This window comes from Variovorax sp. 10N412 (assembly GCF_056394985.1).
On the sequence record NZ_JBFTIO010000021.1, the window covers coordinates 52,563 to 107,266 of the forward strand.

General features: G+C 62.9%; 61 protein-coding genes and 1 pseudogene (2 of these 62 cut by a window edge). 30 read left to right on the top strand and 32 right to left on the bottom strand.

Annotation, left to right across the window (positions count from 1 at the left end):
• The 6 genes from AC1DJH_RS30000 to AC1DJH_RS30025 form a co-directional block, all read left to right on the top strand.
• Positions 1-203 carry the 3' portion of a glycosyltransferase family 2 protein gene (locus tag AC1DJH_RS30000; protein ID WP_478188193.1) on the top strand. 823 nt of this gene lie to the left of the window's left edge, so only the last 203 of its 1,026 coding nucleotides appear in the window; its start codon lies off the left edge, out of view; its stop codon occupies positions 201-203.
• Positions 200-1,045: a ChbG/HpnK family deacetylase gene (locus AC1DJH_RS30005; protein WP_478188194.1), complete on the top strand. Its 846-nt coding sequence runs from the start codon at positions 200-202 to the stop codon at positions 1,043-1,045. The genes AC1DJH_RS30000 and AC1DJH_RS30005 overlap by 4 nt, the downstream gene beginning before the upstream one ends.
• Positions 1,042-2,667: a glycosyltransferase family 39 protein gene (locus AC1DJH_RS30010; RefSeq protein ID WP_478188195.1), complete on the top strand. Its 1,626-nt coding sequence runs from the start codon at positions 1,042-1,044 to the stop codon at positions 2,665-2,667. The genes AC1DJH_RS30005 and AC1DJH_RS30010 overlap by 4 nt, the downstream gene beginning before the upstream one ends.
• A gap of 162 nt (positions 2,668-2,829) precedes the next feature.
• A complete protein-coding gene (locus AC1DJH_RS30015) occupies positions 2,830-3,273 on the top strand; it encodes a hypothetical protein (RefSeq protein ID WP_472124692.1) in 444 nt (147 codons plus the stop codon).
• A 79-nt stretch (positions 3,274-3,352) separates the two neighbouring features.
• The gene (locus AC1DJH_RS30020) at positions 3,353-3,838 is read left to right on the top strand and encodes a hypothetical protein (protein ID WP_478188196.1); all 486 of its coding nucleotides are present in this window, start codon (positions 3,353-3,355) and stop codon (positions 3,836-3,838) included.
• Entirely contained in the window at positions 3,838-4,146 is a 309-nt protein-coding gene (locus AC1DJH_RS30025) for a hypothetical protein (protein WP_478188197.1), read from the top strand. The genes AC1DJH_RS30020 and AC1DJH_RS30025 overlap by 1 nt, the downstream gene beginning before the upstream one ends.
• Before the next feature lie 32 nt (positions 4,147-4,178).
• On the opposite strand, the gene AC1DJH_RS30030 is transcribed toward AC1DJH_RS30025, so the two are convergent.
• Complete coding sequence (locus tag AC1DJH_RS30030) at positions 4,179-6,002, bottom strand: sensor histidine kinase (RefSeq protein ID WP_478188198.1); 1,824 nt, start codon at positions 6,000-6,002, stop codon at positions 4,179-4,181.
• 175 nt (positions 6,003-6,177) lie between these two features.
• Here AC1DJH_RS30030 and AC1DJH_RS30035 point away from each other — a divergent pair, with 175 nt between their 5' ends.
• Positions 6,178-7,197, top strand: coding sequence for a phosphotransferase enzyme family protein (locus AC1DJH_RS30035; protein ID WP_472124704.1), 1,020 nt, complete (start codon positions 6,178-6,180; stop codon positions 7,195-7,197).
• Positions 7,198-7,331: 134 nt separating this feature from the next.
• Here AC1DJH_RS30035 and AC1DJH_RS30040 read toward each other — a convergent pair whose 3' ends face one another.
• Positions 7,332-10,886 carry an indolepyruvate ferredoxin oxidoreductase family protein gene (locus tag AC1DJH_RS30040; RefSeq protein ID WP_478188199.1) on the bottom strand — a complete coding sequence of 1,185 codons (3,555 nt, stop codon included), beginning with the start codon at positions 10,884-10,886 and terminating at the stop codon, positions 7,332-7,334.
• A gap of 277 nt (positions 10,887-11,163) precedes the next feature.
• Here AC1DJH_RS30040 and AC1DJH_RS30045 point away from each other — a divergent pair, with 277 nt between their 5' ends.
• The 13 genes from AC1DJH_RS30045 (at position 11,164) to AC1DJH_RS30105 (ending at position 19,183) form a co-directional block, all read left to right on the top strand.
• Complete coding sequence (locus tag AC1DJH_RS30045) at positions 11,164-12,051, top strand: LysR family transcriptional regulator (protein ID WP_409171121.1); 888 nt, start codon at positions 11,164-11,166, stop codon at positions 12,049-12,051.
• A gap of 519 nt (positions 12,052-12,570) precedes the next feature.
• A complete protein-coding gene (locus tag AC1DJH_RS30050; RefSeq protein WP_478188200.1) occupies positions 12,571-12,840 on the top strand; it encodes a hypothetical protein in 270 nt (89 codons plus the stop codon).
• Between the two features lie 227 nt (positions 12,841-13,067).
• Positions 13,068-13,577 (top strand): DUF1993 domain-containing protein, encoded by a 510-nt coding sequence (locus AC1DJH_RS30055; protein WP_055803081.1) that lies wholly within the window; start codon positions 13,068-13,070, stop codon positions 13,575-13,577.
• A 352-nt stretch (positions 13,578-13,929) separates the two neighbouring features.
• The gene (locus AC1DJH_RS30060) at positions 13,930-14,394 is read left to right on the top strand and encodes a hypothetical protein (RefSeq protein WP_478188201.1); all 465 of its coding nucleotides are present in this window, start codon (positions 13,930-13,932) and stop codon (positions 14,392-14,394) included.
• Positions 14,395-14,562: 168 nt separating this feature from the next.
• Positions 14,563-14,988 (top strand): NIF family HAD-type phosphatase, encoded by a 426-nt coding sequence (locus AC1DJH_RS30065; RefSeq protein WP_478188202.1) that lies wholly within the window; start codon positions 14,563-14,565, stop codon positions 14,986-14,988.
• 249 nt (positions 14,989-15,237) lie between these two features.
• Positions 15,238-15,645, top strand: coding sequence for a hypothetical protein (locus tag AC1DJH_RS30070; protein WP_478188203.1), 408 nt, complete (start codon positions 15,238-15,240; stop codon positions 15,643-15,645).
• A gap of 94 nt (positions 15,646-15,739) precedes the next feature.
• The gene (locus tag AC1DJH_RS30075) at positions 15,740-16,000 is read left to right on the top strand and encodes a hypothetical protein (protein WP_478188204.1); all 261 of its coding nucleotides are present in this window, start codon (positions 15,740-15,742) and stop codon (positions 15,998-16,000) included.
• A 58-nt stretch (positions 16,001-16,058) separates the two neighbouring features.
• A complete protein-coding gene (locus AC1DJH_RS30080; RefSeq protein WP_478188205.1) occupies positions 16,059-16,472 on the top strand; it encodes a hypothetical protein in 414 nt (137 codons plus the stop codon).
• 80 nt (positions 16,473-16,552) lie between these two features.
• A complete protein-coding gene (locus AC1DJH_RS30085) occupies positions 16,553-16,810 on the top strand; it encodes a hypothetical protein (protein ID WP_478188206.1) in 258 nt (85 codons plus the stop codon).
• Between the two features lie 181 nt (positions 16,811-16,991).
• Positions 16,992-17,291, top strand: a complete 300-nt coding sequence (locus AC1DJH_RS30090; RefSeq protein ID WP_478188207.1) for a hypothetical protein — start codon at positions 16,992-16,994, stop codon at positions 17,289-17,291.
• 215 nt (positions 17,292-17,506) lie between these two features.
• On the top strand, positions 17,507-18,010 hold the full coding sequence (locus tag AC1DJH_RS30095) for a hypothetical protein (protein ID WP_478188208.1): 504 nt from the start codon (positions 17,507-17,509) through the stop codon (positions 18,008-18,010).
• A gap of 101 nt (positions 18,011-18,111) precedes the next feature.
• Positions 18,112-18,684, top strand: coding sequence for a hypothetical protein (locus AC1DJH_RS30100; RefSeq protein WP_478188209.1), 573 nt, complete (start codon positions 18,112-18,114; stop codon positions 18,682-18,684).
• 127 nt (positions 18,685-18,811) lie between these two features.
• Entirely contained in the window at positions 18,812-19,183 is a 372-nt protein-coding gene (locus AC1DJH_RS30105; RefSeq protein WP_478188210.1) for a barstar family protein, read from the top strand.
• A 699-nt stretch (positions 19,184-19,882) separates the two neighbouring features.
• Here the strand turns inward: AC1DJH_RS30105 and AC1DJH_RS30110 are convergent.
• The 4 genes from AC1DJH_RS30110 to AC1DJH_RS30125 all read right to left on the bottom strand — a co-directional run bounded on the left by AC1DJH_RS30110 (position 19,883) and on the right by AC1DJH_RS30125 (position 22,940).
• Positions 19,883-20,377, bottom strand: a complete 495-nt coding sequence (locus AC1DJH_RS30110; protein ID WP_435441885.1) for a GNAT family N-acetyltransferase — start codon at positions 20,375-20,377, stop codon at positions 19,883-19,885.
• Positions 20,378-20,407: 30 nt separating this feature from the next.
• Positions 20,408-20,938: a hypothetical protein gene (locus AC1DJH_RS30115; protein ID WP_143042573.1), complete on the bottom strand. Its 531-nt coding sequence runs from the start codon at positions 20,936-20,938 to the stop codon at positions 20,408-20,410.
• A gap of 158 nt (positions 20,939-21,096) precedes the next feature.
• Positions 21,097-22,347, bottom strand: a complete 1,251-nt coding sequence (locus AC1DJH_RS30120) for a GAF domain-containing sensor histidine kinase (RefSeq protein WP_478188211.1) — start codon at positions 22,345-22,347, stop codon at positions 21,097-21,099.
• Positions 22,348-22,541: 194 nt separating this feature from the next.
• The gene (locus AC1DJH_RS30125) at positions 22,542-22,940 is read right to left on the bottom strand and encodes a DUF6896 domain-containing protein (RefSeq protein WP_478188212.1); all 399 of its coding nucleotides are present in this window, start codon (positions 22,938-22,940) and stop codon (positions 22,542-22,544) included.
• Between the two features lie 212 nt (positions 22,941-23,152).
• Here AC1DJH_RS30125 and AC1DJH_RS30130 point away from each other — a divergent pair, with 212 nt between their 5' ends.
• Entirely contained in the window at positions 23,153-23,683 is a 531-nt protein-coding gene (locus tag AC1DJH_RS30130) for a hypothetical protein (protein WP_478188213.1), read from the top strand.
• A gap of 58 nt (positions 23,684-23,741) precedes the next feature.
• Here AC1DJH_RS30130 and AC1DJH_RS30135 read toward each other — a convergent pair whose 3' ends face one another.
• From AC1DJH_RS30135 to AC1DJH_RS30205, 15 genes are all read right to left on the bottom strand, one after another.
• Complete coding sequence (locus AC1DJH_RS30135) at positions 23,742-25,142, bottom strand: epoxide hydrolase family protein (protein ID WP_478188214.1); 1,401 nt, start codon at positions 25,140-25,142, stop codon at positions 23,742-23,744.
• A gap of 15 nt (positions 25,143-25,157) precedes the next feature.
• On the bottom strand, positions 25,158-26,192 hold the full coding sequence (locus AC1DJH_RS30140) for an aldo/keto reductase (RefSeq protein ID WP_478188215.1): 1,035 nt from the start codon (positions 26,190-26,192) through the stop codon (positions 25,158-25,160).
• 52 nt (positions 26,193-26,244) lie between these two features.
• Complete coding sequence (locus tag AC1DJH_RS30145; protein WP_478188216.1) at positions 26,245-27,006, bottom strand: ABC transporter ATP-binding protein; 762 nt, start codon at positions 27,004-27,006, stop codon at positions 26,245-26,247.
• Complete coding sequence (locus AC1DJH_RS30150) at positions 27,003-28,769, bottom strand: branched-chain amino acid ABC transporter ATP-binding protein/permease (protein ID WP_478188217.1); 1,767 nt, start codon at positions 28,767-28,769, stop codon at positions 27,003-27,005. The genes AC1DJH_RS30145 and AC1DJH_RS30150 overlap by 4 nt, the downstream gene beginning before the upstream one ends.
• Positions 28,766-29,806 (bottom strand): branched-chain amino acid ABC transporter permease, encoded by a 1,041-nt coding sequence (locus AC1DJH_RS30155; RefSeq protein WP_478188218.1) that lies wholly within the window; start codon positions 29,804-29,806, stop codon positions 28,766-28,768. Before AC1DJH_RS30155 ends, AC1DJH_RS30150 begins: the two co-directional genes overlap by 4 nt.
• A gap of 56 nt (positions 29,807-29,862) precedes the next feature.
• Positions 29,863-30,990: an ABC transporter substrate-binding protein gene (locus AC1DJH_RS30160; RefSeq protein ID WP_478188219.1), complete on the bottom strand. Its 1,128-nt coding sequence runs from the start codon at positions 30,988-30,990 to the stop codon at positions 29,863-29,865.
• A 590-nt stretch (positions 30,991-31,580) separates the two neighbouring features.
• The gene (locus tag AC1DJH_RS30165) at positions 31,581-31,880 is read right to left on the bottom strand and encodes an epoxide hydrolase N-terminal domain-containing protein (RefSeq protein ID WP_478188220.1); all 300 of its coding nucleotides are present in this window, start codon (positions 31,878-31,880) and stop codon (positions 31,581-31,583) included.
• Between the two features lie 155 nt (positions 31,881-32,035).
• A complete protein-coding gene (locus AC1DJH_RS30170) occupies positions 32,036-33,001 on the bottom strand; it encodes a Bug family tripartite tricarboxylate transporter substrate binding protein (RefSeq protein WP_478188221.1) in 966 nt (321 codons plus the stop codon).
• Between the two features lie 27 nt (positions 33,002-33,028).
• Positions 33,029-33,781 carry an SDR family NAD(P)-dependent oxidoreductase gene (locus tag AC1DJH_RS30175; RefSeq protein WP_478188222.1) on the bottom strand — a complete coding sequence of 251 codons (753 nt, stop codon included), beginning with the start codon at positions 33,779-33,781 and terminating at the stop codon, positions 33,029-33,031.
• 134 nt (positions 33,782-33,915) lie between these two features.
• Positions 33,916-34,377 carry a VOC family protein gene (locus AC1DJH_RS30180; RefSeq protein ID WP_478188223.1) on the bottom strand — a complete coding sequence of 154 codons (462 nt, stop codon included), beginning with the start codon at positions 34,375-34,377 and terminating at the stop codon, positions 33,916-33,918.
• Between the two features lie 10 nt (positions 34,378-34,387).
• On the bottom strand, positions 34,388-35,113 hold the full coding sequence (locus AC1DJH_RS30185; RefSeq protein ID WP_478188224.1) for an SDR family oxidoreductase: 726 nt from the start codon (positions 35,111-35,113) through the stop codon (positions 34,388-34,390).
• A gap of 36 nt (positions 35,114-35,149) precedes the next feature.
• Entirely contained in the window at positions 35,150-36,136 is a 987-nt protein-coding gene (locus AC1DJH_RS30190; protein WP_478188225.1) for a 3-carboxyethylcatechol 2,3-dioxygenase, read from the bottom strand.
• A 67-nt stretch (positions 36,137-36,203) separates the two neighbouring features.
• Positions 36,204-37,400: an MFS transporter gene (locus AC1DJH_RS30195; RefSeq protein ID WP_478188226.1), complete on the bottom strand. Its 1,197-nt coding sequence runs from the start codon at positions 37,398-37,400 to the stop codon at positions 36,204-36,206.
• 12 nt (positions 37,401-37,412) lie between these two features.
• The gene (locus AC1DJH_RS30200; protein ID WP_478188227.1) at positions 37,413-38,297 is read right to left on the bottom strand and encodes an alpha/beta fold hydrolase; all 885 of its coding nucleotides are present in this window, start codon (positions 38,295-38,297) and stop codon (positions 37,413-37,415) included.
• Positions 38,298-38,394: 97 nt separating this feature from the next.
• Positions 38,395-39,141 (bottom strand): IclR family transcriptional regulator domain-containing protein, encoded by a 747-nt coding sequence (locus tag AC1DJH_RS30205; protein ID WP_478188228.1) that lies wholly within the window; start codon positions 39,139-39,141, stop codon positions 38,395-38,397.
• Between the two features lie 214 nt (positions 39,142-39,355).
• Between AC1DJH_RS30205 and mhpD the strand changes: the two genes are divergently transcribed.
• Genes mhpD through dmpG form a run of 3 tightly spaced genes read left to right on the top strand, consistent with a single transcriptional unit; the run spans position 39,356 to position 42,195 of the window.
• A complete protein-coding gene (mhpD, locus tag AC1DJH_RS30210; protein ID WP_478188229.1) occupies positions 39,356-40,153 on the top strand; it encodes a 2-keto-4-pentenoate hydratase in 798 nt (265 codons plus the stop codon).
• Between the two features lie 21 nt (positions 40,154-40,174).
• A complete protein-coding gene (locus AC1DJH_RS30215) occupies positions 40,175-41,137 on the top strand; it encodes an acetaldehyde dehydrogenase (acetylating) (protein ID WP_435497364.1) in 963 nt (320 codons plus the stop codon).
• Positions 41,134-42,195: a 4-hydroxy-2-oxovalerate aldolase gene (gene dmpG / locus AC1DJH_RS30220; protein WP_478188230.1), complete on the top strand. Its 1,062-nt coding sequence runs from the start codon at positions 41,134-41,136 to the stop codon at positions 42,193-42,195. The genes AC1DJH_RS30215 and dmpG overlap by 4 nt, the downstream gene beginning before the upstream one ends.
• 24 nt (positions 42,196-42,219) lie before the next feature.
• Here the strand turns inward: dmpG and AC1DJH_RS30225 are convergent, their stop codons facing one another.
• Positions 42,220-42,687: an IS66 family transposase gene (locus tag AC1DJH_RS30225; protein ID WP_478188231.1), complete on the bottom strand. Its 468-nt coding sequence runs from the start codon at positions 42,685-42,687 to the stop codon at positions 42,220-42,222.
• Between AC1DJH_RS30225 and AC1DJH_RS30230 the strand changes: the two are divergent.
• Positions 42,610-43,133 (top strand): annotated as a pseudogene (locus tag AC1DJH_RS30230) (IS3 family transposase); the annotation flags it as partial. The gene AC1DJH_RS30225 and the pseudogene AC1DJH_RS30230 sit on opposite strands and share 78 nt — an antisense overlap.
• Positions 43,134-43,198: 65 nt before the next feature.
• Here the strand turns inward: AC1DJH_RS30230 and AC1DJH_RS30235 are convergent.
• On the bottom strand, positions 43,199-44,155 hold the full coding sequence (locus AC1DJH_RS30235; RefSeq protein ID WP_435497367.1) for an alpha/beta fold hydrolase: 957 nt from the start codon (positions 44,153-44,155) through the stop codon (positions 43,199-43,201).
• Positions 44,156-44,248: 93 nt separating this feature from the next.
• Here AC1DJH_RS30235 and AC1DJH_RS30240 point away from each other — a divergent pair, with 93 nt between their 5' ends.
• From AC1DJH_RS30240 to AC1DJH_RS30250, 3 genes are all read left to right on the top strand, one after another.
• Positions 44,249-44,833, top strand: a complete 585-nt coding sequence (locus AC1DJH_RS30240; protein WP_435497368.1) for a CGNR zinc finger domain-containing protein — start codon at positions 44,249-44,251, stop codon at positions 44,831-44,833.
• Positions 44,834-44,858: 25 nt separating this feature from the next.
• Entirely contained in the window at positions 44,859-45,305 is a 447-nt protein-coding gene (locus tag AC1DJH_RS30245; RefSeq protein WP_478188232.1) for an SPFH domain-containing protein, read from the top strand.
• Positions 45,306-45,575: 270 nt separating this feature from the next.
• A complete protein-coding gene (locus AC1DJH_RS30250) occupies positions 45,576-46,208 on the top strand; it encodes a DUF1444 domain-containing protein (protein ID WP_478188233.1) in 633 nt (210 codons plus the stop codon).
• Between the two features lie 157 nt (positions 46,209-46,365).
• Here AC1DJH_RS30250 and AC1DJH_RS30255 read toward each other — a convergent pair whose 3' ends face one another.
• From AC1DJH_RS30255 to AC1DJH_RS30270, 4 genes are all read right to left on the bottom strand, one after another.
• The gene (locus tag AC1DJH_RS30255) at positions 46,366-46,719 is read right to left on the bottom strand and encodes a hypothetical protein (RefSeq protein WP_478188234.1); all 354 of its coding nucleotides are present in this window, start codon (positions 46,717-46,719) and stop codon (positions 46,366-46,368) included.
• A 43-nt stretch (positions 46,720-46,762) separates the two neighbouring features.
• Complete coding sequence (locus AC1DJH_RS30260; protein ID WP_472126035.1) at positions 46,763-47,011, bottom strand: hypothetical protein; 249 nt, start codon at positions 47,009-47,011, stop codon at positions 46,763-46,765.
• 63 nt (positions 47,012-47,074) lie between these two features.
• A complete protein-coding gene (locus AC1DJH_RS30265; RefSeq protein ID WP_478188235.1) occupies positions 47,075-47,374 on the bottom strand; it encodes a hypothetical protein in 300 nt (99 codons plus the stop codon).
• 129 nt (positions 47,375-47,503) lie between these two features.
• On the bottom strand, positions 47,504-47,968 hold the full coding sequence (locus AC1DJH_RS30270; protein ID WP_478188236.1) for a hypothetical protein: 465 nt from the start codon (positions 47,966-47,968) through the stop codon (positions 47,504-47,506).
• Positions 47,969-48,356: 388 nt separating this feature from the next.
• Between AC1DJH_RS30270 and AC1DJH_RS30275 the strand changes: the two genes are divergently transcribed.
• Entirely contained in the window at positions 48,357-50,192 is a 1,836-nt protein-coding gene (locus tag AC1DJH_RS30275) for a WD40/YVTN/BNR-like repeat-containing protein (protein WP_478188237.1), read from the top strand.
• Positions 50,193-50,401: 209 nt separating this feature from the next.
• Here the strand turns inward: AC1DJH_RS30275 and AC1DJH_RS30280 are convergent, their stop codons facing one another.
• The gene (locus AC1DJH_RS30280) at positions 50,402-50,851 is read right to left on the bottom strand and encodes a hypothetical protein (protein WP_472124725.1); all 450 of its coding nucleotides are present in this window, start codon (positions 50,849-50,851) and stop codon (positions 50,402-50,404) included.
• Between the two features lie 272 nt (positions 50,852-51,123).
• Between AC1DJH_RS30280 and AC1DJH_RS30285 the strand changes: the two genes are divergently transcribed.
• On the top strand, positions 51,124-51,753 hold the full coding sequence (locus AC1DJH_RS30285) for a carbonic anhydrase (protein ID WP_472123069.1): 630 nt from the start codon (positions 51,124-51,126) through the stop codon (positions 51,751-51,753).
• Positions 51,754-51,811: 58 nt separating this feature from the next.
• On the opposite strand, the gene AC1DJH_RS30290 is transcribed toward AC1DJH_RS30285, so the two are convergent.
• The 4 genes from AC1DJH_RS30290 to AC1DJH_RS30305 form a co-directional block, all read right to left on the bottom strand.
• Positions 51,812-52,378 carry a GNAT family N-acetyltransferase gene (locus AC1DJH_RS30290; protein ID WP_478188238.1) on the bottom strand — a complete coding sequence of 189 codons (567 nt, stop codon included), beginning with the start codon at positions 52,376-52,378 and terminating at the stop codon, positions 51,812-51,814.
• A 135-nt stretch (positions 52,379-52,513) separates the two neighbouring features.
• On the bottom strand, positions 52,514-52,750 hold the full coding sequence (locus AC1DJH_RS30295) for a hypothetical protein (RefSeq protein ID WP_472123063.1): 237 nt from the start codon (positions 52,748-52,750) through the stop codon (positions 52,514-52,516).
• 374 nt (positions 52,751-53,124) lie between these two features.
• Entirely contained in the window at positions 53,125-54,015 is an 891-nt protein-coding gene (locus AC1DJH_RS30300) for an NAD(P)-dependent oxidoreductase (RefSeq protein ID WP_472123060.1), read from the bottom strand.
• Positions 54,016-54,019: 4 nt separating this feature from the next.
• Positions 54,020-54,704, bottom strand: partial view of an aldehyde dehydrogenase family protein gene (locus tag AC1DJH_RS30305; RefSeq protein WP_472123057.1) — the 3' end only. It continues 764 nt past the right edge of the window; 685 of the gene's 1,449 nt are visible here — the last part of the coding sequence; its start codon lies off the right edge, out of view; it ends in the stop codon at positions 54,020-54,022.

The following is a 54,704-nucleotide window of genomic DNA, read 5'->3' on the forward strand; positions in this document are numbered from 1 at the left end:
TGGTCGACCACATGGTCTTCGGCAACGAGGTGTCGGGCTGGGCCACCATCGTGGTGAGCCTGATGTTCTTCATTGGCGTGCAGATGATCTCCACCGGCATCGTCGGCGAGTACGTTGCGCGGATCTTCGAAGAGGTCAAGGGCCGCCCCGTGTACGTGGTGCGGGAGCAGAGCGGCACCGGGCTCGACGTGGGAGAGGCATGACGGCGCGTGCGTCCGGCACGCAGCAGCTGTGCATCTGTGCCGACGACTTCGGCATGAGCAGTGGCATCAATGCCGCGGTGCTCGACCTGATCGAGCGGCGCAAGCTCACCGCCACCGGCTGCCTCGTGCAGCGCGAGGCGTGGGGCCTGGGGCTGCTGTCGCTGCGGCGCGTCGAGCCCGAACGCGTGGATGTCGGCCTGCACCTGGACCTGACGCCGCCGCGCGCGCCGGGCGGCGACGAGCCCGGGCTCGGCCCCTTGCTTCTTCGCACCTGCACCCGGACCGCATCGCGGCAGGGCCTGCAGCGTGCCATTGCCGACCAGCTCTCGCGCTTCGAGGACGGCATGGGCCGGCCGCCCGCGTTCGTCGACGGGCATCGACACGTGCATCAGTTTCCCGTGGTGCGGCGTGCGCTGCTGGACGAACTGTCGAACCGCTACGGCGCTTCGCTGCCGTGGCTGCGCAACACCAGGCCGCGCACGGCGCACGGCGCCGGCGCGTTCAAGGCGCACGTCATTCATGCGCTGGGAGGTCGCGCGCTGGCACGCGAGGCGGTGCGAAGGTCGCACCCGATGAGCCACGCGCTCCTGGGTGTCTACGACTTCGCGGGCGGCCTCGACGGCTACCGCACGCGGCTGCTCGCATGGCTGGGCGCCGCGCGCAGCGGCGACGTGCTGATGTGTCACCCGTCGTTGGACGGCACACCCGCAACGCCGCACGGCGAGGCGCGCATCGCTGAATACACGGTGCTCGTCGCCATGGATTTTCCGTGGACCTCGCCCACGGGCGACCGCGTGGCGCTGGCGCCGTGGTCGCGGCACGTGGAGCCTGCCCGCGCATGAAGTCGGCCTCCGGAAACATGGCATCGGCGCGCGGTCCTTCATGGGTGCGTTCCGCCTGGCCTGCCTTTGCGCCCCTGGGCGACCAAGCGCGCATCGTGCTGGCCCTGGCGGCGATGGCCCTCGTGTGGACCTTGTCCATTGCGTTCTTCTATCCCACGCCGCCCTGGGACAACGTCGAGGAACTGTTCTGGGCCGGCAGCTTCGGGTTCGGCTACTACAAGCACCCGCCGCTGCCGAGCTGGATCATGGGCCTGCTGGTGCGGCTCGCGGGCCGCGAGCCGTGGCTGACCTATGCCGCCGGCGTCGCATGCGGCGCGGGGGCGCTGTTCATCGTGTGGAAGTGGGCGCGCGAGTTGGTGACGCCCCAGCGCGCCGCGCTGGCGCTCGTGCTGGGCACGCTGGTGACCTACCACGTGCAGCGCGCCACGATCTACAACCACAACACCGTGCAGCTGGTGTCGCTGGCCGGCTATTGGTGGATGTTGTGGCGCGTGCTCCGGGCGCCGTCTTCCCGCTACAGGGACTGGGTGTACCTGGGGTGCTTTGCGGCCCTGGCGTTCCTGACCAAGTACAGCGCGGTGGTGCAGTTCGCGGTGGGCTTCGCATTCATCGTCCGGCACGGCCTGTGGCGCGCCAGGCACGTGCAGGCCGGCCTGGCGCTCGCCGGCGCCGTGGCCCTGTTGTTGCTGGCGCCGCACTTCGTGTGGATGTTTCGCCATCCGGATCTCTCGATTGCCTACGCGCTGCACTCCGTGCATTCGAAGCCGCCCGACGTCTACAGCTACCGCAGCCTGCTTCACGTGGTGACGCAGCAGGTCGGCCGGCTGCTGCCGATGGTGCTGCTGGCCGCCTGCCTGTGGCACACGCGGACGAAAAAAGCCCCGCAGACCCGGCATGCGCCGGTGCCCGCCGGCACCGCCTTCGACAGGCGCTTCCTGGCCTGGGCGACCTTCGGCCCCGTGTGCGCGGTGCTGCCGCTGGCGGCCGTGCTGCAGATCACGCTGCTGCCTTCGTGGCTCACCACGTTCTTCCTGCCCGCGGCGTTGTGGGCAGTGGTGAATGTGCCGGGGCTGGACGCGGAGCACTGGACGCGCCGGCGCTGGCGCATCGTCGTGGCGGTCACCGTCTGTGTGCATGTTGCGGCGGCGCTGGGCCAGGGCTGGGTCGAGGGCGTGGGGAGCAAGAAGCTCGGCTACATGACGCGCGCCAATCTTCCGGCCGCGGACGTCGCGCTGGCGCTGGACGACATCTGGCAAAGCCGTGTCGGTCGTGTCAGCGGTGTGCCCTTCACGCTGCTCGTGGGCGACACCTGGTTCGCCGGTGCGGTGGCCTTGAAGATGGACCCGTCTGTGCAACTCCTCGTCGACGCGCAGGAGCGCGATTCGCCCTGGCTGGCGCCGGGCGCCCTGGCGCGCCAGGGCGGCATGGTGGTGATTCTCGACAACCCCGACTTCCTGTCCGAAGGCGTGATGCTGGAGCCGACGCTCGGCGCGGCCGACTGCCGCGGTTCGCTGCTGGTTCCCTGGACGGGGAAGGGCGCAAGCCAGAGCGTGCGCATACGCTGGGGCATCCTGCTTCCGCGCGGCGGCGCGGCGCGGCAATGCGCTCCGCCGGTTCGCTGACCCGAGCGCAGCGCCCGCATCCACGCCTTGCGCCGTCGCGCCGTCGCACAGCCGGAGTTGCTTTCGCCTACACGCGCTGCCTGCCCACCCCGACACCGCGTGCGGCCGGGTTTTGCACAAATAGCGTCTTCGCAACTTGTTGCTCACTCTCGAAAGACCGCCATGGCAGACGACGCTAAGACCCCTTCCCAACTGGCCGACGAGGCCCGCCAGGCCGGCCAGGACGCCACCAAGGCCGCCAGCGGACTGGCCGAAGAGGCCAAGGCGATCGCCGGCGACACGGTGCGGACCCTGCGCGCCGGTGCCGACGATGCCAAGGCCGCTGCTGGCGAAGCGCTGGACACGGCGCGCGGCGTCGCCGCCGACGCGAAGGACGTGGCCGCGGACGCCCTGGACACCGGCAAGGCCTATGCCCGCAATGCGGTGAACGAATCGGGCAAGAAGATTGCCAGTCTCAGGGAGCATGCGGCGCACTGGCAGGAATCTTGCTCCAAGCAGATCGCAGCCGAGCCGATGAAGTCGGTGCTGGTTGCAGCGGCCGGCGGCGCGTTGCTGGCCGGACTGCTGCTGGCGTTCGACCGTTCGCCGCGTCGCTACTTCAACTGACGCGCCGATGTCTCCCCGGCCTTCGTGGCCGTGGAACTCGAGGCCGACCAACGTGCCATGACTATCGTGCGGAACCACCATGACTGAAGCGCTCACCCCCAAGGAAAGACTCGCCCTGTCCCGTGCCAGCCTGCTGGCGGCGATGGGCTACAGGAAAGTGGCCACGGACACCGGCGAGCAGATCGTTCGCGTGGTCAAGGAACCCGAACCCGCGGCAGCCGCCGCCACCTGGAGCCGGCGCGTCGAGGACAAGATCGAGCGCAGCATGGTGGGAAGCTGGTGGCGCCGCAGCCATCTGAGCACGGTGACCGAGTTGGGCAGGCCGTTTCTTCAGGACTACGCCGCCAGGCACCCGGGCAAGCTGATGGCCTATGCGGCCGGCGCCGGTTCGTTGATCGTGCTGGTCAAGCCCTGGCGCTTGCTGTCGCTCGGCATGATCGTGGGGCTGGTGGTGCGCAGCACCGACATCGCCGGCATGGTGTCCGACTATCTGGTTCCGCAGCTGGGGGACACCGATGCGCCGCGGGACGATTTTCTCGATCAGGCGCCAGGCAGGAGCGCGTGATGGAACCGATGAAGCCCATGAAGCCGATGGAGCCCATGAAGCCCATGCCTGCGCCAGACGACTCCTGGTGGCCCGAAGGCCTGTCCAACCCGTCCAGCACCGGCGGGCAGGACGGCGTGCGCTACGCCTTCTTCCCCGAACAGCGGCGGCTGGTGGTGGCGAAAGACGGCCGCGTCAGGCAATACGACACGGGCAGCCACCAGATCTCGGGCGTCAGCCAGCAACAGCAGGATTCACAGGGCGGAATGCCGACCTTCGCCAGCCAGGACGGCCCGGTCGATCTGGGCTCGCTGAAAGAAGTCGGTTAGCAGCCGCCGAGCAGCTGCTCCTATCTTTTTCTTCAGTCGGCGAACGGAGCGGCGGCGCGCACCGGCAGGTGCAGGCACATCGACGACGCGCCGGCAGCCGACTGCAAAGTCAGCGTGCCGCCCAGTGCCGCCGCACGCGCGCGCATGTTGGTCAGCCCCCGTCCCGCGGACTTCGCGGTCACGTCGAAGCCCTTGCCGTTGTCGCACAGCGTGACTTCGATGGCCTCGTCCGTCGGCTCGGCCGTGGTGCCCTGCTGAATGCGCCGTGCGCTGAGGCTGGCCCGTGTCGCGGCTGAATGCGCCGTCAAGTTGGCGAAGGCCTCGAACAGCAGCATCTGCAACTGGTGAGACTCGCGTGCGCTCCAGCCGGCCATGGGCGGCAGGCGGCCGACGTCCCAGTGCAGGTCGATGCCGGCGGCCTGCAGGCGCGGACCCAGCCGGTAGCGCACGCTGCCCAGGGTCGAGGCCACGTCGCCCTCGTCGGCATGCATGGCGTCCACGGTGAGCTTGAGCTGGTCCACCGCGTCGCGCAGGTGCAGCGTGACGTCGTCGCGCGCCGCCCCCGGCTGCTGGGCGATGCGCAGCAGCCCGACGAGCTGGCCGCCCAGCCCGTCGTGCAGGTCCTGCACCAGCCGCTGGCGTTCCTCCAGCGCGCCGCGCGCCTTTTCTCCCTCTCGTTCGCGTGCGAAGGCAGCCTCCAGGGCGGCGTTGCGCTCGGCGAGTTCGGTCTCCAGCGCGGCGTTCATCTGCACCATCGCATGGGCGTCCTTGCGCATGCGCTCCGCAATGACCCAGGCCAGCGTGACGGCGAACCCCACCCAGGCGAAGCGTATCCAGGGCACCATCGCATAGGCCTCGGGGGAGGTTCGCATGACCCACACGTCGCGCACGCCGCACAGCACGATCAGCACCACGGCCAGGCCCAGCACGCGGTGTTCCAGCACGGCGCTGCGCAGCGCCACCCGCAGCACGACGACCATCATCGCCAGTGCGGACAGCAGGGCCAGGCCCCGCCACAGCGGCATCAACCACAGCCAGGGCACCATGATGCCCAGCACCGCCGCCACGGGTGCCAGCCAGGCCATCAGGCCCAGCAGGCGGGCCAGCCGGCTGTCGCCGCGCCCCACCACCGTCAGCGCGAAGCGGCACAACAGCGGCACCGCCGCCTGGAACGCCGCCAGCGGGAGCACGCCCCACCAGGGCCAGGGCAGCGGCACATGCGTGAAAAGCACGCGTGCCGTCTGCAGCGACCACAGCAACTCTCCGAGGCCGTAGTAGAGATAGATCGATTCACGCTGGCGCAGCCACACCAGCAGCGACAGCGCGCCCAGCACGCCGCTCACGATGGCGATGAAGCGCCCGCCGCTCACCTGCCAGAACAGGGCGCTTTCGTACAACGGAAGAATCTCGGCCTCGCTGCCCGCCACCACCAGGGACAGCCCGCCCTGGCGCGCGGTCTGCGCCGCAATGGCAACTTCCACGCGCCGCGGCGCCGCCGAACCGGTGGCCGGCAGCACGATGTACTGGGGCGTCGTGGAGGCATCGTCGTAGGGCCCGGGTGGAAAGGCACCGAAGCGCGCCACCTCCCGGCCGTCCACCGAGATACGAAAGCTGTTGCCCACGCGCGGCACGAACAGCGCCATGGGGGCGGTGGGGTCGGCCACCGGGAGCTCGAACGCGAAGTGCGCCTGCCCGTCGACCGCGTCCCGCTGGTCCCAGTCATACGGCAGGGCCACGGTCTGCGGGGCTTGGGCCTGTCCGCGCACGGTCAGCGTGAGCCTGGCGTGGTCCACCACGGTCAGCGCCTGCGCGGAAACGTGCCAGCCCAATCCCACCGCCGCGAGGAGGATCAGCAACAGCAGGCGCCATCCGAGCGCTTCATTTCGAGGACCCATGACGGCGGCAACTGTAGCAACATTCGCTTGCAAAACTGCCGTTAATTTGCGCATGTACGGCCGCAGATGCCTTGCCGGGTGCGGCGGTCGTGAGGGCTGCCACTGCATAATCGCGCCCTTTTCCCTTGGAAGCCGGATGCAAATCGAGATCGCGCAATCCACGCCCACGGCCGCCAGCATTTCGATGCTCGTGCAGGCGGGCTATGACTTGGGCGAGGTCGTCGAGAGTGAATTTCTACGGCGCAGCTTCAACCAGGTCTATCGACTGAGTTTTGCGAGCGGGAAACGCGTGGTGGCTCGGCTGTGCGCCGACCGGCCCCGCGGCGCGCCCAACGGGTTGTTCGAGTCGGCCGCGCTGCGGCACTGGGCCGAGGCCGGATGCCGTGTCTCGCGCTGCCTGCCGGCGGCCAACGGTGAAGTGGCCATCCAGGTGAAACTGCCCGAGGGCTCGCGAGCGCTGATGCTGTTCGAGCACCTGGACGGCGAGTTCACCAGCGAGGCAGGCGAGGACATCGAAGCCTTCGCGCGCGGGCTGGCTGCCCTGCACATCGCCGGCGAGAGCTACGAGGGGCCGAGCAGCGCCTACTGCCTGGACCTGGACTACCTGCTCCTGCACCCGCTCGAAGGCCTGCTGCGCGCCCCGACCATGACGGCCGAGCTGCGCCCGCAATTCGAGGCCCTGGCCCGGCGCCTGCAGGACGACATCCTGTCGCTGGGCGAACTGAGCCGCGTGCTGTGCCACGGCGATGCGCACGGCAGCAACAACTTCGTGGTGGACGGCATCGGCGCGCAGAAGGGCCGCCGCGAGGCCGTGTTCTTCGACTTCGACGAGGCCGGCCCCGGCTACCTCGCCTACGAACTGGCGGTGTACCCCTGGAGCCTGCATCCGCACACGCCCGACGGCGTGGCGAGCGACAAGGCCAAGGCCAAGTGGCTGCACTTCATCTCGGCGTATCGCGAGGTGAGGCCCGTGGCCGATGCCGACCTGGCGGCCATTGCGCGCTTCATGTCGATCCGGCAGTTCTGGCTGCTGGGCGAGTATTCGGGGCGCATCGACGTCTGGGGGTCGCAAGCCATCCCCACGGACTACCTGCGCCGCCAGATCACCATGCTGCGCAACTGGCAGACGCTGGAGCTGCCGCTGCTGCAGGGCTAGCTAGCCGATGCGGTTGACGCCGCACCAGCGCGCCATGAACACCGCCAGCACCGCGGTGACCTGTACCACGCTGTCGATCGACACCCACTCGTCGATCCAGGCGGGCCGGCGCGCCGTTTGTTGCGGATGCCGTGTCAGGCGGCCAGTGCTTCCGCCTTCGGTGCGGTCTTCGAGGCGCGGGGAACGCCCGCGTCCAGCTGCTTCGCCAGCGCGCTCCATCGCACCCGCGCCGACACCACGCTTTCTTCCTTCACATGCCCGAACCCGCGAATCTGCTCCGGCAGGCGTGCGAGCGCGAGCGCGGTGTCGAAGTCGACGCGGTCGAATCGCGCCACCACGTCTTCGACCATCGCGCGGTAGTCGGCGATCAGCTGGCGCTCCATGCGCCGCTCGGCCGTGCGCCCGAACACGTCGAGCGCGGTGCCGCGCAGCCCGCGCAACTTCGCGAGCACGCGAAACGCATTCATCATCCACGGCCCGAAGCTCGTCTTCACCGCACGGCCTTGCGCATCGCGGCGGCCCAGCACCGGCGGCGCCAGGTGAAAGCGCAGCACGGGCTTGCCTTCGAACTGCTCGGACAGCTTCTCGATGAAGCGCTTGTCGGTGTACAGGCGCGCAACCTCGTACTCGTCCTTGTAGGCCATGAGCTTGAAGAGGCCCGAGGCCACCGCCTTCGCGAGCAGCGTGGTGCCGCGCGCGCGGTGTTCGGCTGCGCGCACCCGCTCCACCAGTTCGGCATAGCCCTGCGCGTAAGCGGCGTTCTGGTACGAGGTGAGGAACGCGATGCGGTCCGTCACCAGGGCCTCGAAGCCCTGCGGCCGCTGCAGCGCCACCACCTTCGCTGGTGCGGCCTGCCGCGTGACGGCGGCCAGATCGAGCGCCGCCTTGCGGCCCCAGCGGAAGGCGGCCTGGTTGGCCTTGATGGCCACGCCGTTGATCTCGATAGCCCTGTCCAGCGCCTCGGCAGAGAGTGGCACGCAGCCCTTCTGGAACGCGAAGCCCAGCAGGAACAGGTTGGCTGCAATGGCGTCGCCCATGAGCCGTGTGGCGAGCTGCGTGGCGTCGATGAAATCGGCGCGGCCTTCGACCGACTCCTCGATCAGCGCGCGCACCTGCGCGGCGGGGAACTCCCAGTCGGGCTGCTGCGCGAAATGCCCCGTCGGCTGCTCGAAGGTGTTGACCAGCGCATAGGTGCGCCCCGGCCGCATGCGCGCGATGGCGTCGGGCGCGCCGGCCGTGAGCATGTCGCACCCGAGGATCAGGTCGGCCTCGCCCGTGGGAATGCGCTGCGCCTTCAGTTGCGCCGCGTCGCGTGCGATGCGCACGTGCGAAGTGACCGAGCCGTTCTTCTGCGACATGCCCGTCATGTCGAGCACGCTCACGCCCTTGCCCTCGAGGTGCGCCGCCATGCCGATCAGCGCGCCGATGGTGATCACGCCCGTGCCGCCGATGCCGGTGATCAGGATGTTGTGCATGCCTTCGAGCGCTGGCTGCGGCGGTGCTGGCAACGGCGGCTCTTCGGCTGCTGCCTTTGCCGCGACCGGCGCCTGCTTGCGCGGCTTCAAGCCTTCCACCGTCACGAAGCTCGGGCAGAAGCCCTTGATGCACGACTCGTCGGCGTTGCACGCGCTCTGGTCCACGCTGCGCTTCAGGCCCAGGTCGGTTTGCTTGGGCAGCAGCGCGGTGCAGTTCGACTGCTCGCCGCAATCGCCGCAGCCTTCGCACACCGCGTCGTTGATGAACACGCGCCGCGCGGCCTGCGCAAACTCGCCCTTCTTGCGACGCCGGCGCTTCTCCGCCGCGCACACCTGGTCGTAGATCAGCACCGACACGCCCTCGAAGTCGCGCAGCGTGCGCTGCACCGCGTCCATGTCGTCGCGGTGGTGCACGGTCAGCACGAAGCCGTCGCGGTCGGCGGGCAGGGGGCTGCGGTCGGCCCAGCGCGCCGGGTCTTCGGCCACCAGCGCGAGGCGCTTCACGCCCTCTGCGGCCATCTGGTGTGCGATGCGCGGCACGTTGATGGGCCCGTCGACCGGCTGGCCGCCCGTCATCGCGACCGCGTCGTTGTAGAGGATCTTGTAGGTGATGTTCACGCCCGCCGCCACCGCCGCGCGGATCGCCATCGAGCCCGAGTGGTAGTACGTGCCGTCGCCCAGGTTCGCGAACACGTGCCTGCGTTTGGAGAACCACGCCTGCCCCAGCCACGGCGCGCCTTCGCCGCCCATGTGCGTGGTCGTCTTGTTGTGCTCGGGGTAGATGGCCGTGGCCATCACGTGGCAGCCGATGCCCGCGAGCGCCAGGCTGCCTTCGGGCACCTTGGTGGAGGTGTTGTGCGGGCAGCCCGCGCAGTACCAGGCCGGGCGCGAGGGCGTGGCCACGGCCTTGCCCAGCACCACGTCCTTCGCGTCGAGAATCGCCAGCCGCATGCGGATGCGGTCGCTGGTGTGAAAGCGCGCCACGCGCGCCGCGATGACGCGTGCGATCTGCGCCACCGAGAAGTCCGCCGTGGCCGGCAGCAGCCACTGGCCGCGCGGGTGCGCGCCCCATTCGCCCTGCTCGTCGAACTTGCCGATCACGCGCGGGCGCACGTTCTCGCGCCAGTTGTACAGGTGCTCCTTGAGCTGGTACTCGACGATCTGGCGCTTTTCCTCGACCACCAGAATTTCTTCGAGCCCGTCGGCGAACTCGCGGATCGAGTCGGGCTCCAGCGGCCACGGCATCGACACCTTGAACAGCCGTATGCCGATGCGCGCGGCCTCGTCGGCGTCGATGCCCAGTTCTTCCAGCGCTTCGAGCACGTCGCGGTACGACTTGCCCGAGGCCACGATGCCCAGTCGCGCCTTCGGCGAATCGATGGTCACGCGGTTCAGCTTGTTGGCGCGCGCGTAGGCGATGGCGGCGTAGATCTTGTAGTCCTGCATCAGCGCCTCCTGCTTGCGCGCCTGCACGCCCAGCGTGTCGGTCGACAGGCGCGCGTGCACGCCGCCGGGCGGAAACACGAAGTCCACGGGCAGCCGCGTGTGCACGTCGAGCGCGCCCGCCGCGATGGAGCCCGACGACTCCACCGTGTCGGCCAGCGCCTTGAAGCCCACCGGCAGCCCGGCAAAGCGCGACATCGCGAAGCCGTGCAGGCCGAGCTCGATGTACTCCTCCACGCTTTGCGGATAGAGCATCGGGATCATCGAGGCCGCGAACAGGTGGTCGCTCTGGTTGGGCAGCGTGGAAGAAGACGCGCCGTGGTCGTCGCCCGCCACCAGCAGCACGCCGCCGTGGGGCGAGGTGCCTGCGTGGCTCATGTGCTTGAACACGTCGCCGCAGCGGTCCACGCCGGGCGCCTTGCCGTACCACATGGCGAACACGCCATCGACCGCGCTCTCGCCCGTCAGATGCACCTGCTGCGTGCCCCACACGGCGGTGGCGGCCAGCTCCTCGTTCACGCCGGGCAGAAACTTGACGGCGTTGGCCTCCAGCTCCGGCTGGGCTTTCCACAGCGCTTCGTCGAGCCCGCCGAGCGGCGAGCCGCGGTAGCCCGAGACGAAGCCCGCGGTGTTCAGGCCCGCCTGCTGGTCGCGCCATTTCTGCACGAGCATGAGGCGCACCAGCGCCTGGATGCCGCTGAGGTAGATGCGGCCTTCGGTGGCCGTGTATTTGTCGTCCAGCGCAACGCTGGCCAGTTCGTGGGATGCCATGACTGAAAAAGACTCCGGGTAGGACTCGTGGAACGCGGGCGTGGCCCCGGTAAGGAGCCGGCTCGCTGTGTGCCGCGCCGGGGTAGACGGCGGGGCAACAACGATTCTTCAGTGTTGCGAACGGAAAGTGCTTCTTCTTTTTGGCAGACCGGCCGGCTTTGCGGAAGATCTGTCTTCTAACGGCGCCATCCGCCGAAAGGATTTCGGTGAGGGCCGTTCGGCTTGCTGGCCGACAATGGCGACCCCCGCCGACCGACCGGAACCCCACCCTACACCGATGAGACCCGACCTCGATTCGCTCGCGCTGTTCCTGCGCGCCATTGAGCACGGCAGCCTGTCGAAGGCCGCTGCCGAGAGCCACATGGTGCTGTCGGCCGCGAGCCGCCGCCTGGCCATCCTCGAAGGCCACCTGGGCGTGGCGCTGCTCAACCGCAGCTCGAAGGGCGTGACGCCCACGGGCGCCGGCGAGTCGCTGGCCATGCATGCGCGCCAGATACTGCGCGACGTCGACCGCATGCGCGCCGACCTGTCGGACTATGCGCAGGGCGCCACGGGCCGGGTGCGCCTGCATGCCAACGCCTCGGCCATGGGCCAGTTCCTGCCCGACGACGTGGCGAGCTTTCGCCAGCGCTACCCCGAGATCCGCGTGAGCGTGGAGGAGCACCGCAGCGTCTATATCGTGCAGGCCATTCGCGACCGCCAGGCCGACGTGGGCGTCATCACGAGCGAGGCGGCCGACCCGGCGCTGCACTTCATTCCGTACCGCACCGACAGGCTGGTGGCCATCGTGCGGCAGAAGCATCCGTGGCGCGGGCGCGAGGTGTCTTTCGAGGAGCTGCTCGACTTCGACTTCGTGGGGCTCGAGGACGACTCGGCCATTTCACGCACCATGGAAGACGCGGCCATGAGCGCACGCAAGGTGCTGCGGCTGCGCGTGCGGGTGAAGAGCTTCGAGGCGGTGTGCCGGATGATCGAGGCCGGCATGGGCGTGGGCATCTTGCCCGAGGGGGCGGCGGTGACTTACCGCAAGGAGATGAAGCTGCGCTTCATCAACCTGACCGATGCGTGGGCTTCGCGGCGCATGTACCTGTGCACGCGGCAGGAGGCGTTGAGTTTTCCGCAGCGCCGGTTGGTCGATCATTTGTTGGCGCGGGGCATGCCTTAGGGATCGGATGCGGGTTTCGGGGCGGCGCTCACGCCGCCGGGGTACCTTGCTCCGCGAATGTCCCCCGGGGCTTCGCCCCTCCTCCTTTATTTCGCTGCGCAAGGCACCCCATCGACGTGAGCTTTCAGCGCAGCGGTGGACCGCCAGTCACGTCGCGGCTCGCGAAGCAAATGTGGCCTTTCGTCACGCGCCGGCACGCACCCATGAAGGCCGCGCGCGACGCATTGCGGAAGCTGCATTTGTTGGCGGTTGCCGAGACTTTCGTGCCGCACGGAACGGCAGTTTCGGTGGGCCGTTCTCTAAAGTGGACGCCCCTGTCACTCAACCACCCATCAAGGGAACACGGAAGGCGCTGCACACACAACCACTGAAATTCTGGAAGGCTGCTTGCCTCGCGGCAGGTTGTCGGTGCGAAAGCACCGATGCGTATGCGAGGTATCAAAGGCGACGGCCGGGGTGCGGTAACACCCCGACCGTCTAACCAAATCAGTGCACTTACCTCTAAAGGACCGCACAAAAATGGCTACCAAGACTATAGCCCGGCCACCCACGCCCGGCGCTTGCGAAGACAACGCCCAAGACCCGGCGGATCGTCTCGAAAACACGCTCTCCCAACTCGAAGCTCTCCTGTGGGTCTGCCACGGGGAATTCATCGACTGGTGCAGCGGCAGTGGGCCTCGACAGCTGGACAACCTGCTCTGGCTTGCGGCTGAACTTGCTCGCAAGGCGGGGGAACTGTTTCAGTTGAACGAGAAGGCGCGAAGCGGAACGCCTGAGACCGGCGGTTAGCAGCTGGTCTGCGGGTCGCGGATTTCGCGGCCCGCCTGAAGAGCGGGGTTCGTTTGGGCGCGACGATTAAAGCTTTCGCGATGGACCGAATTCGATTCGGTTGAGGTTGTTCGTCGGGGACGTCTCAGCGGAAGCTATCCGCCCTGTGCTGTTAGCCTTACATGGTCGGCAGGCCTCTGCCACGCCAACTTCGGCCATCGCGCCCAATTTTTAGAAGTGAACTCACTATGACCAGCCCGCTGTACAACGCTTCCGTTCCCGTCATGCAGCAGATGCTGCGCGCCCTGTCCGACGTGCTCAAGAAGGCCGAAGACCACGCGACGCAAAAAAATATCGATCCCAATGCGCTGCTGCAGGCGCGGCTGTTCCCTGACATGTTTCCGCTGGTACGTCAGGTACAGATCGCCGCAGACTTCTCCAAGGGCATTGCCTCCCGCCTGGCTGGTGCCGAGGTGCCGTCCTGGCCCGACACTGAGGTCAGCTTCGCCGACCTGCAAGCGTTGATCGCCAAAGCATTGGCCCATATCGGCTCCTTCAAGTCTGAGCAATTTGATTCAAGCGAGAGCCGCGAGATCGTATTGCGCCCCGGCACCCCCAAGGAAAAGAAACTGACCGCAGGCGCATATCTTCTGCACTATGGACTGCCGCAGTTTTTCTTCCACGTGACCACCACTTACGCGATCTTGCGCCACAACGGTATCGAGATCGGTAAGCGCGACTACATGGGTGCCTACTGACCCAAGACAGACCGGAGTTCAGCCACTCTGGCCACTGCCGCTCGATCGCAACCAGAGCCTCGGTCGCTGCGCGATTTCGGCTAACTGTGGATGGAGGCTTTATATAACCTGATTTGCTTGGCGCCTGGTCAAAGCTGACCCAATGTCTGGTGCGTTAGTCTGTGAATGACACAGTCGACCCGCTGCGAGCGTTCGACGTTGGTCTGCTGATGGCGGCTATGCAGCGGAAGCGGGCTGCCGTTGGTCGAGGCCAGACTTTCGGGCTCGGTCAGGACCGGTCATTCATCCTCGAATCTCAACCAGCGTCGCTCGCAAAACCAACGTCGGCCGACCGGCCGAAGGCATTCATCCCATGAGTTCACATCGCCTTGAGATTTTCGCCGACTACTACCAGTTTTATCTTCAAGACGCGACAGCCGAAGGAAGTCTGTCGGACGTTTGGGATGACGCTGCAACACGCCGCATGCTTGCTGTCTCGACAGGCGTGGTCGGTTTTGGGACCGCACGCAATATGAATGTTCCGGTAACGCTGGAGATTCTCGAGGCTGAGCCGTTCTGCGAGCTCGGCAGCTTCGATCACGTTGTTGAGGGTTCACTGGTCGTTGCGACTGGACCGCTCGTGATAGCGGGGTGCACTGACTATTTTCCCGATGCGCGACGGTTCGACGTGCAATCTGGCGCATTCAGAGTACGGCTGTCCGCATCAGGCCTGAGTTCGCTATCGACAGATGAGCTCGAGGGCGACGACCACTACCTCGTGCAGCTCTGGCCGGGCGACCCTATCGAACCTGTTGTGCTCAAGCAGTGGGAAGGGTGAGCATACGAGCCGACCCATTGGCCGCAAACAGCCGTTCGCTGTACCAACACAACTCGACGAAATCGGGCTGTGTACGGTCAAGAGACGTTCTGAACGACCCAGCTCGCATCGAACATCTTTCATTGAATCACGCACATCTTCTTTCTGCGAAGCGGCATATTCCCCTTCATGAAGAACTACGTCCTTGCCCTTGATCTCGAAGGTACCTTGATCTCAAACGCAATGAGCCAGGTACCCCGGCCAGGTCTGGCTGAGTTCCTGACTCGTTGTGCCGAACTTTTTCCTCGCATCGATATGTTCACCACCGTCAAGGAAGAACGATTCAGAAAGATCGCGCGCTTGCTGGTGGAAGAGCAGGTCGCGCCCGCCTGGTTCGCAGATATGGAGTACATCACTTGGCATGGTGAGACAAAAGACCTTCAATTTGTCCCTGGCGTGCTTCCGCAGCAGGTGTTGCTGGTGGACGATTTTGAGAAGTACGTTCATCCAGGCCAAGAAGCACAGTGGCTGCAGATTGAATACTTCGACTACCCCTATGGCTCAACGGATACCGGCCTCGCCAAGATGCTTCAAATACTTGCGGCGCGTATTTGATCGATGATTTCGTAGCGCACTGCTGCGGCGAGAATCGGCCACAAGCGGAAATTCATGCCCGTTTGCGGAGTCGATAGAACGAGACAGAACCCTGGTCGATTTGGCGGACATGCCGCTGGGATGGTCTGCCCTGCCTAGGGACATAAATTCGCCGTGGATGCGCCGGGTTAACGACGTCGAGCCTGCAGCATACGACCAAGAAAAAGACGTTGAAAACTCAACCGCCTCGTCGATCGGAGCCTTGAAACCATGCAACTTCTTGTTCGTACCATTGCCTCAATGCTTGCCGCGGGGATCATGGCAGCACCCATCTGGCTTGCCCTATTTGTCGCCAGCGCGGAGCCGGAGCGCCCAGTTCGAATAGCGTGGGCCGCGCCATTTCTTCTCGGAGGTTTCGTCGCGGCATTGGGGTACTTGGTCGTCGCGCTTGCCCCGAGTAGGATTGCAAGTGGCGTATTTGAGCTTCGTCTATTCGTTGCGTGCCTGATGGCGCTGCCGTGCACGGTTGTGGTCTATTTGATTTCTGTCACTAACGCGGGTGCGGTGGTCCTCTTATGTGGGACGCTGCTCGTCGCAACGGCATGGCTGCTTTCGGCGTGCATCTATCCGGCTTGGTTGCAGAGCCCTCAGGTCAACCGAGTCGATACGCCTGCATGACGTATCTCCCGGTTGCGTGAGGAGCGGCGGCTTCCGCGACGTGTGTAGATCCCTCAGGGCTCTATGCGCCGGCAACCCGGACAGTGACAGTCTCATGACCAATTCCATTCGGTGCCTCTCCCGGGATGAGGCGGCCTCGCAGGCAAAAGCGCTCGCCGTGGAGTTCGCAAAGTCCAGCGGAATGGAAGGTTCGCTCCTGGACATCCAGCCTGACCCTGTGCTGAGCGAGCGCGAGGGAAAGACGCCGGTCCACTGGTCCGCCGTCTTCACGTCGTCACACAGGGGCGTCGAGCTCGAAGGTCCGACGGTCTTGCTTGTGGACCTACGCGCTCAGAAGGTCGCGTTCAACGAATGAGGCCGGCAGGCAGAATGCGGCCAGAACCGGACCTTCCCGCCCACCTTCCAGTAAGACCATGCAACGACACACCCTGTATGCGTACTTAGACGGCTCTGACCTAGAAGACGTCGCCGCGCCCATCGAGGAAAGGCTTGTCGAACTTGCAGTTGCGCCAGGCTGGGTCACTTCAAGGCCGACTGTGGTGAATCAGAAGGCAGATGTGTCTGGCAGCCACCCTGACGACCTGCCCGACTGGGACCTTGGCATCAACTTGGCACTGCCTGACGCAGGCGACGAGCCTGAAGGATGGTTCGGAGACGTTGAGCGCGTTGCCGGGTACCTGGCGAAGCTGCACTCGACATTCGCCCGCGAGTTCGTCATCGGCATTGCCGACAATGTCACGGGTGTCACCGAGGATCTCTTCCTCGTCGAGTCCGATGCGCCGGACCTTGGCAGGCTGCGAAGCGCCATCGGTGTTCGCGGCGGCTAGCATCAGCGCCTTCCGGCCAAGATCAGACCTTCGTGGTCGGGGCAGAATGCGCTTAAAAGCAGCCGTTCCCGGGGCAAGAAATGAAATTTCGCATCGAACACATCTTTCACCAGCAGCGCCCTGTGTCGCTCTTTGCGCGACAGCTCGAACCGGGTGAGTTCGCTGTTTCTGAGAGGTCTCGCTTGGGTGGGGTGCCCATCAAGCCTTACCTATCCCAACCTCGGGCGCTGACCGCGGACGGGCAGCCGGACATGACGGTCTTCACGTTCGTGCTCGCCACTGCTAACGACTTGCCGAAACTTCAGGTAGGCCAAGATGCCGAACTCGAAGATGCGTGACGCGTCTCGGCCAACTGCGGACGTTGACCGACCACGGTCAAACCCGCCTTCGAGATAGCCAGTTGCGACAGCATTCCCTGTCGGAAGCACGGTAACATTCCGCCGTCATCCGACACCCACCCTAGTCGGACCAATACGAGAACAGCGACAGCTCAGGGTGTCACCCGAATGGAGCAACCCAATGTGGAGCATCTTGGCCGATCTGTGCATCGGCTTCTTCGAACTTGTTATGGATGTCTTGGTGTTCAGGGGGCAGCGCAGCAAGCACGGTCGCAGTCCCCGCAGTGTTGGCGAAGACACGTGCGAGGTCGCGCGCTTCAATTTCGTCACGTTAATTTTCATCGGGCTGGTCTGTGCCGGGTTGATGCTGCTCCTGTCCCTCGGGTTTGGGTTGTCGGTCGGCTTGAGCGTCGGCATTGGCATCACCGTGGGAGCGATCTGGGGAGTCTGGCAATATTCCCAACTGGTTCGTGAGCGATGAGCGCATCGCGGCGCTGACCTTCTCCCCGAACTAAGACCGCCTTGACTGGCGGCATGGGCATCGTCAACGAACTTTCCCAGCTCGAAAAGAGCCGCGTCACTCCCGCCGAGCAACTTGGCAAGTAGATTGAGGGCGAAGTTGGATGGCTGCGCGACCGGCTACCGTCGGCTAGATGCTGAAGTTGGCCGTGCCCCTCCTATTCGCCGTTCAACAAAATGCACAAGTCACCCCTCTTTCGCAAGGAGAACACAACAGCCCACCGGCCCCATGTAGCGGTCGGTGGAGACTATCGCGACCAGCGCAACACAAAGAAGGAAGCCCCCTCCGATGCGAAGCGAAGTTCAATGCACGGCAAAGAGCATCGCGGTCGTGACTACACGCCTCTTTTCAAGTTCCTGCTGTCGCATGTAGGCAAACCTTGGAACGAGGTTCACTCCGAGGCGGTTAGCCGGCTGGATCGTGTCGAGCCGATTTTCTGGTTGGTCGCATTGACCGAAAGCGACCGTTGTGAGTTCGTTCGCGTGGGAGAGTCGTCGTACTACAGCGGTCTCTATGTCGACGACAGCGGCCTCCTGCAGCAGGTCAATCCAAAGCTTGGGCCATCCAGCCTAGCTCCGAGTTGCAAATGCTGTACACACACGTTCAACGGCGTCCGCTTCACTCAGTCGTTCGGTTTGTCGGAATCCAGTCTCGAGCCAGGTTCAAAATCTGGGATCTAGGCGTATTGCTTACCTCGACGTCTTCGGGTCGAGCCGTCCGCCTTGGGCGTTATTCCACTCGACGGGTGAGAGTCTGGTTTAAGCGGGTTCGAAGGATGCCTATGGCCCATCGCTCCATTCAAAACAAGGGCTACAGTCGGCGCCAAAAGCAGACATCCCGCAGTCAAGGCAAATCGACCATGCTAAGCATCAACAGATACCTGCCATCCCGTCCGACCGTCCTCGCTCTTGTCCTGCTGTGCGCGACACCAGCGTGGTGCATATCGCCTGCAAGTTATCTTATCGAGGCGAAGTTCATTCCTGGAACACTTCATCTTCAGGCAGGTCATGAAGCGCAAATTGAGAAGGAATCGAAAGATCTCAAACAGCCGTCAGCCAAACCTAACTGCGTTCTCGATATGTTCGTCCAGGTCACTGCGGACTCTCAACGCGTGGGCATATCCGACGACGGCCAGCGTGCACTCGCACTGGCGCGTGGACAAGTTTTTAAGCGCGTCCTCGAAAAGTCTGGTCTGCAAGGCGCCGCACTTGCGCCAACCTATGTGAGCTTCACCGCAAGAGCCTCTGAGTTGGACACTGCGGTATTCATGTTCAGGCTTAGGCCATCGATAAAGTACGCTGCGACCGACGGTATCGAGGTCAATCCTGAGCTCGCAGACTGCACGCGACGCTGACTCGGCTCGCACGTTCTCAGTGGCCGCTTCGGGCCCGTTCACGACGGCGGCTTGAACGGCTAAAGTCGGCCACAACCAGCCGGTCGCAGCGTGGGGCAGAATTCACCAGAAGCGGACGTATGCACGCATGACCAATCTCATCACCATCGATCTCTCTGAGGCAACAGACGGACTGCAATTGCTTTCTGCAATGGGCGAGCAGCTATGTTTGGGAGGCCCCGGCGGAAATCACCCTGTGTCTGCGGTCGACGGTGGCGGATGGGGCTGCAATTGGAACGCATTGGCCGACTCGCTCTGTTACTTGGACAGCGGGGGTATCTGGGGCACCAGTCCCGTTCAAACGTTGCCGCTGTTGCTCCGACTCTCTGGCACAAAGAGCGTGGCATCGCATTGCCCCGACGCTCTCGACATGCTGCAAGAAATTCTGCTCGAAACCAAGGAAAAGTATGCTCAAAGAGGACTTGAGTTCGCCTTCGAGCTTGACACACAAGTGAACTGATCGGCCAGTTGCTATGGGCCCAGCCGCGGTTTGGCTACAGTCGGCCAAGTTCGGACTTTTGCGTGCAACCGCGGACGAAGCCCATATGAAGACCCAGTACTGTCACCTCTGCCACAAGGATTGCCGCTGCGAGTCGTGGTACCTCCAAGCTGGAGGTGGATACGTAAGGTTCTCCGATTACTTGCCTCTTCCTGAAGGCGCGGCTGGGCACCCTCGATCCATGGAATGGTTTTGCCCTGTCCACCTGCCAGCGGCACGGGCTTTGGCATCTAAGCCGTTGAGTGACGCCATGACTTGCTTGAAGCAGGAGTACGGTGCCTTCGAACCTCCTCTCTCTTATGGTCCATGTCCAGATCCGGAACTCTGGCTGACATCCATTGGCCAAAATCGATCAAGGGTGTTCAACATCATTCGTCGAGTCACAGGCCGCAGCCCGAGTGAAGTTAAGGCGTTGCTCGAAAACGGCAATTTCAGGATCAAAGCAGGGTGGCCAGTAGACGCGGAGCTCCGACCTATCGCTGAGGCCCTTGAGGCTATTGGTGCGTCGGTGGTTTTGCGTTGCCCTTAGCTGCGGACGTGGTTTCCGATTGGGAGAACGTCTGCTCTCAAGCGAGTCGCAAGACTGCTCAGGGCCCAAAGCGGGCCTAAAAGGTGCTCCAAAGCGGTCTCTGGGCGACGATTTTTCCTGCCGCTCGTCAGCTAGAACGGCTCATTTTGAGCGAGCTGCATCGGGACGTAAGCGATGCCCTTCGTCTCTACGAGTGCACCGACCGTGTGAAACCCCATGCGCTCATAAAAAGACAGTGCAGAGGGCGTTGAGTTGACCGTGGTCGCCACTGAGGCAGAAGGCCATCCATAGGCCTTTTTAATGTGAGACCAAAGCGCCCTTGCAACGCCCCCTCGTTGGAAAGGATGGCCAACGAAGAGGTGGAATAGATGGGTTCCGTTGCGAACGGCAATTACTCCCATCAACTGGCCGGCGGCCGTGCCAACGTAGTAATCGAGCTCTGGGGCACCGATGTTTCGTGCAATGCCCTCAGGCTCAAGCGAAAGCAAGAAACCTTCTGCACCTGAACCGTCGGCTCGCAAGAGGAAATGGTGCGCCAACGAAAGAATCAGCGCGCTGACTGCCGAAGCGTCGTCGAGCGTGGCTTTGCGTATGTGCATGGATTCGGGAGAAACGGTCGCGTTCATCTACGTAGGTCCGGTGATGGCCGACAGCCGCTATGCCTTACGGAACAGCAACATGTCAGGGGCGTTTGGTTGCGTCAATCGGTTCAGCATAAGCCCGCCACTTTTTGGCATCGACAAACGCCACCAGGCGCCGTTCGGTTCCGCATAGAACGTTACGTCGCCCTCATCCAGTGCTTGTCCAAGATACGGCGACGGAAATCTCGCAGGTACTTCGTAGACGCCCAGCTTGCTCATGTGGCACCTGACCAACCATACAACCCGGTAGTGCTCGCTGATGCTGGACTCTTCGGTACTTGGCAGGGGATATGGCCCAGCCAGTTTTCTCCTGTGTTCGATTGCCCAGGGTGGGGGTTCACCCGACTCAATAAATGCATACAGCCCCCGCCATGACTCAGGTTCCGGCCAGGTCTCTCGGTAGCGGTGGCGCTCTTCTTCCTTCAAGGCCAGAAAGAAAATTCTCCATTGACCCCAGTACGCCTCACCCCAGCCCATGCGCCACCCGACGCTACCCCATGGGATGTCAGGATGCTTGATCCACAGCGGTGACATCGCGACTGTCATGTTTCTGTGATTGGCGAGTTGGGGTGGAAGGTAGACCGAGGCGGTGAAGGTCGGCTACTGGCCGATAGTCGCCGAACGACAGTGGCAAAGCCGGGCCTAAACCAGTCATCACACCGAGTGGTCGGCTCGCCGCCAAGTGGCCCAAGCCAATCCTGCTTCTAATCATTGATGACAGCAGTAGGCAGACGCAGCGTAAATGTGCTTCCCAGACCAATGCCGTCACTCGCTGCTGAAATGGTACCTCCATGGAGATGGACAAAGCGCTCCACCAAAGCCAAGCCAACCCCCAGCCCACCCCTGTCCTTCAATTGTCTTCCCGGTACCTGCACAAACATGCCGAAGATGCTGGGCAGCGCCTCGGAATCGATTCCGATGCCATCATCACTCACTTGGATCGTCAGCTCAGCTTGCGAAGCCTTGGCACTGAGAGTGATGTGGCCGCCCTCGGGCGTGTACTTTGCCGCGTTCACCAACAAATTACAGACAACCTGCACCATTCGAACCGAATCGACGTTGACGTTCACTTCTGCCGAAGGCAAATCCAAGATCAGTTCGTGCCGGCCGTGTTCGATTTCCGGAAGACTGGCTTCCAAGGCAGAGGCTAACAACTGCTGCAGATCAACGCTGCGCAGCGCGACCTCGACCTTGCCCGCTGAAACCTTCGATGCCTCGGTAAGGTCGTCAATCAGGCGCACCATGTGATCGACCTGGCGTTCGAACATTCCCTTGACTCGCTCCACCGTGGCCCAGTTTTCCTTGGAGAGTTTCAGCAACTGTGTACCGCTTCGCATCGCCGAGAGCGGATTGCGCAGTTCATGAGCGAGGGTCGCCAGAAAGTCTCCGCGGCGCTGATGCTCCAATTCGAGGGCGGCATGAACCTGTCGCAGCCTGTGCTCGCTCTCATGCAGTTCGATGGCAGCACGTCGGCCTTCCAGCGCCTTGACGGCCGCATGTGCAAGATGCAAAAGCACCTTTCTCTGCTTGTCGGTCAGGACACGCGGCTCGCGGTCGATGACGCACAGCGTGCCCACGGAGTTACCGTCGGAGAGGATCAGCGGGGCTCCGGCGTAGAACCGGATGTCCGGCTCGCCGGTCACCAATACGTTGTCGCGGAACCTCGCATCGAGGGTGGCGTCTGGAACTTCAAGCAGCTCTGCGCTGTGAATGGCGTGCGCACAGAACGCCGAGCCTCTATCGGTTTGAGAGGCGTCAGGCAAACCCACATTGGCTTTGAACCACTGCCGGTCGCGATCGATCAGGCTGATGAGTGAAATCGGCGCGTCGCATACCAACGATGCAGCTTGAACAAGCGCGTCGAACTCCGCTTCTGGTGCGGTGTCCAAGATGCCGAGCGCGAGCAGACTTCTCAGGCGGGCATCTTCGTTTTGCGGAATGGCTGCAACCCCCAAGCTCGGATTCCTTTCAATGTGAAGGCAAGCACGGCGCCTTTGTCAGCACGGGCTGTAAACCGCCTTTTGATGTGCGCATTTTAAGTAATGACTGCTTGTGGCCGCATTCTGCCTTTCCTGGACCGACGACAGCGAGCCCGGAGATCTTCGCTTCCCGCAAACGTTAGGCAAAAAAGTGGCCGGGAGGGCGGCCGCTACGTTCGCAGGTAGTGAAGCATGTACGTTGAGGGCTCAAATGCGCCGCTGTCCACCGCAAGCTGAAAACACTCGCGAAGTTCCTCTTTCGAGGTGAAGGTGTACTGGCTCAGGCGGTCACCTGCGAAGCGAGCAAGCCGCCAAAAGTCGAAACCATCTGTCTCGCCGTTCTGGCCGAAATCGAAATCCACCAATCCAGCCTCAAGCTCGACGCCGATGCCATATCCGTGCTTGATGTATGGCACGCCGCCTGGCAGGACGCCGCTATGCGGAAGGCCATTGCAAGCCCAGGCAACATTGCTTTCGGGCATCGCAACGCCTCCCTCCTTGAGGAGATTCACGGCTGTTGCAACCGCAGCCAAGAAGTCCTCGATGAGGCTGCGAAGGCGTGAATCCATTTGGGTGTGCATTTGGCGGTATCAGAGGATGGTACTGACCGTCCGGTTCTGGCCGATTGTTGTCGAAGACCTGATCAGTGCGCTCGCGCTTCAGGAGCCTGATTGGCCCGCCCAATCTTATCGGCGCCCGCGCCGACTGCTCTTGAGAGGCGCTGGAGGCGGTTTCCAGCCCCAGGGATTTTTTCGGTCGCGCCATTCGGTACCATTCCGAGATGGCATCCGTCACTCCCTTAATTCGCATCGGCCTTGAGAAGGCCTGCAAGGCATTTTCCGTATCCGCGCAGGGCTTGGGGTTTGCCAGAACCAAGAAGATGTTCTGGACGCGCCGTCATTCACACACGGTGGACTTCGTTCACTTTCATCGTTCGGGTAGTTCGTATCCAGCCATCAGTGCGACAGTCGAAATCCAGGTCCACTTCGGCATTCGCGTGCTCAACGACACATTTGCCGCTGCAGCGCTGAACGGCCCCTTCAGCGATCCGGACAATCTGCGTGAAGGACGCTATCACCTGCGCTTCAATGCCGAAACAGGCAGCACCTACGAGCGCTGCGTCGACGATCTGGAGCGCTTTTTAAGAGAACAGGGTGAGCCTTGGTTCCGACAATTCGCCAGCCCCGACAGCCTGCTGCTGCATGCAGACTCCCCACTGCGGGCCGAGGAAAAGGTCTCGCTGACTGAGGCAGTGGCCGGCCACACAAAGCCCGAGAGCATCGCAGTCTCCCTGAAGTTATTGGGTCTGTAGCCGGTTGATACGAACCCGGTCCCACTGACCTCATCGCCTCGGGCAGCGACGACCAGAATTACCAGTTCGGCAAGTTTGGCAAAACTAGCGACGCAGGCCCCTCAATGGCGTGCCTCGCAGTATTGAGCGGCCTGAGTGAAGGTCCGGTTCTGGCCGACTGTAGCCTGTCGTGCTGACGTCTTAAGCGGGCCCGTTCGCATTTAATGGCAGCAATTTTTTTACTATTCGCGTATTCGACGTTGCTTACATCAGTTACTTCGCCTGACGAGTTACGCGATTTCTTAAAAGCATTACGAAGTTCTTCGACAAAGAGGACCGGTTGCTCCCAAGCGGGGAAATGGCCGCCCCTGTCAGCAACGTTCCAGTAATACAGCTTCGACCACAGTTGCTGCGCCCAGGCCCGAGGCGGGCGAATTGTTTCTTTGGGAAAAACGGTCGCCGCCATAGGGAGATCGATCGGCCCGGCATTAAGACTGAATGGCTCGGCGCTACGAATGTTCTCCCAGTAAAAGCGGGCGGCGGATCCAGCGGTTCGCGTGAACCAGTAAAGGGAGATGTTGTCGAGCATCTCGTCGATCGGCAGCGCGTCCGAATCGTCTTCATGATCGGTCCAGTCGTGGAGCTTTTCATAGATCCAGTTTGCCTGCGCGAGAGGCGAATCAACCAACGCATACGCGATGGTCTGAGGACGTGTCGCCTGCTTCCGAAAATAGCCCGCTAGCTTGCCGCGGCTGTCGGCATGGCGCTGAACGTCCGCATAGACAGTGCTTTCTTCCGTCGTCATGTTTTCTGGCGGATGGGTCGGCACGACGAGTTGCCAGTTCACATGCGCGGCGATCAAGCCAGCCGGCCGTTGCTGCGCAAGCGCATGCGTGATGGTCGAGCCCCAGTCTCCTCCTTGAGCAACCCACTGGTTGTATCCAAGCCGGGACATCAGCTCGCCCCAGGCGCGGGCGGTACGAAAACGGTCCCAGCCCCCTTCGGAGGGCCGTTCGGAAAAACCGTGGCCAGGCAATGAAGGCACGACAACATGAAATGCATCCGACGCCTCGCCACCGTGAGCGACCGGATCGACCAATGGCTCGATCATGTTAAGGAACTCAACAACCGAGCCAGGCCAGCCATGAGTTAGCAAGAGGGGAAGCGCATGCGGATTGGCGGACCGCACATGTAGGAAGTGAATGCCGAGTCCATCAATTCGAGTGAGGAACTGCGGAAATGCGTTGATCTTGGTTTCAAAAGCACGCCAGTCGTAACCGTTGCGCCATCGCTCGACTAACGCCTGCGCCCGGGCCAGCGGAACGCCTTGGCTCCAGCCGTCGACGGTTTCACGATCCGGCCAACGTGCTGCGTAGAGGCGCCGCCTGAGATCATCGATTTCCTCCTGGGGTACGGCGACCTTGAAGGGGACGATTTCATTGACCGCACCAAGTTCATCGAGAGCGACGATGTGCTTCACGGTTTCCCTCCTATGCTACGCGGCCACCGGCGCATTCGCGTCGATCAGGCGTTCGGCCTTCAGCTCGGCCCAGAAGACGTCGGGAATTGCCTGAGCGAGCAAGCTCACGCTGGTCTGCATCTCGGCGATTGATCGGGCCCCCGGAATGATGCTCGCGACGAGCGGGTGGCGAAGCGGAAACTGCAGTGCCGCCGCCTGCAGCGCAACGCCGTGCCTTGCGCAGACGGCTTCGATCCGGCCGACCTTGTCGAGGATCGCCGGCCCGGCCGGCCGGTAGTTGAAGGTCGCGCCATGCACAGCGCCGGTGGCGAGGATGCCGGAGTTGTAAGGCGCGCCGATGATCAAGCTGACCCCACGTTTCTCGCACAGGGGAAACAATTCGCTCAGCGCCTCCTGATCAAGCAGGGTGTAGCGGCCCGCGAGCAGGAAGTAGTCGAAATCCCCGGCCTCGGCAAAGTCGCACAGCATCTGCCATTGATTGATCCCGACGCCGACGGCCTTGATGACGCCCTGGCGGCGAAGGTCTGCCAAGACCGGATATGCACCCTCCATTGCCGCCTTGAAGTGCGAGCGGCTGCATGGGTCTGCGCCACCGAACACATCCACCGCTTCGTCCGGATCATGGATCGCCAGCATGTCGATGTGCGAAGTGCCAAGGCGTTGCAGGCTCGCGTCGATGGAGCGCAGCACTGCGTCACGGCTGAAGTCGAACTCGGTGCGCATCGCCGGTGTGTCAGCCCACAGCCGTGAAGCAACGGCCGAGGGATCGACGGGTACTAGGCTGTAGCCAACCTTCGACGAGATGACGATGTCTCTGCGCGGAATCTGCTGCAGCGCTAATCCCAGACGGGATTCGCTCAACCCGAAGCCGTAGCTCGGCGCCGTATCGAAGTATCGGATGCCGCTGACCAATGCTGCCTCGACCGTGGCTTCGGCGGCGCCAGGCGCCACCGCGGTGAACATGTTGCCGAGCGGAGCGCAGCCGAGGCCGAGCGCCGTCACTGAAAGTTCTGTTTGGCCGATGCGGCGATGCGCGCCAATGTATGACATGTCTGTTCCTTGACCGTTTTCGATGGCCGGGTCGGTGTGTCGAGGGGAATTCTTAATGAGCTCGGGCCGCACCGCCCAGGTAGGTGGCTTCCACGCGAGGGTCACATGCCAGTTCCGCGCTGGGCCCTTCTAACTTGATGGTTCCAGTCTCCAGCACGTATCCGTAATCGCTCACCTGCAACGCGGCACGGGCGTTCTGCTCGACCAAAAGGATGGCCACGCCGCTGCGTCGAAGGTCGGCAACGATCCGGAACACCTCTTTGACAACCAAGGGCGCCAGACCGAGGCTAGGCTCGTCGAGCAGCAGTAGCTTGGGCTTGGCCATGAGCGCGCGCCCCAAGACAAGCATGGCGCGTTCGCCCCCCGAGAGGGTGCCAGCGAGTTGTTCGCGGCGCTCCTTCAGTCGCGGAAAGCGCTGGAACACATCGTCCATATTCTCTCGGTGGTCACGTAGTCCCTTGCGGTGGCGGGCATAGGAGCCGAGCAGGAGGTTGTCTTCGATGGTCATGGTCGAAAACAGCTCGCGTCGCTCGGGTACCAAGCTCATACCTGCCACGACCCGCCGCTCGACCTTCACGCCGGACTGGCTCTTGCCGATGAACGACACCTCCCCGGCGCAACCCAACTGCCCCATGATGGCAGATAGCATGGTGGTCTTGCCTGCTCCGTTGGGACCGATCACAGTGACGATCTGGCCTGCGCCGACATGAAGGTTAGCGCCATGCAGAGCCTCGACCTTGCCATAGGCGACGCTCAGATTGCGGACCTCAAGTAGGTTGCCGGCAATGACGGTATTTGCCTGCGTCTCCATCATTGCGCACTACCCAAGTAAGCTTCAAGGACGGCCGGATTTGCCTGGATTTCGGCCGGCAGGCCTTCGGCGATCTTTTGGCCAAACTCCATCACCACGATGCGGTCGACCAAGCCCATGACGAAGTCCATGTCGTGCTCGACCAAAAGAATGGCCATGCCTTCCGAGCAGAGTTTTCGCAACAAGTCAGCCAGCGCCTCCTTCTCCTTGAAGCGTAGGCCCGCTGCAGGCTCGTCGAGCAGGAGCAAACAGGGATCTGCGGCGAGTGCCCTGGCGATTTCCACGATGCGCTGGTCGCCCAAGGGCAGGCTGCCAGCGGGCAGATGCTTGCTGGCGGTCAGGCCGACGCGGTCGATCTGCCGCGAGGCTTCGGCAAGCAGTTCGCCTTCCTCACGCCGTTCCAAGTGGAGCGCAGAGCGCAGAACACCTGCATGGCCCCGCAGATAGGCCCCGATGGCGACGTTCTCAAGCACCGTGAGGTGGGACAGTAACTTGACGTGCTGGAAAGTCCGGCTCATTCCCAGCCGTGCGATCTCGTGAGCCTTCAACTTGTCGATCTCATGTCCCAGGAAGCGCACTGTGCCGGAAGTGACGGGCAAAATGCCTGAGATTAGGTTGAACATGGTGCTCTTGCCTGCACCGTTTGGTCCTAGCAAAGCCAGGATTTCGCCAGCCCGCACGCTGAGGCTCACGTTACCCACGGCCACGAGACCGCCGAACTTCTTGGTGGCCGCATCGACTTCGAGGATCGTCTCGCCTGCCGGTGGCAGAGCACGTCGCTCCAATTGCGCCGCCGCAGGCAAGGCCAGGGCTGCGCCACTCCGGCGCGCGAAGCGCCTAGCCACGAGTGGCCAGATTCCATCCGGCGCACGCTGCAGCAAGACGATTGTGAGCACCGACAGCACGATCACCTCGTAGTTGCCACTTTGGCCCACTAGTTTGGGCAGAACGTCGACCAGCGTCTCCCTGAGCACCGTGATAATGGCGGCGCCAAGCACGGCTCCCCAGACGTGACCTGCGCCGCCTACGACCGCCATGAACAGGTACTCAATGCCATAGTCAAGGCCGAATGGCGTCGGGTTGACGAAGCGTTGCAGGTGCGCGTAGAGCCAGCCCGATACGGCGGCTAGCACCGCCGAGATGAGGAAAACAATGACCTTCATTCGATGGATGTTCACGCCCATCGATTCGGCCATCACGCGGCCGCCCTTCAAACACCGGATCGCGCGGCCCTCCCGCGAGGAAAGTAGGTTGTGCACAAACACCACAGCAGCGAGCACGGCGGCCCAGATCAAGTAGCTCGATCGGCGTCCGGTGTCGAACTCAATGCCGAACAGGCTGATCGGCGGCAGGTTGCTGATGCCGGTGTGACCACCCAGGACGTCCAGGTTGCCGGCGACGAAGTACAGGCTCAGGCCCCAGGCAATGGTGCTGAGAGGCAAATAGTGACCCGCTAGACGCAGCGTCAGGCCTCCCAGAGCGAAAGCGACCATCCAACTCGCGGCCATCGCGATCGGCAGTGCGATCCAGGGCGACACGCCGGACACGGTGGTGAGATAGCTGGTGGCATAGGCACCGACGCCGACGAACGCCGCGTGACCGAACGAACTCATGCCACCGATGCCCGTCAACAACGCCAGTCCGATTGCAACCAGACTGTACATGCCGGTGTAGTTGAGAATTGTGATGAGGAATTCGGGCAACACCTGCGGACCAATCAGGAGCAGTCCAAGCAGAACGGCAACGCCGATGCGAGCGGGCTTCATTCTTCGTCCTCGTCGACGTGGTGTGCCTTCAGCGAACGCCACAGCAGGACCGGCAGAATCATCATGAACACAATCACCTCCTTGAACGCACTCGCCCAAAAGGAAGAATAGGACTCAAGCAGGCCGACCAAAAGAGCGCCTGTGGCGGCCAGCGGATAGCTAACGAGGCCGCCGATGATGGCCGCCACGAAGCCCTTGAGCCCAATCAAAAAGCCTGTGTCGTAGACGATGGTCGTGATGGGAGCGATCATCATCCCGGAAAGCGTCCCGATCGCAGCCGCCAGGGTGAACGCCAGGGCACCGGCGCGCGTCGTTTCGATGCCCATCAGCTCTGCGCCGACGCGATTGACCGCCACGGCTTTGAGCGCTTTGCCGTGGAGCGTCCGGTTAAAAAACCAATAGAGCGCAAGAATGGTGACCGCGCTGGCGCCGACAACCCACAGCGATTGCCCGGTGACCTGCAGACTTCCCAAGTTCCAACTCGATTCGCTAAACGGCGTAGTACGTGTGCCTTCAGGCCCGAACACCACCAGGCCAGCGCCAGCCAGCGCCAGATGCACGGCCACCGAAACGATGAGCAGCAACAGCACTGAGGCATGGGCCACCTCCTGGAACGCGATGCGGTAAAGCACCGGGCCCAGGGGCACAACGAGGGCCATTGTCATCAATGCCTGGACTGCAAGCGGCATACCTCGCGGCGCCAGCCACCACACCGTTGCCGACAGCGCAGCGGGCAGCGCGCCGTAGGCGAGGAGCCCGCGAACCACACGGCGCTGGTCGCTATTGCGCCAGCCGGCCCACACTTCCATGGCGGCAGCGACACCCGACAAGGCGAGGAGCAGCCACATGGTTCCGGGAGCCTTGCTGTCCTGCAGCGACGCCATGGTCAGCGCGCTGAAGGCCACGAATTCGCCTTGGGGCACGAACACCACCCGGGTCACCGTGAAGACCAGCAGGATGGCGACGGCGAGAAGTGCATAGATCGCACCGGTAATGACGCCATCCTGAGCGAGCAATAAGGCGATTTGAGGATTCATAGGTTTCTTCCAACAGGCAAAAGCAGACGTCTCGTGGCGATCGAGGACCCGGGCCGCTACTTCACCAACCTCCACTCGCCGTTCTCGGCGCGCAGCAGCACTACCGCTCGAGCGTCGACGCCTGCATGATCGGTGGCAGTCATGTTGTAGACGCCGTGTGTGCCAACGACTTCCTTCGACGACTCAAGGGAGTCGCGAAGGGCTTGCCGAAACTCCGGTGTGCCGGGCTTGGCCTTTTTGACGGCATCGGCAACGGCACGGTTTGCCAGCAAATAGGCGTCGAAGGAATAAGCGGAGGTGGAGTTGCGTGTGCCGGCGCCGTAGGTGTTCTCATAGAGCTTCGTAAACTCCATGGCAACCTTCTTGGTCGGCGCCTCATCAGGCAACTGTTCAGCAACGACAACCGGCCCAGCGGGAGCGAGAGCGCCTTCCCAACTCCTAGCGCCAACGCGAAGGAACTCCCTGTTGACCATCGCATGGTTATGGTAAATGCGGCCTTTGTAGCCCCGCTCGCGCAGCGTGATTTGAGGCAATGTGCCCGGCGCGCCCGAGCCGCCGATGACAACCGCGTCGGGGCTGACGGACAACACCTTTAGGACCTGGCCGGCGACGCTCGTGTCCAGACGGGCATAACGCTCTTCTGCAACGATCTTTACCCCGGCCGCGTCAGCATGGGCCTTGAAGCCGTTCAGTACCGCGTCGCCCCACGTGTCAGCGAAGCCGATGAAAGCCACTGTCTTGACTTTGTTGGCCTTCATGTCCGAGGCTACAGCGCCCATCATCAACTCCGACGGCTGGACGACCGTGAACACCCAGGGATTCCGGAAGACCGACGTACCCAAAGAGGACAAGACGATCTGCGGCGTCTTCAACTGGGCCGCTACATCCGACATGGCGATTGAGGAGGGCAGGCTGCTCGAGCCAATCAGCAGGTCCACCTTGTCGCCGACGATTAAATCGCGGGCGAATTTGACCCCGTTGGTCGGATCGGTGGCGTCGTCTCGAAAGATGTACTCGACGGGCTGTCCTCCAAGCGTCTTGGGTAATACGGCGAACGTATTCTTGTAGGGAATTCCTAGAGACGCACCCGGACCGGTTGTACCTAGAATCACCCCGACCTTCACCTGCGCCGTGACAGGCAGCACGAACAGGGCTAAAGCCACCGCTGACACGATATATCTCATTGCCATTTTGTCTCCTGGACTTTTTTCAAGATGAAGGATTGTCAGAAGGGACCCTTGTCTTCAGCGAGCACCTCCGAGTTTTTGGGCACTAGGTGCACAACAGCGGGCCAGCACCAGGAGGATTGCACGGTGGTGGGAGCGAGCCGCTTGCCCCCAACCAGCGGATCAGCGCAAAGTCCGAGAGCACGCGCGTAAGTCCTCGGTAAAGAGTTCCGGCTGTTCGAAAGCGGCGCAGTGCCCGCCGCGGAGCGGACATTTTTGGCCTGGCCTTCCATTCAACTGCGGACAGGTGGCAGCATCTACCTTGGGTAGATGGCCACGCCGGCGGGATTCTTGCCCGGGCGATCGAGCCGCTTGTGGCCAAAGCTCTCCCTGTACAGCCGCGCCTAACAAGTGGCAGTGCCAGTGACCCAGTAGCGCATTACGTTGGCGTCCTCCCCGACCAAGCCACACAAGCCGGCAGTGATGGATGATCCCCAATCGCCTCCCCGAGCGACATAGCGCGCGTAGCCAAGCCGTGCCGTCCTTGGTACCCAGCTTGATGCGATGCGGTCGATGCCCGAGCCAATGACAGTCGGCTTCGACGAAAATCAGAAATCAGGCAGCGACGGGAAGTCCGCGCGAAATGCGTCGTTTCGCTGCCGCCAAAGCCAGTTGGGCCCACCAGCGGTTCGATTACCTCCTAAGTCGATCGAGCCTGGCCAGCCGCATGTAAGCAGCAGCGGCAACGCCTCCGAGTGCCGCGCGCGGAAATGTATGGAGTGCACGGCGATGCCGTTGATGACAATACGATGCTGCGCAAAACGGGTTAAGCGATTTCTCGCTTGCCCGCCAATCGTGCGCCTCTGCCAGGGGTAGGCAAACGTCTTGCATCCACGTGACCGGCGCACCCTGGCTCAGTCGTCGACCAGCTGCGCATCAGGCCATCGTGTCTGGCGCAGCCGTGCGCACAGTTCATCGAGCATGGCCTCGGGGACCGCGATACGATGGATGATGGCGTCGGTCAAAGCATCCCAGCGACACTTTCTAAACCGGATGGAATACGCTATTCAGGTTTAATGCCAGCCTCTTTGATGACCTTGCTCCAGCGCGCGGTCTCAGCGTTCATCGACGCAGTGAATTCCTCTGGCGAGGTCGATGTTTTAAGAACAACGCCTTGGTCGTTAAACCTTTTGATGAGCCTGGGGTCAAGCAGCGCGGTCTTGATCGTCTCGTCGAGGGTTTTCACGATGGCGCTTGGCGTGCCGGCCTTGACGACAACGCCGTACCAGAACCTCGGCACGATGTCGACGTAGCCCAGCTCCTTTAGCGTCGGTACCGATGGGAACTGCGCAAGCCGCGTGTCGTTGCCAACCGCGAGCGCGCGCATTTTTCCAGCTTTAACATACTGGCCTGCCAGGACTGTGTCGTACATGAAGTCCACTTCCGATGACATGATTGCCTGCAGCCCGGGAGTCGATCCCTTGTAGGGAACGTGGACCATGGTCGCGCCGATGCTCTTTGCGAACAGCACACTGAAGAGCTGCGCGCCGCTGCCGATGCCCTGCGACGCATAAGTGAGCTCCTTACCTGACTTCGCCGCGGCGATGAGATCTCCCAGGGTCTGGTATGGGCTGCTTACGGGAACGACAAACATACCCGGCAGCACGGCGAATTCGGTGACCGCCTGCAGTTCCTTTTGCGGCCGGTATGTCAGGTTCGGGAACAGGCCGACGTTGGTCGCCAAGGTCGGCAGGTCGCCGAGGTACATGGCATGGCCGTCGGCCGGCTGTGCCTTCAACGCCCCGACCGCAATCTGACCCGCCGCACCGGGCCTGTTGTCTACGACGACCGGCTGGCGCAACGTTTCTGACATTACCGCGCCAAGGTATCGGGCAAAGGTGTCGGTGGGACCTCCAGGGGCGTAGGCGACGAAGAAGCTGATTGGCTTCGACGGATAGGTCTGGCCAAACGCGAAAATGCTACTCAGGCCAAGCATCCCGGCCAGGAGTCGTGAAAAGAACTTCGACATTGCTGTCTCCCGGGTGGTCGGATGCTTTCAGACCGAGCTATAGCCGCCATCGACGGCATAGAACGAGCCCGTGGTGAAACTTGACTTGTCGCTGCACAGCCAGGCGATTAGCTCAGCAACCTCATCGGCCTTCGCAAGCCGCCCAAGCGGGTGCAGCTGTGCATAGGCACGGCGCGTCTCGGCTGGTTTGTAGTGGAGCAGCGGCGTGTCGACGTAACCGGGTCCGACGGCATTCACGCGGATGCCGTGCTCGGCGCAATCGAGCGCAGCCGCCTTGGTCAGGCCGAGCACCGCGTGCTTGGAGGTGACATAGGCGCTCAGCTTGGTGCGCGCGACGACGCTCATGACAGAGCCGACGTTTACGATTGAACCGCCACCGCGCTTAATCATCATCGGCACCGCGGCGCGCATGCCGTAGAAAACGCCGTTGACGTTGACGTCGAGGATGCGTTGCCAGTCGGACAGCTCGGTGTCCTGGACGGTGTGCTGCAACTTTGAGGGACCGACGCTGATGCCGGCGCAGTTCACCGCGATGTCGAGTCCGCCATAGAGGCGCTCGGCTTCGGCGACGGCACGAGCATGCGCCTGCGCGTCGGTTACATCCATCTGAAACGGCATTGCAGCACCGCCCGTGGAGGTGATGAGGTGGGCCGTCGAGGCCGCCGAGTCAGCGTCGAGATCGCATACCAGCACCGATGCGCCGTCGCGCGCCAAGACTTCGGCGGTCGCGGCGCCAATGCCCGATCCGCCGCCCGTAACGATGGCCACTTTTGCATCCATAGTTCGTCTCCTTGAAGTTGTCTGACAACCCACCAGTGCCGCAGAGCGGTGTGCGAGGTGAATCGGGCGCGGGCGGCACAGGCCAGCGGGCTGCGCCTGCGTCGTTCACGCGTTCTTTGGTGAAGCGCGGAGCGTCAGCGAGGCAACTGCATCATCTCGATGGTGTGACCCTCCGGGCCGCGCGCGTAGGCGACGCGCATTCCGTTCGGGTACGTCTGTGGCGCGCCGAGACGCTTCCAACCGGCCGACTCGACACGATCGAGAAGCTTGTCGATGTCGGTCACCGAGAATGTTAGGTGTGCCGAGCCAACGTCGCACGAGCGCGGCCGGTAGATCATCCGATCATCCGGCTTGTCGTATTGCAGCAGCTCAATCTTGTGACCACCCGGCGCGACCACTACCGCGATCTCGAGTTCGGTGCCGGGCACGCCAACGATGCTGTCGAGCGCAGGGCCAGAGGCCAGCTTCTTCCTTACATCAAGCCTGCATCCAATAACATCGCACCAGAACGCGATAGCGTCGTCGAGCGATGAAACAGTCAGACCGGTGTGGATTGTGTCGAGGACGAGTTGGTCGGCCGTTGCGTGCGTTTCCATCGTCGTCTCCTCAGGACACCAATTGGCCGCCGCTCGCGTCAAGCACGGTGCCGGTCAGGTAGCCGCACTGCATCGCAAAGATGTAGGCTAGCGCGATCTCGTCGGCGGCGGCGATACGCTTGAGCGGGACGACCGCGGTGATGCGCTGGACAAACTGTTTCTTAGCGTCGGGCTGCATCGCGTCGTACGTCGTCGTCGCCGTGACACCCGGCGCAACTACGTTGATACGTCGCGGTGCCTGTTCCTTGGCGAGCTGGCGCGCGCAGGCTTCAACCGCTGCGTTCACCGCAGCGATCGTCGAATGATTCGCCATGCTGGCGCGGCTGGCGACACCCGAGGTCAGTGTGATGCTGCCGTCGGCGGCGAGATGCGGCAGCGCCGCCTTGACAACGCGGTACTGGCTGAAGAACTTGCCGTTGGCGTACTCCATGACCGCGTCGAGACTCATTTTGTCCGCGGTGGTGTCGATGCCAAGCCGAGCCGCAGACTCGTGCACCGTCATCGCGACGTGATCGACGTGGCCGATCGTTTCGAACAACGCAGTCAGCGACGCTTCGGACTTCGCGTCGCAGGAATGGTACGTCGCGCCTGGCATTTTTTCGGCCGCGGTAACACCCCGCGAGGCAATGTGGACCTCCGCGCCGAGATCTATAGCGATCCGCGCGACTTCGAGGCCGATCCCTGCGCTGCCGCCGATGACCAAAACGCGCTCGCCATTTAGGTTCTTCTGTGTCATGAAATCTCCTGTGTTGTGTATGTAAAAAGGCCCCTGTCAGGCCAGCGCCGGCGCGTTCGGCATCGGCGCGGGCTCTGCCCAGGCGACAGCAAAGCCGGCGATCCATTCGGGTACGGGCCGGTAATAGTCGATCGACACTTCGAGCTGCTCTATCGCCTCGACCGCAGACATTGCCGCTAGCCAAGTGCGCACCTCATGCGCTGAGTTACCGGCTTCGCGGCTGATGATTTCGTCGTGCTGCGCGTCGAACTCGGCCCAGCGGCGCTCGCGGATCAACTCGAGAAACTCGCGATCCCACCGCGGGTTGAGCGGCTTCACCTGCTCATCCTGCGCCGCGAGGCGATGGGCCGCATCCATCAGGCGTGCACGGCGCGCTTGGGTTGCCTGCTCTGAAGGATTTCGTCCATTGATCAGCCGTTCGGCGACCTCTGGCGTGGCGCCCGCGAACTGTGGCACCGGCGGTTCGTGCGAGAGGCCGCCCGAGCCCACGATCAGCACCCGCTTGCCCAATCCCGCGGCGAACATGCCGATTGCGCGACCGAGCGCGCGCACGCGTGGAATCGGCGGCATCGGCGGCGCCACTGAATTGACGAACACCGGCACCGTCGGCACCCTGGTCATCCCGCCAAGCAAATCGTGAAGTGGATTTGCAAAGCCATGATCGACGCGCATACGGTGGGAAACGGCCATGTCGATGCCCTGTTTCATCAAGAAGTCCGCGCATTGGGCGGCGAGTTCGGCTGGCACGTCGATCGCACCGGCGGGCGACCCGAAGTCGCCGATCGCCTGCGCTTGCGTGCCGATGCAAAAAGGTGGCATCAGGTCATAAAAAAAGCCGTTGAAGTGATCCGGCGCAAACAGAATAACCAACTCGGGATCGAAGCCCGCGATGCGCTGCCGGATGCGCTCGAGAACCTGGTCGATCTCGTCGACGACGCTGGAGTGCGGATCGAGCATTCCGCGCAGCGGTGTGTGCGACAGACAGGCAACTCTCAGTTCGCTTGCAGGGGCTTTTGATTCCATGCACTCAGTGTCACGATCGTTAGATGCGTAGACCAGCGCGGCGTCGCAAATGTGCACCCTGTGCCCTTCAGTGGGGCGCCGAGCGGCGTCCTTTACCGCGGCCGGGTAGGCTGTTGACGATCAGGGCTACCGTGACTGTGGCGATGCCGATGAAGCACACCGCGCGCCAGCCGCCCTGCGACCATGCCAAGCCAGTCAACGCTGCAAGCAGCCCGCCACCGATGTACTGACCGACGATGTATACCGTCACCATGCGGCTGCGCTGGACACCGCCGATGGTCAATAGCGCCGACTGCTTGGCGATATGCACCGACGTCGCACCGACGTCCAGCAGCACGACGCCAAACGCGAGCGCAGGTAGCGAATGCTCGAAGACCGCCATCACTGCCCATGCCGCAGTGGTCAGTGCTATGCCAAATCGCGTGACGATGTCCGGGCCAAAGCGATCGATGAGCCTGCCTACGCGCGGGGCAACCGTCGCAGACACGAGGCCAAGCAGTCCGAACAGGCCGACAATGGCGCTGCTCAGGCCGAACGCATCGCTTTGGATGTGCAAGCTAAGGGCGATCCAGAGAGAGCCGAAGGTGCCGAACATCAGCGCCTGCGTCAGCGTAGCGCGCCGCAGCACCGGCTCCTTGGACAGCAAGACTGGCAACGACGCCAGCAACTCGCGATACGCGACGGACGGGGGTAGTGCCGCGTCCGGCATGCGGCGCGCCTGCTTCAGCAGCAGCAACAGAGTTGCGATCGCCGCCACAAAGTAGACGGAGCGCCAGCCCGCATACGCGCCGACGATACCGCCGAACGCCCTCGCGAACAGGATACCAAAGATGAAGCCTTGCATAATCGAGCCGGTGAAGCGGCCGCGTTCGCTCGGGGCCGTAAAGCGCGAGGCATAGGCCGGGATCAGGTATGGCGCAATCGTCAGCAGCCCGAGCGCTGAGCTTGCGAGAAGAAAGGCGGTGAAGCTGGACGACCAAGCCACCAACAGCATCGAAGCTATCTGGCCTGCGATGCACGCGGCCACCATCCGCCGGTTGTCGACGACGTCACCGAGCGGCACCAGCAGCAGCACGCCGAATCCGATCGCGATCTGGCCGATCATTGGAATCAACCCAACCTGCGCCCCACCAAGGCCAAACGACGCGGTGATCGCGACAAGCAGTGGCTGCACGTAATACGAACTGGCAATGGACGCGCCGCAGAGCGACGCAAGCCCGCGCGTAGCCGAGGCATCGGCCCGCGCCGAGGATGGGTCAGTCACTTTTGGACGCGCTCAGCGCGCGCCGTTTCCCAGCAGGAAATCGATGTGCAGACGGTTGAATTCGTCGGCATTCTCGTATTGCGGCCAGTGCCCGCACTCGTTCATCACGACGTACCGCGAGTCGGGAATCATGTCGGCAATCTGCTTTCCTTCCGCCGGGGTTGCAGTCGGGTCGTGCGAGGTCCAGACGACGAGCGTGGGCGCCTTGATCGACCGGTATTGCGCTTCGGTGATCATGTTCGCGCGCCGCAGATCCATGTCTTGCAGGCACATCACCCGCTGCATGGTGTCGGCATAGCCGGGCTGTGCATAGATGGCGCGGCGTGTCTCGATCAGGTCGTCATTGACCTTGGTCTTGTCATGCATCAGAAACTCGAGGCGGCCGCGGATTCGCTCCCACGACGGATCGGCGGCCGCCTGGTTGGAGATCGACTTGAGCCGGGCCATCACTTCGGGGTGTGCGGTCCAGCCAGCAGAAGTGTTCAGCACCAATTTGTCGACCTTTTCGGGATGGTGGACGGCGAGGTGCGTCGCGATCCAGCCGCCGATCGATTCGCCGGTGAGATGCACCTTGTCGCGGCCCAGCGCCTTCATCACGTCGAGCACGTGGCGGGCGTAGTCGCTGATTTGATAGTCGATGGGTGGCTTGTCGGTCCAGCCGTGCCCCAGCAAATCGATCGCCACCATCCAGAAGTGCTCGCCATGCGCGCCGAAGTTGCGCGTGTATGCCTCGGCATGGCCGCCGACGCCGTGCAACGCTAGCAACAGCGGCTTGTCGGGCGTGCCCGACGAGATATAGCGGGTGCGGACGCCGCCAGCGTCGAGAAACCCTTGCGAAAAAGAGACTCCGCGCAGGTCCGACCAGGCGCTGGAAAATTTCTGAGGTGATGTGTTCATCGTATGCATCTTGACAACCGGGGCCGCCAGTGTCTGCATCCGGTCATCTAATGACCACTACCGCCGCAAAAAGGTGCACTCAGTGCACTCGCTACGGTCACAGCGCTTTTTCAATACGCTTGGCGGCTGCGCGCAATGGCTCCAAGTATTTGGCCGCAAGTTGCTGCGGCTTGGTGGCGCGGGTGATGGCAACGACGTTGACGCAGGCGACGACGGTGTTTTGTTCGCCTCGGACGGGCACAGCGATCGCCGCGACCTTCTTGTCGTCCGTCCAATCGCCGAAATTCGAGCCGTAGCCGTCTTCCTGGGTTTTGGCAAGGATCTGCCGAAAAGTCGATAGCGACATCAGCGGCACTTCGCCCAATTCGTACCGCGCGGCGATCAGGTCGAGCGTGCGCTCACGCACGACATTAGACGAGAAGGCAAGGTAAGCACGGCCCATCGAAGTGAGCAACATCGGTAGCCTGCGCCCGATGACGCCACGGTGGAACGATAGCGGGCTTAGGTGATGTGTCGCGGCGCGAATTTCCATCATGTGCTCGTAGGGCGTGGCTAGCGAACAAGGCCATGTCACCTCGGCCGTGAGGTCGCGCAGAACCTCGGCGGCAGCCGCGGCGACATTGTCGAAGACACTGAAGTTGTCGGCAAGACGCTTTATTTCTTGCGTAAGCTGGAACGCGCCGTCGTCTTCTGATCGCTCGACGAAGCCTTCAACTCCCAACGTTTCCAGCAGGCGGCGCACCGTCGTCCGGTGCAGCTTGGTCGCGGCACTGATGTCGGATATTTGAGCGCGGCCATTGGCGGACGCGGTGAGCGCTCGCAGTACCGCCAAACCGCGCGTCAAGCCCTGTACCTGCTTGTACGAGGAATCCCCTAGTTCGTCCGCCATAGCCATCCCTGTCGTGCAAAGTTGATGACTGTGCGGAAAGAGCCCCGGGGCTGTCAATAAGTTGAACTCAGAGCCATGTCGCGCGTGCACTGGGTGCACTTGCGTCACAAAGTGATCTGTGGGAGACGACAACGGGCGTTAACGTTGTGCCACACGAGGAGCAACCTGCATGATTCAACCGCAACAACCACAGATCGCCGCGTGGGCCGAGCGCCTGCGGCACGCTGAGACCGAACGCGTACCGATCGCGCCGCTGCGCGAAGAGTTGCCGGCGGACGACGGTGCCACTGCTTACGCCATACAGCAAGCCAACGTTGCCCACTGGCAGGCGCAGGGTCGGCGGGTGGTTGGCCGCAAGATCGGCCTGACCTCGTCCGCCGTGCAGCGGCAGCTCGGCGTCGACCAACCCGATTTCGGCACGCTGTTCGCCGACATGGTGTACGGCGACGACGAGGAAATTCCGCTCGCGCGCACTCTGCAGCCCAAGGTCGAAGCAGAGGTCGCATTGGTCCTTGAGCGCGACATCAACCTGCACGATGCAACGCTGGTCGACCTGATCGGCGCGATCGCCTATGTGCTTCCGGCCATTGAGATTGTCGGCAGCCGCATCGCCAACTGGAATATCCGCTTTGCCGACACCGTAGCCGATAACGCGTCGAGCGGCTTGGTCGTGCTCGGAGGGGTCCCAAGGCGTCTTGATGGGCTAGACCTGAAACTGGTCGATATGAAGATGACTAGCGGGGGCGTGCAGGTCTCGGCCGGTAGCGGTGCGGCGTGTCTCGGCCACCCGCTCAACGCGGCGGTGTGGCTGGCTCGCAAGCTCGCCTCGCTGGGCCAGCCATTACGCGCTGGCGACCTCGTCCTCACCGGCGCGCTCGGACCGATGGCAGCGGTCCAGCCAGGCAACCGATTCGAAGCTCACGTCAGCGGCGTAGGCACAGTCCACGCACGCTTTTCGGCAGCGTGACACTAACTCCAGGAATACGAAATGACCGAGCGTAAACTGAAAGCAGCGATCATCGGCTCGGGCAACATCGGCACCGATTTGATGATCAAGGTGATGCGCCATGGGCGCAACCTGGAAATGGGCGCGATGGTAGGGATCGATCCCGCCTCTGATGGCTTGGCTCGGGCCGAGCGCTTGGGTATCGCGACCACCGCTAGAGGCATCGACGGGTTGGTAGAGCACGAAGTCTTCAAGTACATCGACATTGTTTTCGATGCTACCTCCGCCGCTGCACACAAACGTCACAACGACGTTTTGCAAGGCCACGGCGTGCAGGTGATCGACCTTACTCCCGCGTCGATCGGCCCTTACGTCATCCCAGCGATCAACCTCGAGGACGAAAACGCATCCAACATGAACATGGTTACCTGCGGCGGGCAGGCCACGATCCCGATCGTGGCGGCCGTCTCGCGCGTGGCCAAGGTCTACTACGGCGAGATCGTGGCCTCGATCTCCAGCAAGTCCGCCGGCCCGGGCACGCGCGCCAACATCGACGAGTTCACCGAGACCACGCGCGCCGCGATCGAGAAGCTGGGCGGCGCCCAGCGCGGCAAGGCCATCATCGTGCTGAACCCGGCCGAGCCGCCGCTGATCATGCGCGACACGGTGTTCGTGCTGTCCGAGCTCGCCGACACCGCCGCGGTGGAACGCAGCATCGAGCAGATGGTGGCGAGCGTGCAGGCCTATGTGCCGGGCTACCGCCTGAAGCAGCGCGTGCAGTTCGATGTGGTGCCGCCCGAGGCGCCGCTCAACATCCCCGGCCTGGGCCTGCGCCACGGCCTCAAGACCTCGGTGTTCCTCGAAGTCGAGGGCGCCGCCCACTACCTGCCCGCGTACGCCGGCAACCTCGACATCATGACCTCGGCCGCCCTGGCCTGCGCCGACATGATGGCCCGGCGCCGCATCGCCGCCGGCATCGCGCGCGGCCTGAAGGAAGCAGCATGACCACCGCCAAGAAACTCTACATCTCCGACGTGACGCTGCGCGACGGCAGCCACGCCATCCGCCACCAGTACAGCCTGGCCAACGTGCGCGCCATCGCGGCCGCGCTCGACGCCGCCGGCGTCGACAGCCTCGAGGTCGCGCACGGCGACGGCCTGGAAGGCTCGAGCTTCAACTACGGCTTCGGCGCCCACACCGACGTGGAGTGGATCGCCGCCGCCGCCGAGAGCGTGCAGCAGGCGAAGATCGCGACCCTGTTGCTGCCCGGCATCGGCACCACGCACGACCTGCGCAACGCCTACGACGCCGGCGCGCGCGTGGTGCGCGTGGCGACCCACTGCACCGAGGCCGACGTCTCGCGCCAGCACCTGGAATACGCGCGCGAACTGGGCATGGACCCGGTGGGCTTCCTGATGATGAGCCACATGACCACGCCGCAGAAGCTGGCCGAGCAGGCCAGGCTGATGGAAAGCTATGGCGCCACCTGCGTCTACGTGGTCGACTCCGGCGGCGCGCTGGGCATGCAGGACGTGCGGGATCGCTTCCGCGCCTTCAAGGAGGTGCTCAAGCCCGATACCGCCACCGGCATCCATGCGCACCACAACCTGAGCCTGGGCGTGGCCAACTCCATCGCCGCCGTCGAGGAAGGCTGCGACCGCATCGACGCCAGCCTGGCCGGCATGGGCGCGGGCGCGGGCAATGCGCCGCTGGAGGTCTTCATCGCCGCGGCCGCGCGCCTGGGCTGGAACCACGGCTGCGACCTCTACCGCCTGATGGACGCGGCCGACGACCTGGTGCGCCCGCTGCAGGACCGCCCGGTGCGCGTGGACCGCGAGACGCTGGCGCTGGGCTATGCCGGCGTGTACTCGAGCTTCCTGCGCCATGCCGAGGCCGCGGCGCAGAAGTACGGACTCAAGACCGTGGACATCCTGGTCGAGCTGGGCCGGCGCAAGATGGTCGGCGGCCAGGAGGACATGATCGTCGACGTGGCGCTTGATCTTCTCAAGACTACCGAGCACGAACGCGCGCTCGCTGAGCCGACGATGAGTGAGGCAGCGTGAGAGCCTCCCTTAATCCACTCGACTTCATTTCGCTAATTCTGCACGCATGGCCGAACCGGCCGGCACGAGTTGGCGCTGTGCCAGCAGCCACTTGTGCAGCGCTGAGGCCACCCTTCGCGACTTGCGCTGCCGGACGCATCGTCGCTCTTGGGCTGTGGCTGCGGCGATGTCCTCCTCGATCCTGAAGAGCACCTGGAAGTACCTCAGCGCCTGCTGACCGACCTTGCTGGCGTGGTCGGCCCACAGCTCGTGGAACTTGCGCCGGGCATGCGCGACGCATCCAGCCTCGGTGACGCCGCGCTCGAAGCTGGCCTTGTAGCCGGAGAACCCGTCGGTCACCAAGGTACCGCGCCAAGCCTTTTCGCCGTTGCCGTCTTGGCGCAGGAAGCCACGCACGTTCTCCACGCCACGGGTCTGCAACGCGACTTTTGCGCAACCGCTCCGAACCGGAGATGGACGACGGACGTCACCGAGTTCAGTGTGAATGGCCACAAGCTCTATCTGTCGGCCTGCATGGATCTCTACAACGGAGAGATCATTGCGCACCGCATGGCAAGGCGTCCGGTCTTCGAACTGGTGCCAGCACACTTCAGGCAGCGCTATCTCCGACCAAATGCGCTGCCGAACTCATTGTTCACTCGGATCAGGGCTGGCACTACAAGATGAAGCCCTAACGAGCGATGCTCGAGAGACGAGGGGTCAAGCAAAGCATGAGCCGTAAGGGCAACTGCTTCGACAACGCAGCGATTGAAAGCTTCTTCGGCACGCTGAAGGCCGAGTATTTCCATCTTGCAGCGCCCGATAGCATCGATGCGCTCGAAGCGGGCGTGCATGACTACATCCACTACTACAACCACAAGCGCATAAAGCTTGGACTGCAGGGACTCAGCCCGGTTGATTGCAGGCTGAGAAGCACCGCCCGATCAGCGGGATCGTGACCGTCCAACTTCTGGGGGTCAGTTCAATCCTGGGGCGATTCAGATCGCTCAGCGCCGACCGAAGCTCACTTGACGTTCTTGTCGAGGAACGCGCGGATGGCGGTGCCGATCTCCACGCCGTTCGTTTCGAGCGCGAAGTGGCCCGTGTCGACGAAGCGGATCTCAGCCTTCGGGATGTCGCGCTTCCAGGCTTCTGCGCCCGCCGGCAAAAAGAACGGATCGTTCTTGCCCCAGATGGCCAGCAGCGGCGGCTGGTGCTTGCGGAAGTAGGTCTGGAACTCCGGATACTTCGCGACGTTGTTCGCGTAGTCCAGGAACAGATCGAGTTGAATCTCAACGTTGCCCGGCCGCGAGATGAGCGCGGCGTCGAGGGCGTACGCCTCTGGCGCAATCAGGCTGTCGTCAGGCGTTCCATGCGTGTACTGCCACTTGATCGCGTCGATCTTGAAGAAATCGCGCAGGGCATCGCGGTTCGCCTTCGACGGATCCTTCCAATACTTTTGGATCGGGTTCCAGCCTTCGCTTAGGCCTTCTTCGTAAGCGTTGCCGTTTTGGGAAACGATGGCGCTGATGCGATCGGGGTGGGCTGCGGCCAGGCGCCAGCCAACCGGCGCGCCGTAGTCAAACACCTGCAGCGCGTAGCGATTGAGCTTGAGCTGGACCGTGAACTGGTCGATGGTCTTGGCAAGCTGATCGAACGTGTAGGCGTACTTACCGCGTTCTGGGGCTTCCGTGAAGCCAAAGCCCGGCAGATCCGGCGCGATCACGTGGTACCGGTCCGCCAGCATCGGGATCAGATTGCGATACATGAATGACGACGCGGGGAAACCGTGCAGCAGCAGGACTGTCGGCAAAGCGCGGCTGCCCGCCTCGCGGTAGAAGACTTTCACGTCGCCGACTTGTTCGAATCGATGATGAATCGCGGTCGAGGCCGTCAGCGAAGAGGGGTCTGCTGCGGCGGCTTCGCCGGCGAGCAGTGCGGTGGCCAGGCCGGCAGCGGCGATCAATTTGCTGGAAGTCATGACAAGCTCCTAAGTAACCGTTAACGTAAGCTATGAAGGTTACGTTAGAACAGGTAACCCGTCAAATGTATTTTTATAGGTGACACTGCTTCCATGAGCTCAAACACACCTGATGCCCCTGGGCCGCTCTTTGTTGCGGACAACTGCGCGCTCGACTTCATCAATACGGAGTACGGGGGAGGCGCTAGGCATTGCGAGTGCTTTGTCGATGACGAAAGCGTGGTCGACTGGTTGAAGCAAGCTGGGCTGTTGCCGCAGGCGCCTAAGAAGGCCCCGGAGGGGCTGCTGGCGCTCGCCCTGGAGATGCGCGCGGCCGGCAAGGCGATGGTGAAGGCGGCTAAGGCCGGGCAAAGGGCGGACGCTGATGTCGTGAACCGAGTGTTGAAGTTGGGCAACCCGACCCGAGAACTGCAATGGGATGGCGAGACAGCAAGCTTCAAGGTGGTCAAGCGCCGTGACACCACCAACGCGATGGGGCTGCTCGAACCGGTCGCCGATGCCATGGTGAACCTGCTCGCAGCGGAGCAACTCGATCTAGTGAGACAGTGCGAGGGCGAGGATTGCACGTTGCTCTTTCATGACCTCACCAAGTCGCACCGCCGTCGCTGGTGCAGCATGGCCGTGTGTGGTAACCGCATGAAGGTTGCCGCCTTCCGCTCGCGCAAGAAAGCCGAGTAGCGCGCGAAGAGCCGAGCGATGGTCTGTGACCTTGCCTGGGTTTGATGTCGACACGCTCTCCAGCTACCTCAAAGGCGTCCTGATCACGCGGATCAAGACCGAAATCGCCACTTGCATCGCTCGCGCAGGCATTTCGATTCTGGAGGTCGCTACGCAGCTTGATACGTTGTCGGCGTCTCTCAAGGCCGCACTTATCCCGGAGCTTGCCGAGTATGGCGTTGCGCTTGCCCAGTTCAATATCCACTCTATCAACGTCCCGGAGAACGACGAGGCGGTGATCACGCTGCGCAAGGCGCTCGCCAAGCGCGCCGAGATGGGAATTATTGGTTTCACGTACCAGCAAGAACGCAGCTTCAATGTGATGGAGACCGCCGCAGGTAATGAAGGCACTGCCGGCGGTGTGATGGGCGCGGGCCTGGGATTGGGGATGACGAGGAGCAGTACGTCATCCTTTGGGGCGAGGACGAGGTGACTACCGCCAACGTTGACATGGAAGTTGCAACGCACGCTCCGGGTTTCGTGGCGTTCGCCGGGAATGGGGGTGGTGAAATCTACGCCTTCGACGAGGCCGGTGCAGTCTTCTTGCTGCCTATGATTGGAATGGCACCAGACCTTGCCATCAAAGTAGCTGACGACTTTCCCGGTCTTGCCCGAGGATTTCGGCGTGGGGCTGCGGTTGGGAGCTGACGCTTGACCAACCTGCAGCACGCGGCTCCTAGCAGACCCTCACGACTCGACTCACATGTCTAAGACCAAGCTCTTCAGCGCATCGATTCTGTTGTTCGCCCTTGTTGGCACATCGGCCGTGCAGGCAGAGGGTACTGCAGGAGAGCTCTTTCCCCGGATAGTCAAGGCAGACGGCGCCGTGCAGAAAAGGGGGCAACTGACCGCTCGTTCGACTTCTGCCACATTCGCCTATGTGGGCGACTTGGCGGTGGTCCTCGCATTCCAAGGCGCAAGTGAAGTCTCAGATGCCTCTCGCGCAGACCTTGACCGGCTGCATTTCAGCGATGCCTTGGCAGTCAAAACGGCTCTTGATAACTTGATGCGTACCTGCCCGCCGAAGTTCGAGAGGTTTGAGGGAAATCTGTGGTCGGTCGATACTCCGTACCGTTGCCAGAGTGCACCCTACCTTTTGCATGACAGTCTATGGGGCGGGGTCGGACAGAAGCTCGCTAACGGAATTGTTGCCGCCTTGCCAACGGTGGACGGCCCAATCTTTTTTGTACCAGCAGACGACAAGGGGGCAGTTGAGCGGCTGAGCCGGTTGGTCCAGACCGAACAAGGACGGTCGATGGCACGACCGCTCTCACAGCATCTGTACCTGAATCGCGGTGGGGAATGGTCAATGCTTGAAGGCGCTGCCAGTAAGTAGGACCGAGCGACTGCCACTTCCGAACGCCAGCTACGTTGCGTTTGCGAACGCAGCTAGCGGCCGCTTTCGGGTGTTGCGTGATGTCCGCTTTGGAGCGACTTGAACTTCGGCTTCGGGCCCAAAGCGGAAGTTGCGACTTCTCGAAAGCGGACACAATTCAATCGCTTGAGTTCGCGTCGTTGGCCGCCCTGAATCGTCGCTGCAGCCTGTCGAAGCTGCCTGAGGCGCGGGCAAGTTCACCGCCGGCCTGCAGCAATAGTTCTTCCGCTTGGCCGTCGAATTCAGGCCCTTGGCGCACCAGAGCCTCCGCCTCAACAAGCGCTTTGCGGCAGAGTTCGTACACCTGAATTTTCTCTAGTTGGCCACGTACCGCCTCCAACTCCTCCATAGCTCTCGGCAGCCCATGCGACAGGAAAAACTCGTTGATGCCCTTCCGGTACAACGACACGTTGCCCGCCATGCCCATCAAGGTGCCTTCAAATCGTGAAACTGTGATTCGTTGTTTGCTCATTCGCGAATGTCTGGAGTTGGCCGCATGCTGCTCGTTGTCGGTGTCACGCGGTTTGAACAAGCTCCAGTTCATCGGCAAGGAAGTCACCCAACCAGACTGTCGTGCCGTTGCCGTCGCTGCTCTCAACGACGTACCGGTCAGCAATGCCAGGCGCAGCTAGGACATCGAGCAAGGTTCCAATGTCTCCAACGGCGGGAGCCCGTTGGTTCACTTGCCAGCCGTCATATTCATCAGCTTTGCCGATCAACCTCAGAACACGCACGACAGCGTAAGGCTTGAGAATTTTGTCCATAACTTACATGTCTGGCGACGACGCGAACGGCCGGTTGTGGCCGACTGTAGCCTCTCGCGCACTTCATTCGTTGAAGATTGCAGACGAGAAATCCTGTAGCCGATGCGCCGCCGCGACCCTTTCGCCGGACCGGTAAAGCGCGAGGCTCTCGTCGAGAATGAATTGCAGTTCGCCGCAAACTTGCCGCTCCGGGAAGTCGGCTTGCACGAGATGCACGCCGGCTCGCAGCTCCTCGAACGCCTTGTCCAGCGTCAACTGCTCATCGTCTCGCAAGTAGTCCTCTCGCGGGAACTGGTCTGGCGCCCGAAGCACGACGTACCCGATGAAGTTGTACAAGCTGTTGACGTCTCGAACCCAAGCCATCGAAAAATTCTCCTCAGTAGCCGCCCGCGTTGAATGACCGGTTGTGGCCGACTGTAGCCTGTCGGCTACCAGGCGCTTCGGGCCCGAAGCATCCGGTCGGATCGCTCCGTAGCGGACATTCGCGCCCAACTACAGGGACCACTTCGCGATGAGGTCTTGCAAGCGTCTCGTTGTTGCTGCTGCCTTTGCAACGCCTGCGTGTCCTGTCTTAACGAGCGCGAGAGCTGACTCTTCAGCCAGCTCAAAGTCCGCGCTGTTCATGTTCTCCACAAGCGCTTTGACCGATGCAACCTCAAGCGATCCGAGCGCAGCTAAAGCCCTCACTGCCGTCGTGTGGCCATTCGACGCGTCCGTGGTCAGCAAACGCTCCAGCGGTTTGGCGTTCGGCCCGAGGCGAACCGCCATTTCCTGAGCACACTGTCGCGGAAGGCCAAGGCGGCCGTAAGCAACACCGAAGGCACTTGTGGCGCTGTCGTCCAGGATTGCTGTGAGCACCGGAACGCAGGCTGCGCCACGCGATAGAAGCTCCTGCTCCGCTTCCATCATCGTTGTCGGGCTGTTGAGTCTATCGAGGAGCGTGACTTCGTGGTGCATTTGAACTTCTGCTACTGGCCGACTGTAGCCGGTCGCGCCGCTGTCGTGAACGGGCCCATCTGAGACATTGGGCCTCGTCCGAAGCAGCCGGTCGCGAGCCCACAGGTCGATCCAAGAGCGGCAAAAAAACGCGGGTCCAATCGCGCGAAATCAAATTTGCGAAGGTCCAACGGCGCGGTGCGCAAAGGTTGGATGGCGCCAGCGGGTGCAATTTACGGATGGCCACGGGGCCCTACCGCTGGGGTTACTGGCGTGCCGCAACGACGTTCGCAGACCGCTTATCTAATGGCCATGTTCTTTGGCAAAGGCGTCGTTTTTTTGATTGTTTCAAAATGTGTTTCTTGAGAGAATTACGGATCGCTGTAGCACTGCAATTGCAGGTATCGACATGTCCCGCCGCAATTTCGGACGCTTCGTCCGCCGTCTTGGTCTTTCGTTGTTCTTGCTGCCCCTGGTGATGTCAGCCTGCGGCGGTGGTGGCAATGATGGCGGAGTACGGGCGGGATCGGCCGCGGATCCTGCAACGCAGCCGCTGCCGGCAGCCTTGATGCGCGCCATGAAGGAGAGCACCGGGCTCCAGTGTGCTGCAGGTGGCCTGCGTGTCGACGCGGGCGTGGACGTCAACCGTGACGGAGTGTTGGCGGATCAGGAGGTGACGTCGACCCAGTACGTCTGTAACGTCGCCGGGTCGGCGGGACTCGCAACGCTGGTCCGGATGCGCGCCGAACCCGCCGGCGCGAACTGCGTGCAGGGCGGATCGCAGGTGCTTGCAGGCATCGACACGAACGCGAACGGCACGCTCGAGGATGCCGAGGTTTCCACCTCCGCCTATGTGTGCAATGGCAGCCCAGGGGCGACGGGCCCCTCGGGTTCATCGGGCCGTGACAGCCTGATCTCCTTCGCGGCCGAACCGCCCGGTGCCACCTGCCAATACGGCGGGCAGCGCATGGCCTCAGGACTGGATCTCGACGGCAACGGCGTCCTGGGCGCCGGCGAGGTGAGCTTTACCGCCTACGTGTGCAGCGCCGCGCCCGCCGACACGCGATGGATCGACGTGACGGGCGCGGCCATCCAGGCCGAATCCAACACGGGCTACTTGGCGAACTCGAGCGCGAAGACCGTCATCACCTTGCCAGCCGCGCCAACTGTGGGCGAGTGGGTCAAGGTCAGCGGCGTGGGCACGGGAGGATGGACGATCGCGCAGAACGCGGGCCAGCGCATCAGCACGCTTGGACTACCCGGCGGCCTGGACATTCGCTGGGCGACCGGTTCGATCACAGGCAATTGGGTTGGTGTCGCCTCCTCGGCAGACGGCGCGCGGCTCGTGGCCGCATCCGCCAGCGGCGAGCTCTACACCTCGATGGATCAGGGCCTGACCTGGACGCTGAGGCTCATCGGGCAAACCTGGAGCAGCGTCGCGTCATCGAGCGATGGGCTCAGGCTCGTCGCCACGACCAACGGAGGCTCGATCTTCACCTCCACGGATGGGGGCGCCAACTGGGCGGACGATGGATCAGCGCGTGCATGGAGTTCGGTGGCGAGTTCCTCTGACGGCATGCGCCTTACCGCGGTGGCGTACCTCGGCCAGGTCTGGACCTCGGGTGACGGCGGTGCCAGTTGGACGAGCCGTGACAGCAATCGCGCGTGGCGCACCGTGAGCATCTCGGCCGACGGACGGGTTCAGGTGGCGGGAACGAACGGCGCCCAGCTCTACGTGTCGACGGACTACGGAGTCACCTGGACGGCCAGGGCCAGTGGCAACTTTTGGTGGGCCGTGAGGGTGTCGGCCGACGGAAGACGTATGTATGCAACGGTCGACACGGGCACCCTGTGGAGATCGGAGGACTACGGAGCGAGCTGGGAGGCCGAGGACACTGCTCGCGACTGGCGCGGTCTCGCGACTTCATCGGACGGGCGCTTCGTCGTGGCAGGGACGGCCGGAGGTCGGATGTACCAGTCGGACGACTTCGGCGCATCCTGGCGAGCTACAGGCAGCAGTGGCCAATGGCAAGGAATCGCGATCACCGCGGATGGCCTGCGCGTTATTGCGGCGAACGCCGGGGCCGCCCTGCAGAGCGGGATGCGCAGGACATCCACGACCGTGGGTGCGGCGGGTTCCCTTTCTGGAGCGCAAGGAGATTCCATCCAACTGCAATACACGGGAAGCGGGGTGTTTGCGCCCATCGGATACGTGAATGTGGGTATCGATTTCGGGATTCAGTGAGGGCAGCAGCAGCAAGCGCTACGTTGTGCTCGTCAACGCCTAGTTACCTAAGGGTTGCGTCCGCACTCGATTCACAAGCGAACGCTAACGGTGCAAGCTGGTCGCCCTGTGAGCAGCAAGCTCGCGCGTTACGTCGAACTTCATCGCTGGTGTCGGTTGTCAGCTTTGAATTTCAGCCTCGTCCCGGAACGTCCGCTTCTGGCCGTCTACTAACGAGGGAGAGATAGGTTCACCATGCATAAAACTCCGGCCCGAAACTCATAGTGGGTCCAAAAGTCCTCAGCCTCAACGCGCGCCCACGCCGTTTGAAGACGGAGCGCGGGAATATCCGCATCACCCATAACAACGCGAAGGCCCACCTCGGTCGATGCACGCTGTATCTCGTCGCGCGTGGCATAGAGCGGAACCCCTAGAAGCCTGGCATCGATTGCCGAGAAGCCATCCACAGGCACGACGTAGCAATGGATGGTCTTCAGCGTTTGCGCCTCGTCAAACCGAATCGCGAAGCCCTCGCCGAGAACTTCGAGCCAGTACGAATCCGGCGTGCCCTCATGCAGGCGGTCAAATTCGTAAGTGACCGGACCGGCCTGACAGTCCTCCAGTAGTTGGAGCACCTCGTCGTCCTTGAGCTTTTTCCCGAGCATTTTGGGCAGAGTCATCTTCTTGCGACAGATTTTCGAGGCCGGTCAATGGGTAGCGACTTTAGCCGTCGCCGACCAGGCCGACAAAGCATCTACGCGAAAAATTGAACGGGGATCACTAAGTTCGGCTTCTGGCCGCATTCTGCCGGAGACCCACGCCGTCCAGCAGGCCCGGGCGGCCGCCCGCTTCAGGTGTCGGTCTGCTCCGCCAGCTCCAGCGCGCGACGCACCTCGTGTTTGAACGCCGCACCCGCTCCTTGGTAAAATTCACCATCAGTTGGAGAGACTCGATGCGTGACGTTGTAGATGGATTCCTGCGGTTCCAGCGAGAGGTGTTTCCCACTCGCAGGGAACTCTTCCAGAAGCTCGCAACCAAGCAGGAGCCGACGACGCTGTTCATTTCCTGCTCGGACAGTCGCATGGTCCCTGAGCTGGTGACGCAGCGCGAGCCCGGCGATTTGTTCGTCATCCGCAACGCCGGCAACATCGTTCCCTCCTTCGGTCCGGAACCTGGGGGCGTGTCGGCAACGGTGGAATACGCAGTCGCCGCCTTGAAGGTCACCGACATTGTCATATGCGGCCACTCTGACTGCGGTGCGATGACAGCCGTTGCCACCTGCGCGTGTCTGGAGCACATGCCGGCGGTGAAGAACTGGCTTCGCTATGCGGACGCGGCCCGCATGATCAACGAGTCGAAGCACCACAACAGCGAGCGCGCGCGCGTCGACAGCATGGTGCGTGAGAACGTCATCGCACAGTTGAACAACCTGCGCACCCATCCTTCCGTGGCGCTCGCGCTGGCGCAAGGAAAGCTGACGATACACGGATGGGTGTACGACATCGAGTCCGGCTCCATCGTGGCCCTGGCACCCTCCGGCGATTCCTTCGTGCCGCTCGAGGACCACCCAGCGGCGCTCTAAGTCGAAAGCCCTTCGCCAACGACGGCTGTTGGCCGATGGGTGCCTTATGCAACCTTGTTCAGCAGGGGTCGCTCGCGCGCCGAACAAGCGCCATTCCAATCGACTTTGGTGCAGTGGCGGCAAACCCGAAGCCGGCGTATAGATTTTGGGCGAGTCCATCAGCAATGAGGCTCACGTACCCGCTTGCTGGCACGTTGGCTTCAACGTAGCTCATGATTTCACGCATGATGACCTTGCCGAGGCCCTTTCCCTGGTGCGAGGGAATGACCGCAATGTCTACAACCTGGTAGAAGCAACCCCCGTCGCCCACGACCCGGCCCATGCCGACAACCTCTCCATCGAAGACGACCTGAACGGAGAAGAGGCTCCCTTGCAGACCTCGACTCGCTGCTTCTTCGGTCTTTGAGCTCAGACCAGCTGCGGCTCGGAGCCGGCAGTAGACAGCGACAGAGGGAGCTTCGTTGCGAACCGAGTATGAATTTGTCATGCCGATGATGGCCTCTGTAGCGTCTCTAGAAGCGACTGCCTTGGTCGCGTTGTGCCGGCGAGGAAAACGGCCGGTTCTGGCTGATTCTGCGGCAGCCCGCAAAGGACCCTTGTGGCCGGCTGTAGCCACACGACCCATCAGCGCAGAAGACCGTGCGCTGTCTCGCGACAGCGGCCTTCAAGTGACGTGTTGACCCGCGTGTCGACGCTGTCCGATAGCCGCATCTGGGAATGGCCGCCGCACAACTGGGCATCGGCCGACCATCCCTTGCCATCATGGGAAGGTCAAGTCCAAACCGAGCATGCTGCTGAGGCCTAAGGTGAGAAGCGAGAGGCCCAGGAGCGACAGCACGAAGATTGCGGCCACCTTGCCGCCCGCGCGCAGCACCGCGCTCTGCTTCTCCTTGTGCTTCTTCCCTCGCTCATAGTGCCACTTGATGGCGAAGAACATGCCCGTGCCGAACACGAGAACCTTGAAAGCAATGAAGACGACAGGGACCCAATCCATCATTTTGAGTATTTCCAGACCATGACTTGACACTCGCTATTGTGACGAGCACTGGTCTGCAACCCGTCTGCAAGCAGACATCGAACGCAGCCACGCCAATCTCGGCCGGGGCCGACGCCCGCCCTGCGAAATCCCGCTTGCCTGCCCGTCTCAAGCGCACGCTCATCAGCGTGCCGGCGCATATCAACGACCTGTAGTCCGTCACAGCAATTGAACCGCCAACGCCACGGCAGCACTCACCGTGCGCAGGGCGTCGGGTGCTTCACGCAGCGAAATAAAGGAGGAGGGGCGAAGCCCCGGGGGACATTCGCGGAGGGAAGTACCCGGCGGCTTGTGCACGCGCCCTGAACAGAGGGGCGATGCACAGGGAAAAGAAATCAGCGCAGTGCTTCGACCAGATCGAGAACCATCCGGTCCCCACCAAACTTCTCGACACCTTGCGTCAGCAGCGCATCCACAGCCTGCGCAATGCCATGACTGGAAGAAGACTGCTCCGCCATGTCGTTGTAGTACCCCAGGTCCTTCTTCGCATTGGCCATAGAGAACTTCAGCGAATCGGTGCTGCCGGTGAGCAGCTTGGGCTTGACGCGTTCCAGCGCCACGCCGTTGCCGCCGCCCTTGGCCAGCACGTCGACGAACACATCGGGCTTCACGCCCGCGCGTTCGGCACACGCAGCCGCTTCGCACAGCAGCGCAACAGTACCCAGCGACACGAAGTTGTGCAGCAGCTTCATCGCGTGGCCCGCACCGGTGCCGCCCACGTGCGTGATGTTCTCGGCAAAGCAGCGCAGCAGCGGCAGGCAAGAGTCGAGCACGTCGGCATCGCCGCCCACCAGCAGGTTCAACCGGCCTTCGGCCGCTTCCTTCGCGGTGCGCGTCATCGGCGCATCGAGAAACTTGCCGCCCTTGGCGCCCACCGCCTCGGCCACCTTGGCGGTGGAGGCGGGCACGGCCGTCGAGCAGTCGATCACCACCGTGCCCGCGCGCAGCGTGCTCAGCGCGCCCTTGTCGCCCAGCATCACCGCCTCGACCTGCGGCGTACCCGTGACGCACAGGATGAGCACGTCGACCTGCGCGGCCAGCGCGGCCACGTCTTTCACCGACGTGGCGCCCGCCTTCAGCAGGCCGTCCATGGGCTGGTTGCCCGCATGCTCCAGCACCGTCAGCTGGTGGCCGTGCTTGACGATGTTGCTGGCGATGCCGTGGCCCATCAGGCCGACGCCGACGAGGCCCACGCGGCGTGGAGTTTGTTGTTCAGTGGTGGTCATGGTGTCATCCGTGCTTGATTGCGATCGTCTTGAGGGTCGTGAAGCCGAGCAGGGCCTCGAAGCCCTTCTCGCGGCCGAAACCGCTCGATTTCACGCCGCCGAAGGGCAGTTCTACACCACCCGCCGCACCGTAATTGTTCACGAAGACCTGGCCGCAGCGCAGCTTGTGCGCCATGCGCAGCTGGCGCGCGCCGTCGCGCGTCCACACGCCGGCCACCAGGCCGAAGTCCGTGCCGTTGGCCAGGCGCACCGCCTCGGCCTCGTCCTTGAACGGCATCACCGCCAGCACCGGGCCGAAGACCTCGCGCTGCGCCAAGTCGCTGTCGTGCGGCACATCGCGAAACAGCACCGCCTCCTGGTAGAAGCCGGTGGCCGACGCATTGGGCGACACCGTGCCGCGCGCGGCCACCTTCAGGCCGCTGGCCTCGGCGGTGGCGACCATGTCGCGCACCTGGCGGAACTGTTTTTCGTTGATGAGCGGGCCCATGTCCAGGTCTTCCGCCGGCGTGCCCGCCTTCACGGCCGCGAAGCGCTTGGCCAGCCGCTGCACCACCTCTTCATACACCGACTGCTCTACCAGCACGCGGCTGCCCGCCGAGCAGGTCTGCCCCGCGTTCTGGATGATGGCGTTCACCAGCACCGGCTCGGCCGCGTCCAGGTCGGCATCTGCGAACACGATCTGCGGCGAC

Bases quoted from the DNA above. Each gene is read 5' to 3' on its own strand.
- AC1DJH_RS30005 (WP_478188194.1), top strand. From the start codon at position 200: ATGACGGCGCGTGCGTCCGGCACGCAGCAGCTGTGCATCTGTGCCGAC.
- AC1DJH_RS30010 (WP_478188195.1), top strand. From the start codon at position 1,042: ATGAAGTCGGCCTCCGGAAACATGGCATCGGCGCGCGGTCCTTCATGG.
- AC1DJH_RS30015 (WP_472124692.1), top strand. From the start codon at position 2,830: ATGGCAGACGACGCTAAGACCCCTTCCCAACTGGCCGACGAGGCCCGC.
- AC1DJH_RS30020 (WP_478188196.1), top strand. From the start codon at position 3,353: ATGACTGAAGCGCTCACCCCCAAGGAAAGACTCGCCCTGTCCCGTGCC.
- AC1DJH_RS30025 (WP_478188197.1), top strand. From the start codon at position 3,838: ATGGAACCGATGAAGCCCATGAAGCCGATGGAGCCCATGAAGCCCATG.
- AC1DJH_RS30035 (WP_472124704.1), top strand. From the start codon at position 6,178: ATGCAAATCGAGATCGCGCAATCCACGCCCACGGCCGCCAGCATTTCG.
- AC1DJH_RS30040 (WP_478188199.1), bottom strand. From the start codon at position 10,886: ATGGCATCCCACGAACTGGCCAGCGTTGCGCTGGACGACAAATACACG.
- AC1DJH_RS30045 (WP_409171121.1), top strand. From the start codon at position 11,164: ATGAGACCCGACCTCGATTCGCTCGCGCTGTTCCTGCGCGCCATTGAG.
- AC1DJH_RS30050 (WP_478188200.1), top strand. From the start codon at position 12,571: ATGGCTACCAAGACTATAGCCCGGCCACCCACGCCCGGCGCTTGCGAA.
- AC1DJH_RS30055 (WP_055803081.1), top strand. From the start codon at position 13,068: ATGACCAGCCCGCTGTACAACGCTTCCGTTCCCGTCATGCAGCAGATG.
- AC1DJH_RS30060 (WP_478188201.1), top strand. From the start codon at position 13,930: ATGAGTTCACATCGCCTTGAGATTTTCGCCGACTACTACCAGTTTTAT.
- AC1DJH_RS30065 (WP_478188202.1), top strand. From the start codon at position 14,563: ATGAAGAACTACGTCCTTGCCCTTGATCTCGAAGGTACCTTGATCTCA.
- AC1DJH_RS30070 (WP_478188203.1), top strand. From the start codon at position 15,238: ATGCAACTTCTTGTTCGTACCATTGCCTCAATGCTTGCCGCGGGGATC.
- AC1DJH_RS30075 (WP_478188204.1), top strand. From the start codon at position 15,740: ATGACCAATTCCATTCGGTGCCTCTCCCGGGATGAGGCGGCCTCGCAG.
- AC1DJH_RS30080 (WP_478188205.1), top strand. From the start codon at position 16,059: ATGCAACGACACACCCTGTATGCGTACTTAGACGGCTCTGACCTAGAA.
- AC1DJH_RS30085 (WP_478188206.1), top strand. From the start codon at position 16,553: ATGAAATTTCGCATCGAACACATCTTTCACCAGCAGCGCCCTGTGTCG.
- AC1DJH_RS30090 (WP_478188207.1), top strand. From the start codon at position 16,992: ATGTGGAGCATCTTGGCCGATCTGTGCATCGGCTTCTTCGAACTTGTT.
- AC1DJH_RS30095 (WP_478188208.1), top strand. From the start codon at position 17,507: ATGCACAAGTCACCCCTCTTTCGCAAGGAGAACACAACAGCCCACCGG.
- AC1DJH_RS30100 (WP_478188209.1), top strand. From the start codon at position 18,112: ATGGCCCATCGCTCCATTCAAAACAAGGGCTACAGTCGGCGCCAAAAG.
- AC1DJH_RS30105 (WP_478188210.1), top strand. From the start codon at position 18,812: ATGACCAATCTCATCACCATCGATCTCTCTGAGGCAACAGACGGACTG.
- AC1DJH_RS30110 (WP_435441885.1), bottom strand. From the start codon at position 20,377: ATGAACGCGACCGTTTCTCCCGAATCCATGCACATACGCAAAGCCACG.
- AC1DJH_RS30115 (WP_143042573.1), bottom strand. From the start codon at position 20,938: ATGACAGTCGCGATGTCACCGCTGTGGATCAAGCATCCTGACATCCCA.
- AC1DJH_RS30125 (WP_478188212.1), bottom strand. From the start codon at position 22,940: ATGGATTCACGCCTTCGCAGCCTCATCGAGGACTTCTTGGCTGCGGTT.
- AC1DJH_RS30130 (WP_478188213.1), top strand. From the start codon at position 23,153: ATGGCATCCGTCACTCCCTTAATTCGCATCGGCCTTGAGAAGGCCTGC.
- AC1DJH_RS30140 (WP_478188215.1), bottom strand. From the start codon at position 26,192: ATGTCATACATTGGCGCGCATCGCCGCATCGGCCAAACAGAACTTTCA.
- AC1DJH_RS30145 (WP_478188216.1), bottom strand. From the start codon at position 27,006: ATGATGGAGACGCAGGCAAATACCGTCATTGCCGGCAACCTACTTGAG.
- AC1DJH_RS30150 (WP_478188217.1), bottom strand. From the start codon at position 28,769: ATGAAGCCCGCTCGCATCGGCGTTGCCGTTCTGCTTGGACTGCTCCTG.
- AC1DJH_RS30155 (WP_478188218.1), bottom strand. From the start codon at position 29,806: ATGAATCCTCAAATCGCCTTATTGCTCGCTCAGGATGGCGTCATTACC.
- AC1DJH_RS30160 (WP_478188219.1), bottom strand. From the start codon at position 30,990: ATGAGATATATCGTGTCAGCGGTGGCTTTAGCCCTGTTCGTGCTGCCT.
- AC1DJH_RS30170 (WP_478188221.1), bottom strand. From the start codon at position 33,001: ATGTCGAAGTTCTTTTCACGACTCCTGGCCGGGATGCTTGGCCTGAGT.
- AC1DJH_RS30175 (WP_478188222.1), bottom strand. From the start codon at position 33,781: ATGGATGCAAAAGTGGCCATCGTTACGGGCGGCGGATCGGGCATTGGC.
- AC1DJH_RS30180 (WP_478188223.1), bottom strand. From the start codon at position 34,377: ATGGAAACGCACGCAACGGCCGACCAACTCGTCCTCGACACAATCCAC.
- AC1DJH_RS30185 (WP_478188224.1), bottom strand. From the start codon at position 35,113: ATGACACAGAAGAACCTAAATGGCGAGCGCGTTTTGGTCATCGGCGGC.
- AC1DJH_RS30190 (WP_478188225.1), bottom strand. From the start codon at position 36,136: ATGGAATCAAAAGCCCCTGCAAGCGAACTGAGAGTTGCCTGTCTGTCG.
- AC1DJH_RS30200 (WP_478188227.1), bottom strand. From the start codon at position 38,297: ATGAACACATCACCTCAGAAATTTTCCAGCGCCTGGTCGGACCTGCGC.
- mhpD (WP_478188229.1), top strand. From the start codon at position 39,356: ATGATTCAACCGCAACAACCACAGATCGCCGCGTGGGCCGAGCGCCTG.
- AC1DJH_RS30215 (WP_435497364.1), top strand. From the start codon at position 40,175: ATGACCGAGCGTAAACTGAAAGCAGCGATCATCGGCTCGGGCAACATC.
- dmpG (WP_478188230.1), top strand. From the start codon at position 41,134: ATGACCACCGCCAAGAAACTCTACATCTCCGACGTGACGCTGCGCGAC.
- AC1DJH_RS30235 (WP_435497367.1), bottom strand. From the start codon at position 44,155: ATGACTTCCAGCAAATTGATCGCCGCTGCCGGCCTGGCCACCGCACTG.
- AC1DJH_RS30240 (WP_435497368.1), top strand. From the start codon at position 44,249: ATGAGCTCAAACACACCTGATGCCCCTGGGCCGCTCTTTGTTGCGGAC.
- AC1DJH_RS30250 (WP_478188233.1), top strand. From the start codon at position 45,576: ATGTCTAAGACCAAGCTCTTCAGCGCATCGATTCTGTTGTTCGCCCTT.
- AC1DJH_RS30255 (WP_478188234.1), bottom strand. From the start codon at position 46,719: ATGAGCAAACAACGAATCACAGTTTCACGATTTGAAGGCACCTTGATG.
- AC1DJH_RS30260 (WP_472126035.1), bottom strand. From the start codon at position 47,011: ATGGACAAAATTCTCAAGCCTTACGCTGTCGTGCGTGTTCTGAGGTTG.
- AC1DJH_RS30265 (WP_478188235.1), bottom strand. From the start codon at position 47,374: ATGGCTTGGGTTCGAGACGTCAACAGCTTGTACAACTTCATCGGGTAC.
- AC1DJH_RS30270 (WP_478188236.1), bottom strand. From the start codon at position 47,968: ATGCACCACGAAGTCACGCTCCTCGATAGACTCAACAGCCCGACAACG.
- AC1DJH_RS30275 (WP_478188237.1), top strand. From the start codon at position 48,357: ATGTCCCGCCGCAATTTCGGACGCTTCGTCCGCCGTCTTGGTCTTTCG.
- AC1DJH_RS30280 (WP_472124725.1), bottom strand. From the start codon at position 50,851: ATGACTCTGCCCAAAATGCTCGGGAAAAAGCTCAAGGACGACGAGGTG.
- AC1DJH_RS30285 (WP_472123069.1), top strand. From the start codon at position 51,124: ATGCGTGACGTTGTAGATGGATTCCTGCGGTTCCAGCGAGAGGTGTTT.
- AC1DJH_RS30290 (WP_478188238.1), bottom strand. From the start codon at position 52,378: ATGGGTCGTGTGGCTACAGCCGGCCACAAGGGTCCTTTGCGGGCTGCC.
- AC1DJH_RS30295 (WP_472123063.1), bottom strand. From the start codon at position 52,750: ATGATGGATTGGGTCCCTGTCGTCTTCATTGCTTTCAAGGTTCTCGTG.
- AC1DJH_RS30300 (WP_472123060.1), bottom strand. From the start codon at position 54,015: ATGACCACCACTGAACAACAAACTCCACGCCGCGTGGGCCTCGTCGGC.